Raw genomic sequence first — 47,988 nt, forward strand, 5'->3', positions numbered from 1 at the left:
TCTACTTCCGTACGACGGACGTGACGGGCTCGATCGAGCTGCCGAAGGACAAGGAAATGGTCATGCCGGGCGACAACGTGTCGATCACGGTGAAGCTGATCAACCCGATCGCGATGGAAGAAGGTCTGCGCTTCGCTATCCGTGAAGGTGGCCGTACCGTCGGTGCAGGTGTCGTTGCCAAGATTCTCGAGTAAAATCGAGGGTTCGCGGTTGCAGTAATTTGCAGTAGATGGTGCCCGGGGTCGGGCGCCCGCCCTCAGCGCGTGTCCGACCCTACGCTCTTTTTATATTTGGCGATGCAATATCGCCTCGCTCTTTCCAAGGAATCGTCATGCAGAACCAGAAAATCCGCATTCGTCTGAAAGCTTTCGACTATCGCCTGATCGATCAATCGGCAGCTGAGATCGTCGACACGGCGAAGCGGACTGGCGCAATCGTTCGTGGTCCGGTGCCCCTGCCGACCCGCATTCAGCGTTTCGACATCCTGCGTTCGCCGCACGTCAACAAGACGTCGCGCGACCAGCTCGAAATCCGTACCCACCAACGCCTGATGGACATCGTTGACCCGACGGACAAGACCGTCGACGCACTGATGAAGCTCGATCTGCCGGCTGGTGTGGACGTCGAAATCAAGCTGCAGTAAGGCTTTGAGGCGATGTTCGGTCCGCTAGACATCGCTAAGTCATTGATTGCTTGCGGAAAACGAAAAGCCTCGCTATAATGCAAGGCTTTTCGCGCATTTGCGCAAAAAAGTCGGCGTGCTTCAGCTTGAAAAGCGCCGGCATTTTGTAAATTAGCCCCGACCAATCGCAGTCGGGAATGGAGAAAACGATGAGCCTTGGACTCGTAGGTCGCAAGGTTGGCATGACCCGTATCTTTACGGCTGAAGGGGATTCGATTCCCGTCACCGTTCTGGACGTGTCCGACAACCGCGTGACGCAGATCAAGACTGTGGAAACCGATGGCTACACGGCCGTTCAGGTTGCATTCGGTACGCGCCGTGCATCGCGCGTGACGAAGCCGCTGGCAGGTCATCTCGCCAAAGCCGGTGTTCAAGCCGGTGAAATCCTCAAAGAATTCCAGATCGATGCCGCTAAGGCTGCCGAGTTGTCGAACGGCACCGTGGTGGGTCCCGAACTGTTCGAAGTAGGCCAGAAGGTCGACGTGCAAGGCGTGTCGATCGGTAAGGGCTACGCCGGTACCATCAAGCGTTACAACTTCGCATCCGGCCGTGCATCGCACGGTAACTCGCGCTCGCACAACGTGCCGGGTTCGATCGGTATGGCGCAGGATCCGGGTCGTGTTTTCCCGGGTAAGCGCATGACCGGTCACATGGGTGACGATACGGTAACCGTGCAAAACCTCGAAATCGCTCGTATCGACGCCGACCGCAAGCTGTTGCTGGTCAAGGGTGCCGTGCCGGGTGCTAAGGGCGGCAAGGTTTTCGTGACGCCGGCCGTGAAGACGCGCGCCGTGAAAGGAGCGAAATAATGGAACTTAAGCTCCTGAATGCCAATGGTCAGGAAGGCGCAGCTGTTAGCGCGTCGGACGTCGTGTTCGGCCGTGATTACAACGAAGCCCTGATTCACCAGGTTGTGGTGGCCTACCAGGCTAACGCACGCAGCGGTAACCGCGCGCAGAAGGACCGTGAGCAAGTCAAGCACACGACCAAGAAGCCGTGGCGTCAAAAGGGTACGGGTCGCGCCCGTGCCGGTATGTCGTCGAGCCCGTTGTGGCGCGGCGGTGGCCGTATCTTCCCGAATTCCCCGGAAGAAAACTTTTCGCACAAGGTTAACAAGAAGATGCATCGCGCAGGTCTCTGCTCGATCTTCTCGCAGCTGGCTCGCGAAGGCCGCATCTCGGTGGTTGACGAGTTGACGCTCGAAGCGCCGAAGACGAAGCTGCTGGCCGAAAAATTCAAGGCGATGGGTCTCGAATCCGTGCTGGTCATTACCGACACGGTTGACGAAAACCTGTACCTCGCGTCGCGCAACCTCGCCCATGTGGCAGTTGTCGAGCCGCGTTACGCCGACCCGCTGTCGCTGATCTACTTCAAGAAGATCCTGATCACGAAGGCTGCGGTCGCCCAGATCGAGGAGTTGCTGTCATGAGCGAGATTCGCAAGAACGATCATCGTTTGATGCAGGTCCTGCTCGCGCCGGTGATCTCCGAAAAGGCGACGCTGGTGGCCGACAAGAACGAGCAAGTTGTGTTCGAAGTCGCGCCCGATGCCACGAAGCAGGAAGTGAAGGCCGCTGTTGAGCTGATGTTCAAGGTGGAAGTCGATTCCGTCAACGTGCTGGTCTCGAAGGGTAAAGCCAAGCGCTTTGGCCGCTTCATGGGCAAGCGCAAGGACGTGAAGAAGGCCTACGTCTGCCTGAAGCCCGGTCAGGAAATCAACTTTGAAGCGGAGGCCAAGTAATCATGGCAATCGTTAAAGTTAAGCCGACTTCGCCGGGTCGCCGCGCGATGGTCAAGGTGGTCAACAAGGATCTGCACAAGGGCAAGCCGTTCGCACCGCTGCTCGACTCGCAGTCCTCGACCGCCGGCCGTAACAACAACGGCCACATCACCACGCGCCATAAGGGCGGTGGTCATAAGCAACACTATCGTGTCGTCGACTTCCGTCGCACGAAGGATGGCATTCCGGCCAAGGTCGAACGTCTCGAGTACGATCCGAACCGTAGCGCGAACATCGCGCTGGTTCTGTACGCAGACGGCGAGCGCCGTTACATCATTGCACCGAAGGGCATTGCCGTCGGCCAGCAACTGATGTCCGGTTCGGAAGCGCCGATCCGTGCAGGCAACACGCTGCCGATCCGCAATATTCCGGTCGGTACGACGATTCACTGCATCGAAATGCTGCCGGGCAAGGGCGCGCAAATGGCGCGTTCGGCTGGTACGTCGGCGATGCTGCTGGCTCGTGAAGGTACCTACGCACAGGTCCGCCTGCGCTCGGGTGAAATCCGCCGCGTTCACGTTGAATGCCGCGCGACGATTGGTGAAGTTGGCAACGAAGAGCATAGCCTCCGTCAAATCGGTAAGGCTGGCGCAAACCGCTGGCGCGGTATCCGCCCGACGGTGCGTGGCGTTGCAATGAACCCGGTCGATCACCCGCACGGCGGTGGTGAAGGCAAGACGGCTGCAGGTCGCGACCCGGTGAGCCCGTGGGGCACGCCTACGAAGGGTTATCGTACCCGCAGCAACAAGCGCACGACGAGCATGATCGTCCAGCGCCGTCACAAGCGTTAAGGAGTAGGCAATGGCACGTTCTGTAAAAAAAGGTCCGTTCTGCGACGCCCATTTGCTGAAGAAAGTTGAGGCGGCTGCAGCTTCGCGTGATAAGAAGCCGATCAAAACCTGGTCGCGTCGTTCGACGATTCTGCCGGATTTCATCGGTCTGACGATTGCCGTGCACAACGGCCGTCAACACGTTCCGGTGTACATCTCGGAAAACATGGTCGGCCACAAGCTTGGCGAGTTTGCTTTGACCCGTACGTTCAAGGGTCACGCAGCCGACAAGAAGGCTAAGAAATAAGGGGCTCATGATGGAAGTGAAAGCAATTCATCGCGGTGCCCGCATCTCGGCGCAGAAAACGCGCCTTGTGGCTGACCAGATCCGCGGTTTGCCGGTCGACAAGGCGCTGAACGTCCTGACGTTCTCGCCGAAGAAGGCTGCGGGAATCGTGAAAAAGGTCGTGCTGTCGGCGATCGCGAATGCGGAGCACAACGAAGGCGCCGATATCGACGAGCTCAAGATTACGAGCATCTACGTCGACAAGGCTGCGTCTCTCAAGCGTTTTACCGCGCGCGCTAAAGGCCGCGGTAACCGCATCGAGAAGCAATCCTGTCACATCACTGTGACGGTCGGGAATTAAGGGGTCATACGATGGGACAGAAAATTCATCCGACTGGCTTCCGTTTGGCCGTCAGCCGCAATTGGGCGTCGCGTTGGTACGCGAACAACAACAATTTCGCGGCGATGTTGCAGGAAGACATCGGTGTACGTGAATACCTGAAGAAGAAGCTGAAGAACGCTTCGGTTGGCCGCGTCGTTATCGAGCGTCCGGCGAAGAACGCGCGCATCACGATTTATAGCTCGCGTCCGGGTGTAGTCATCGGTAAGAAGGGCGAGGATATCGAGCTGCTGAAGTCGGAACTGCAACGCCGCATGGGCGTTCCGGTCCACGTCAACATCGAAGAAATCCGCAAGCCGGAAACCGATGCGCAACTGATCGCCGATTCGATCACGCAACAGCTCGAGCGCCGGATTATGTTCCGTCGCGCGATGAAGCGTGCAATGCAAAACGCAATGCGTCTGGGTGCTCAAGGCATCAAGATCATGAGCGCTGGCCGTCTGAACGGCATCGAAATCGCTCGTACGGAGTGGTATCGCGAAGGTCGCGTGCCTCTTCACACGCTGCGCGCTGACATCGACTACGCGACTTCGGAAGCGAAGACGACGTACGGCATCATCGGCGTGAAGGTGTGGGTCTACAAGGGCGATACGCTCGGCCGCAACGACGCACCGGTGGTTGAAGAAGTCGCCGAAGAAAAGCGTCCGCGCCGCAACGCACGTCCGGGTGGCGATCGCCGTCCGCGTCGCGATGGTGAAGGTGGTGGTCCGGCAGGTGCACGCCGTGGCGCCCCCCGTCGTGCTGGCGGTGCCGGCGGTGACGGGAAGACTGGAGAATAACGATGCTGCAACCGAAACGCAGAAAGTATCGCAAAGAGCAGAAGGGTCGTAACACCGGTATCGCCACCCGCGGCAACGCGGTGTCGTTCGGTGAATACGGTCTGAAGGCTATCGGTCGTGGTCGTTTGACCGCGCGCCAGATTGAAGCGGCGCGTCGTGCAATGACCCGTCACATCAAGCGTGGTGGCCGTATCTGGATCCGCATCTTCCCGGACAAGCCGATCTCGCACAAGCCGGCTGAAGTACGTATGGGTAACGGTAAAGGTAACCCTGAGTACTACGTCGCAGAGATTCAACCGGGCAAGATGCTGTACGAAATGGACGGCGTAACCGAAGAACTGGCACGCGAAGCGTTCCGTCTGGCTGCAGCGAAGCTGCCGCTCAAGACGACCGTTATCGTCCGCCAGCTCGGCGCCTAAGGAGCAAATGATGAAGGCTTCCGAACTTCACCAGAAAGATCAGGCCGCGCTCAACAAGGAGCTGTCGGACCTGTTGAAGGCGCAATTCGGCCTGCGCATGCAACTCGCGACCCAGCAGCTCACGAACACGAGCCAGCTGAAGAAGGTTCGTCGCGACATCGCACGTGTGCGGACCGTCCTGACTGAGAAGGCGAACCAGAAATGAACGATAGCGTAAAAACCTCGCTCAAGCGGACGCTGGTCGGCAAGGTCGTCAGCAACAAGATGGACAAGACGGTCACCGTGCTGGTTGAGCACCGCGTGAAGCACCCGATCTACGGCAAGTACGTCGTGCGTTCGAAGAAGTACCACGCGCACGACGATGCGAATACGTACAACGAGGGCGACCTCGTTGAAATCCAGGAAACGCGTCCGATTTCTAAGACGAAAGCTTGGGTTGTGGCTCGCCTGGTCGAGGCTGCTCGCGTCATCTGACGCCGCATGTTGTAGAAGTAGTTGAAATCGCAGTAAGTTTCGCTTGCAAGACCGAGATTATTTGTTATAATCTCGGTCTTCCCTCTTTGTGGGAGCCCCGTCGCGGGCGAAGTTGGTGGGGGAAGCGGTTCAGGCGCCAGTCTGTTCCGAAGGATTCACCGGATTGCGATGGCGGGTTTCGTTTGCCGTCGCTGCTGTTCTAACCCAAGCAGCCGATTGGCTGACGGGACCAAGACTGACCGGGTACGCCATGGTGGTGTGACCGGATTAAGTTGGGAAAGATAAACCATGATCCAGACCGAAACTCGGCTTGAAGTGGCCGACAACACGGGTGCGCGTGAAGTCATGTGCATCAAGGTGCTCGGCGGCTCGAAGCGTCGTTATGCCAGCATTGGCGACATCATCAAGGTGACCGTCAAAGAGGCAACGCCGCGCGGGCGCGTGAAGAAAGGCGAAATTTATAACGCCGTGGTGGTTCGTACCGCCAAGGGCGTTCGTCGTCAAGACGGCTCGCTGATCAAGTTCGATGGCAACGCCGCTGTGTTGTTGAATGCCAAGCTCGAACCTATTGGCACCCGTATTTTCGGGCCTGTCACGCGCGAGTTGCGTAGCGAACGATTCATGAAGATCGTTTCGCTGGCACCGGAAGTGCTGTAAGGAGTCGCGATGAACAAGATTCGCAAAGGTGACGAAGTTATCGTCATCACCGGCAAGGACAAGGGCAAGCGCGGCATCGTGCTGTCCGTTGGCGAGAACCATGTGACGGTCGAGGGCATCAACCTCGTCAAGAAGCATGTCAAGCCGAACCCGATGAAGGGTACGACGGGCGGCGTGGAAGCCAAGACGATGCCGCTGCAAATTTCGAACGTCGCATTGGTCGACGCGAATGGCAAGGCATCGCGTGTAGGCATCAAGGTCGAAGGAGACAAGAAAGTCCGTTTCCTTAAGACGACCGGTGCCGAGCTGAGCGCCTGACGCTGCGGAGTAAAAAAATGGCTCGTTTGCAAGAGTTTTACAAAGAAAAGGTTGTACCCGGCCTCATCGAGAAGTTCGGTTACAAGTCCGTGATGGAAGTGCCGCGCATCACCAAGATCACCCTGAACATGGGCCTTGGCGAAGCGGTTGCTGACAAGAAGATCATCGAAAACGCCGTTGGCGACCTGACGAAGATCGCAGGCCAGAAGCCGGTGATCACGAAGGCACGCAAGGCAATCGCTGGCTTCAAGATCCGTCAGGGCTATCCGATCGGTGCAATGGTCACGTTGCGTGGTCAGGCAATGTACGAATTTTTGGACCGTTTCGTGACGGTTGCGCTCCCCCGTGTGCGCGACTTCCGTGGCGTGTCGGGTCGTGCGTTCGATGGTCGCGGCAACTACAACATCGGTGTGAAAGAGCAGATCATTTTCCCCGAAATCGACTACGACAAGATCGACGCACTGCGTGGGCTGAATATCAGCATCACGACAACTGCGAAGACCGACGACGAAGCAAAGGCTCTGCTCGCCAGCTTCAAGTTCCCGTTCAGAAACTGAGGTTACCGTGGCTAAACTGGCACTGATCGAACGTGAAAAGAAGCGTGCTCGCCTCGCTGCAAAGTACGCTCCCAAGCGTAACGAGTTGAAGGCGATCATTGGCGATATGAGCAAGTCGGACGAAGAGCACTACGCAGCCCGTCTCGAACTGCAACAACTGCCGCGCAACTCTAATCCGACCCGTAAGCGCAACCGTTGCGCAATTACCGGTCGCCCGCGCGGCACGTTCCGTAAATTCGGGCTGGCGCGTAACAAGATTCGCGAAATCGCGTTCCGCGGCGAGATCCCTGGCCTGACCAAGGCGAGCTGGTAATAGGAGAAACGTAAATGAGCATGAGTGATCCTATCGCCGATATGCTGACTCGCATCCGCAATGCGCAGATGGTTGAGAAGGTTTCGGTGCAAATGCCCTCGTCGAAAGTGAAGGTTGCGATCGCGCAGGTCCTGAAGGACGAAGGCTATATCGACGATTTCGCAGTGAAGTCTGAAGGTGCGAAGTCGGAATTGAACATCGTGTTGAAGTACTACGCTGGCCGTCCGGTCATCGAGCGCATTGAACGCGTCTCGAAGCCTGGTCTGCGTGTGTACCGCGGCCGTAACGACATCCCCGTGGTCATGAATGGCCTCGGCGTGGCAATCGTGTCGACGCCGAAGGGCGTGATGACGGATCGCAAGGCGCGCGCTACGGGCGTTGGCGGCGAAGTCATCTGCTACGTCGCTTAAGGCCGAAAGGAGAGAAACATGTCTCGAGTAGGTAAAAGCCCGATCGTGCTGCAAGGTGCGGAAGTGGCCCTGAGCGACGAACGCATCACCGTCAAGGGTCCGCTGGGCACGATTACGCAAGCTGCAAACCGCCTCGTAAAAGTGGTGAATGACAACGGCACGCTGAAGTTCGAGCCGGTTGACGAAAGCCGCGAAGCGAACGCGATGTCGGGCACGATGCGCGCACTAGTTGCGAACATGGTGAACGGCGTGACGAAGGGTTTCGAGCGCAAGCTGACGCTGGTTGGCGTCGGTTACCGCGCACAAGCGCAAGGCGACAAGCTGAACCTGTCGCTGGGTTTCTCGCACCCTGTGGTGCACCAGATGCCGGAAGGCGTCAAGGCTGAAACCCCGACGCAAACCGAAATCGTGATCAAGGGGATCAATAAGCAACAAGTTGGCCAGGTCGCTGCAGAAGTGCGCGGCTATCGCCCGCCGGAGCCCTACAAGGGCAAGGGTGTGCGTTACGCCAACGAGGTTGTGATCCTCAAAGAAACGAAGAAGAAGTAAGGGTGCGCAATCATGGATAAGACTCAATCTCGCCTGCGCCGCGCTCGTCAGACGCGTATCAAGATCGCTGAGCTGCAGGTCGCGCGTCTCGCCGTGCATCGCACGAACACGCACATCTATGCGCAAGTGTTCTCGCCGTGCGGCACCAAGGTGCTCGCCAGCGCGTCGACGCTCGAAGCCGAAGTGCGTGCGCAACTGGCTGATCAGACCGGCAAGGGTGGCAACGTTGCTGCTGCTACGCTGATTGGCAAGCGCATTGCAGAAAAGGCTAAGGCTGCCGGCATCGAATCCGTCGCCTTCGACCGTTCGGGTTTCCGTTACCACGGCCGCGTGAAAGCGCTGGCTGATGCGGCGCGCGAAGCCGGACTCAAGTTCTAAGGGAAGAATTCGTCATGGCAAAGATGCAAGCGAAAGTTCAGGCTGACGAACGCGACGACGGCCTGCGCGAAAAGATGATTTCGGTCAACCGCGTGACCAAGGTTGTGAAGGGCGGCCGGATTCTCGGTTTTGCCGCACTGACCGTGGTTGGCGACGGCGATGGCCGCATCGGCATGGGCAAGGGCAAAGCGAAGGAAGTTCCGGTTGCTGTTCAAAAGGCAATGGAACAAGCTCGTCGCAACATGTTCAAGGTACCGCTGAAGAATGGTACGTTGCAACACGAAGTGCACGGTAAGCACGGCGCATCCGCAGTCCTCCTCGCCCCGGCGAAGGATGGTACGGGCGTGATCGCTGGTGGGCCGATGCGCGCGGTGTTCGACGTGATGGGCGTGCAAAACGTGGTTGCTAAGAGCCACGGTTCGACGAACCCGTACAACCTCGTTCGTGCAACGCTCGACGGTCTGCGCAAGCAGTCGACGCCGGGCGACATCGCGGCGAAGCGCGGCAAGTCCGTCGAAGATATTCTGGGCTAAGGTGGACACCATGTCTGATAAAACTGTCAAGGTCCAGCTCGTCAAGAGCCTGATCGGCACCCGTGAAACGCACCGTGCAACGGTGCGTGGCCTGGGCCTGCGCCGACTCAACTCGGTCAGCGAGTTGCAGGACACGCCGGCTGTGCGCGGCATGATCAACAAGGTTTCGTACCTCGTTAAGGTCATCAGCTAAGCGGCTGACCAGGACTCAAGGAGTTGATAATGGAATTGAATAACCTGAAGCCGGCCGAAGGCTCGAAGCACGCAAAGCGTCGCGTGGGTCGTGGTATCGGTTCGGGCCTCGGCAAGACGGCTGGCCGTGGTCACAAGGGTCAGAAGTCGCGTTCGGGCGGCTTCCACAAGGTTGGCTTCGAAGGCGGTCAAATGCCGCTGCAACGTCGCCTGCCGAAGCGGGGCTTCACCTCGCTGACGAAGGAATTCGTCGGTGAAGTACGTCTGTCGGATCTGGAAAAGCTGCCGGTCGACGAAATCGATCTGTTGGCTCTGAAGCAAGCCGGCCTGGTCGGCGAACTGATCAAGAGCGCCAAGATCATCGCGACGGGCGAACTGAAGCGCAAGATCGTTGTGAAGGGTCTGGGTGCGACGAAGGGTGCGCGCGCTGCGATTGAAGCAGCTGGCGGCTCCTTTGCCGAGTAACGTGCAAGTCGTTTGCCGTCACTAGCATTTGCATCGGAGAAGCTACTTGGCTAACAGCCCGAGTCTCGCAAAACCCGGTCGAAGCGCGGCGAAGTTCGGTGATCTGCGTCGGCGTGCAGTGTTCCTGCTGCTGGCGCTGGTCGTCTACCGTATCGGCGCGCATATTCCGGTTCCGGGTATTGATCCGGACCAACTGGCAAAGCTGTTCCAAAGCCAGTCGGGTGGCATCCTTGGCATGTTCAACATGTTCTCGGGTGGCGCACTTTCGCGGTTCACGATTTTCGCGCTTGGGATCATGCCGTATATTTCGGCGTCGATCATCATGCAGTTGCTGGCGATCGTCTCGCCGCAAATGGAAGCGCTGAAGAAAGAAGGGCAGGCGGGTCAACGGAAGATTACGCAGTACACGCGTGTCTTTACGGTCCTGCTGGCGACGTTCCAGGCGTTCGGCATTGCCGTAGCGCTTGAGAACCAGCCAGGCCTTGTGATCGATCCGGGTATGGTGTTCCGGCTGACAACGGTCGTAACGCTAGTGACTGGCACGATGTTCCTGATGTGGCTGGGTGAGCAGATCACGGAGCGCGGGCTTGGCAACGGTATCTCGATCATTATTTTCGGCGGGATTGCGGCGGGTTTCCCGAATGCAATCGGCGGCTTGTTCGAACTGGTGCGAACCGGCTCGATGGGTCCGATCTCCGCGATTATTGTGGTTGCACTGATTGCTGCTGTGACTTATCTGGTGGTGTTCATCGAACGCGGCCAGCGCAAGATCCTTGTGAACTATGCGAAGCGGCAAGTCGGGAACAAGATTTACGGCGGGCAGTCGTCACATCTGCCGCTGAAGCTGAACATGTCGGGCGTGATTCCGCCGATCTTTGCATCGTCGATCATTCTCTTCCCGGCAACTATCCTGAACTGGTTCAGTTCAGGGTCGCGTAACAGCTGGTTCGCAGACACGCTGCATAACGTGGCCGACGCCCTTAAGCCCGGTCAACCTGTGTATGTGTTGTTGTACGCGTTGGCGATCGTTTTCTTCTGCTTTTTCTACACCGCATTGGTGTTCAACAGCAGGGAAACGGCCGACAACCTGAAGAAGAGCGGCGCTTTCGTCCCAGGTATTCGCCCGGGCGATCAGACGGCTCGATATATCGACCGCATCCTCACGCGTCTGACGCTGGCCGGTGCGATCTACATCGTGTTCGTGTGTCTGCTGCCCGAATTTCTGGTGCTGCGCTGGAACGTGCCGTTTTATTTTGGTGGAACGTCGCTGCTGATCATTGTCGTCGTCACAATGGATTTCATGGCGCAGGTGCAGTCGTACGTTATGTCGCAACAGTATGAATCGCTGCTGAAGAAAGCCAATTTCAAAGGCGGCGGCGTCCCGATGCGTTGAAAGGACTTATGGCCAAAGACGATGTGATCCAGATGCAGGGTGAAGTCATCGAAAACCTGCCTAATGCTACCTTCAGGGTGAAGCTGGAAAACGGCCATGTCGTATTGGGACACATATCCGGCAAGATGCGGATGCACTACATCCGAATCCTGCCGGGCGACAAGGTGACGGTTGAATTGACGCCTTACGATCTGTCGCGTGCGCGGATCGTGTTCCGGGCGAAGTGATTTGAAAAAAGGGTAATATCATGAAAGTGATGGCATCGGTTAAGCGCATTTGCCGCAATTGCAAGATCATCAAGCGCAAAGGCGTTGTGCGCGTGATTTGCAGCTCTGATCCGCGCCACAAACAGCGTCAAGGCTGAACGCCGCGCTTTTGCTTGCGCTTTTTGTTTGAGGAAAAACAATGGCTCGTATCGCAGGGGTTAACATCCCGAATCACCAGCATACCGAAATTGGCCTGACGGCAATTTACGGTATTGGCCGCACGCGCTCGCGCGACATTTGCGTCGCTGCTGGTGTGGCATTTTCGAAGAAGGTCAAGGACCTGAACGACGCAGACCTCGAAAAGCTGCGTGAAGAAGTCGGCAAGTTCATCGTTGAAGGCGATCTTCGCCGTGAAACGACGATGAACATCAAGCGGCTGATGGATCTGGGCTGCTATCGTGGCGTGCGTCATCGTAAGGGCTTGCCCCTGCGTGGCCAACGCACGCGTACGAATGCCCGTACGCGCAAGGGTCCGCGTCGTGCAGCGCAATCGCTGAAGAAGTAAGCGGAACTGACAGTTACAGGAAAACGTAATGGCTAAGGCTTCGAACAACTCCGCGGCGCAACGCGTTCGCAAGAAGGTCAAGAAGAACGTCGCCGAGGGCGTGGTTCACGTTCACGCGTCGTTCAACAACACCATCATCACGATCACCGATCGTCAAGGCAATGCACTCGCCTGGGCAACGTCGGGCGGTCAGGGCTTCAAGGGTTCGCGTAAATCGACCCCGTTTGCAGCCCAGGTGGCAGCCGAATCGGCTGGCCGCGTGGCGATGGAATACGGCGTGAAGAACCTCGAAGTGCGGATCAAGGGCCCTGGCCCTGGCCGTGAGTCCGCGGTGCGCGCGTTGCATGGTCTTGGTATCAAGATCACCGCGATCTCCGACGTGACGCCGGTACCGCACAACGGCTGCCGTCCGCCGAAGCGTCGTCGTATCTAAGACGCTTGTTTCGCTAGCGCCTGTTGCCGCCGGGTTATGTGCCGGCGACGACGGGCTGCTTGCGTTATTGAATTGACTAAGCCCACCGTTCGACCCAAAGGGTTCGGACTAGCGTGAACGCGAGTTCGCGTGATCAATCATAGAAGGAATCAACGTGGCACGTTATATCGGCCCTAAGGCCAAGCTGTCCCGCCGTGAAGGCACTGACCTCTTCCTGAAGAGCGCCCGTCGTTCGCTGGCTGACAAGTGCAAGCTTGACAGCAAGCCCGGCCAACATGGCCGCACCTCGGGTGCCCGTACGTCCGACTACGGCACGCAGCTGCGCGAAAAGCAAAAAGTGAAGCGCATCTACGGCGTTCTCGAGCGCCAGTTCCGCCGTTACTTCGCTGAAGCCGACCGCCTCAAGGGCAACACGGGTGAAAACCTGCTGCAATTGCTCGAGTCGCGTCTCGACAACGTCGTGTATCGCATGGGCTTCGGCTCGACGCGCGCTGAAGCGCGTCAGCTCGTCGGTCACAAGGCGATCACGGTGAATGGCGTTGTCACCAACATCCCGTCGCTGCAGGTTAAGGCAGGTGATGTGGTTGCGGTGCGCGAACAGGCCAAGAAGCAAGCGCGTATTCTCGAAGCGCTGTCGTTGGCTGAGCAAGGCGGTCTGCCGAGCTGGGTCGCTGTCGATTCGAAGAAGTTCGAAGGCACGTTCAAGAGCAAGCCGGAACGCAGCGACATCGCTGGCGATATCAACGAAAGCCTGATCGTCGAATTGTATTCGCGGTAATCGGATTGACGGCCGGGGCACCCTGATTGCGTCGCGCAAGGGGGCGCCTCGGCTGTTTATTTTCAGGTTGTTACCGGTCAGCCTTATCGGTGTAACGAGCCGAGGGTATTGAAAAGGAAAACCTATGCAAACCAGTTTGTTGAAGCCCAAGATCATCGCGGTTGAATCGCTTGGTGAGAGCCATGCGAAAGTGGTCATGGAACCGTTTGAACGCGGTTACGGCCACACCTTGGGTAATGCGCTCCGGCGCGTCCTGCTGTCGTCGATGATCGGCTACGCGCCGACCGAAGTGACGATCGCAGGCGTTGTTCACGAGTATTCGACGCTCGACGGTGTGCAAGAGGACGTAGTCAACCTGTTGTTGAACCTGAAGGGCGTGGTCTTCAAGCTGCATAACCGTGACGAAGTGACGGTTACGCTGCGCAAGGAAGGCGAAGGCGTTGTCACCGCTGGCGACATCGAACTCGCGCACGATTGCGAAGTCATCAATCCGGATCACGTGATTGCGCACCTGTCGAAGGGTGGCAAGCTCGACGTACAGATCAAGGTCGAAAAGGGCCGCGGTTATGTGCCGGGTAACGTGCGTCGTTACGGCGAAGAGTCGGCCAAGATCATCGGCCGTATCGTGCTAGATGCGTCGTTCTCGCCGGTTCGCCGCGTGAGCTACGCCGTCGAAAGCGCGCGTGTCGAGCAGCGTACGGACCTCGACAAGCTCGTGATGAACATCGAAACCAACGGTGTGATTTCGCCGGAAGAAGCGATCCGTCAATCGGCGCGTATTCTGGTCGATCAACTGTCGGTGTTCGCTGCTCTGGAAGGCACGGAAGCTACGGCTGAAGCGCCGTCGCGTGCGCCGCAGATCGATCCGATCCTGCTGCGTCCGGTGGATGATCTCGAACTGACGGTTCGTTCCGCGAACTGCCTGAAGGCCGAGAACATTTACTACATCGGCGACCTGATCCAGCGCACGGAAAACGAGCTGCTGAAGACGCCGAATCTGGGCCGCAAGTCGCTGAACGAAATCAAGGAAGTACTGGCGTCGCGTGGTTTGACGCTCGGCATGAAGCTCGAAAACTGGCCGCCGGCTGGGCTGGACAAGTAAGTCGCGCAGTTAACAGGTATTCAGCTGAGACGAAAGTCATCGCTGCACTACTGGCACGGACGCGGATTTTCCTTTAAAATCCGCGTCTTGCCTTTTTTCACTACCGGCCCGTGCACTCGCAAACCTTCGGGTTCGCCGAGCGCGATAGAAGAGCTGGACCAAAACTTTGAATCGAAGGAATTGAAATGCGTCACCGTCATGGTCTGCGGAAACTGAACCGCACGAGCAGCCACCGTCTGGCAATGCTCCGTAACATGTCAAACTCGCTGATCGAGCACGAAGTCATCAAGACGACGCTGCCGAAGGCGAAGGAACTCCGTAAAGTCGTCGAGCCGCTGATCACGCTCGGCAAGAAGCCGTCGCTGGCAAATCGTCGTCTGGCGTTCAACCGCCTGCGCGATCGTGATTCCGTCTCGAAGCTGTTCGACGTGCTCGGCCCGCGCTTCGCAAACCGTCCGGGTGGCTATCTGCGCATCCTGAAGTTCGGTTTCCGCGTTGGCGACAACGCACCGATGGCACTGGTCGAATTGATGGACCGTCCGGAAGTCGAAGAAGTTGAAGTGCAAGAAGCTGAATAAGCTTCCTGCATCGGGAAAAAAAGCCAGGCGATGCCTGGCTTTTTGTTTGTAGCGACGGAACACAGCCCGGCAGCCCGCGGCGCAGCGACCGTCAGCGGCTGATCAACTGCGGTGATACGATAGCGGCAACCCTGTCCTACCCAGCCGGAGCGGTCTGTGAGCTCGAATGTGACGTTGATCCTGACAACAGTGCCCGATTTGGACACGGCGCAGAAGCTCGCAGCACAGGTCCTCGATGCGCGTCTTGCTGCGTGTGTCAGCCAGCAAGGCGCCGTGCACTCCACGTATCACTGGCAAGGCAAGCTCGAGTCGGCTGATGAGATTCAAATGCTCTTCAAAACGAGCATCGCGCGGGCTCCCGAGCTCGAGCAGTTCATCCAGAAGCACCATCCGTACGACACGCCCGAAATCCTCTGCTGGCAAGCCACCGCATCCGCGGCCTACGGCCAGTGGGTCATTGCTGAAACTCAACGCCCTGTTCATGTTTAACGCTCTGCACCGACGGGGGCGCGAAACGCTGCGCGCGGCCGTCCTGTTTATCTCTTGTCTGCTGGTTGTCGTGATGTCCGCGGGCGTGGCGCGCGCTGACGATGATTTTCTCGATCCGGCGGTCGCCTTCAAGTTCAGCGCCACCGAGCAGCCGGGCGAAGTTGTCGTTCACTACAAGATTGCTGACGGTTACTACATGTATCGGGAGCGTTTCGCATTCGCAACCCGCAATGGCACGGTGACGATCGGCGATCCACAGTTGCCGGCCGGTCACGTCAAGTTCGATCAAACGTTCGGGAAAAACGTCGAAACTTACCGCAACGACTTGACGATCCACATCCCGGTGAAACAGGCGTCAGGTCCGTTCGATCTGGCGGTGACCTCCCAAGGCTGCGCGGACGCGGGGATCTGCTATCCGCCCATGGAGCGTGTCTACCACGTGGACGGCGCCGCGCTACACGCCGCCAGCACGAGTCCCGCTCCGGCGGCCGCCGCGCAGGTGGCGCCGGACGGCGCGGCCGGTACATCCTCGTGGTATGAACGCACAACCAGCGCCGACTATGCGCAGTCGCTCCTGCAAGGCGGCAGCTTCTTCGCGATCGTCGGGATTTTCTTCGTCGTGGGCGCTGTATTGAGCCTGCTGCCGTGTTCGTATCCGATGATCCCGATCCTGTCGGCGATCATCATCGGTGAAGGGGCGCGCGTGACTCGCGGGCGGGGCTTCGCGCTGTCGCTCGCCTATGTGATCGGGATGGCGCTGGTCTACACGGTGCTCGGGATCGCAGCGGCACTGGTGGGTCAGAGCCTCGGCGCGTGGCTGCAAAATCCGTGGGTCCTGGGCGCGTTCGGTGTGCTGCTGACCGTGTTCGCCGTGACGCTGATTGCGGGCTACGACATCGCGTTGCCGCAGCGCTGGCAGGATGGGGCGTCGACCGCGTCGCAAGGTCGCTCCGGTGGCAAATTCGCGGCTGTGGCCGCGATGGGCGCGTTGTCGGCGCTAGTCGTCGGCGCATGCATGACGGCGCCGCTGTTCGCCGTTCTGGCGTTTATCGCGCATACCGGCAATGCACTGCTGGGTGGGGCCGCGCTGTTTTCAATGGGTATCGGCCTTGGCGTCCCGCTGTTGATCATCGGCCTCGGTGCTGGCACATTTTTGCCGCGCGCGGGTGCGTGGATGGATGGCGTGAAGGTCTTTTTCGGTGTGGTCCTGCTCGCTGCCGCGTTGTGGATCGTCTGGCCGGTGCTTGATCCGGTCGCGCAGATGCTGCTGAGCGCGCTGTGGCTGCTGGTCGCGGCGGCCGCGTTGGGCCTGTTCTCGGCACCGGCCGGTCCCAGTTCGGTGTGGCGCCGGCTTGGCCGCGGCTTGGGCGTCGCGTTGACGATCTGGGCCGCGGTGCTGCTGGTGGGCCTTGCGGCTGGATCGTCCGATCCGCTGAAGCCATTGGCGGTACTGGCCGCGCGCGGCGGTGTCGGCGGCGCGGCGGGGACGTTGTCAGACGCGCCGAATGCCACGCAGGTCGACAGCCTGACATTTGCCCCGGTGCGTTCGTCCGCCCAGCTTGATGAGGCCGTGAAAACGGCCGCCCAGCCGGCCATGCTGGACTTCTATGCCGACTGGTGCGTGAGCTGCAAGGAGATGGAGAAGTTCACCTTCAGCGACCCGCGCGTGCATGCTCGTCTGCAGCAACTCAACCTTTTGCGCGCGGACGTTACAGCGAATAACCCGGATGACCAGGCGCTGCTGAAGCGTTTCAAGCTCTTCGGCCCGCCGGGCATCATCTTTTTCGATCAGAGCGGCGCGGAAGTCCTGCGCGTGGTGGGCTACGAGTCAGCAGATACCTTCCTGCACAGCCTCGACCGGATCCCCACGCCGCCTCAGTCGTAAACGGGACGCCGTGCGCGGCGCCGGGACCGCGGGAATCGCGACCGGCAACAACGCAGCCGTAAAAAAGCGGAAGCGCCGTCTCCAGCGCCTCCGCTTCATCAACCGTTAGCCGCCTAACCGGCGGCTCCGCCTGCACTCATGCGTCATGAGGCCCACAAAACCGCGCCCCGCAACCCGCTACTTTTGCGCCCGCAGGATCCGCGCAGCATCCAGCGCGAAGTACGTCAGCACGCCATCCGCACCGGCCCGCTTGAACGCCAGCAGCGATTCCATCATCGCCTTGTCGTGATCGAGCCAGCCATTCTGTGCGGCGGCCTTCAGCATCGCGTACTCTCCGCTCACCTGATACACATAGGTCGGAAAGCGGAACTCGTCTTTCACGCGCCGGACGATATCAAGGTACGGCATGCCGGGCTTGACCATCACCATGTCCGCGCCTTCTTCGATGTCCGCACGCACTTCCCGCAACGCTTCATCCGAGTTCGCCGGGTCCATCTGATACGTCATCTTGTTGCTCTTGCCGAGGTTCGTCGCGGAACCGACAGCATCGCGGAACGGGCCATAGAAGGCCGACGCGAACTTGGCCGAGTAGGCCATGATCCGCGTGTGGATGTGATCCTCGCTTTCGAGCATTTCGCGGATCGCGCCGATGCGCCCATCCATCATGTCCGACGGTGCGACGATATCGACGCCCGCTTCGGCCTGGGCACGCGCCTGCTCGACGAGAATATCGATGGTCTCGTCGTTGATGACATAGCCCGCTTCATCAAGCACGCCGTCCTGGCCGTGGCTCGTGTACGGATCGAGCGCAACGTCGGTGAGCACACCCAGATCGGGGAAGCGCTTTTTCAGTTCGCGAACGGCGCGCGGGACCAAGCCCGCTTCGTTGGTGGCTTCGTGGCCATCCGGCGTCTTCAGCGAAGGCTCGATCGCCGGAAATAGCGACAGCACCGGCACGCCGAGTTCGACGCACTGTTCGGCTACGCCCATCAGCAGATCGACCGACACGCGCTCGACGCCCGGCATCGACGGCACGGCTTGCCGCACGTTGGTGCCTTCGACGACGAACACGGGGTAGATCAGGTCGTTGGTGGTGAGGATGTTTTCCCGCATGAGGCGGCGCGAGAAGTCGTCGCGGCGCATACGGCGCGGACGGTGATGCGGATAGAAGCTCATATCGGATGTCGTGAATATCGTGGAGATGACAAAAACGCCTGCCTCCGCCTGCCGGAAACTCTTTTCGAGACAATGGTATATCATACCGATCGAGCAAGGCGCCTGGCGCTGACCTCCCCGCTTCTCCTCCCTGAGCGGGTGCCTGTCGTTTTTTCGATTAGGCTGTTTGGCCCGCCGTCAGTAGCGGCGGGTTTTTTTATGGGCGCGCGAAATAGGGCCTAGACCGGGCCTAAGCCGCCCTCAGGCGCTTACTCGGCGGCAGCTCCGTCGTCCGCAGCGTCCGCTGCGTCAGGGATCAGCCAGCTTTCGATCAGTTCGTGAGCCTCGTCCAGGCCGACGCGTTTGAGGGCCGAGAAGAGCTGGGCGGTCAATTCGCCCTGGTAGCCGGCGGCGCGGTATTCGGCCAGACCTTTCTGGGTGGTCCGAAGTGCGTTGATGCTCTCCTGCCGCGTCAATTTGTCGCACTTTGTCAGCAAAGTGTGGATCGGCTTGCCGGTCGGCGCGAACCACTCGATCATCGTCCGGTCCAGGTCGGTCAGCGGTCGGCGCGAATCCATCATCAAAATCATGCCGCGCAGTTGCGAGCGCGACTGCAGGTAGCTCGACAGCAGCGCCTCCCAGTGTGCCTTGGCGGCACCCGGCACTTCAGCATAGCCATAACCGGGCAGATCCACCAGATGCGCTACCGGCTCGTCCGCCGGCCCCACCGAGAAGTAATTGATGTGCTGCGTGCGGCCCGGCGTCTTACTGGCGAAGGCGAGGCGCTTCTGGTTGCACAGCAGATTGATCGCCGTCGACTTGCCCGCATTCGAACGCCCGGCAAACGCAATTTCGGGCTGCGGGGTGGCCGGCAGATCACGCAGGTGATTGACGGTCGTAAAGAAGCGGGATTGGTGGAGCAGGAAGGACATGGGGGAACCAGGATATGAGACGCCGGGGAACCCGGAGTGGGGACGGGTCAAGCCCGACTGGCGTCTAAGCGATTAGCGAGTTATTGTACAATACGATGGTTTACTGAAGACCTGAGGGGCCAGCGCGCGTGCCTCTGCGGTAGGTCGGTCGCCGTCGTTTTGCAGAACCTCTAATTCCCACAAGACGAAACAGGGTGTGCGAATGAATCGACTGTGCAAAGCTCTGATGGTGTTTCAAGTAGCGGCAGGTCTTTCAGTTTTAGCAGTTCAGGCGCGAGCAGCAGATCCGGGAAAACCGGACATCAATCGGGGACAAGCAATTGCGACGCAGGTTTGCGCGTCATGTCACGGTGCCGATGGCAATAGCGCTGGCGGCGCCTATCCCAAGCTGGCGGGCCAGCATCCCGAATATCTCGTCAAGCAGTTGATGGATTTCAAAACCCAGCCAGGCGCCAAGCAACCCGCCCGTAATAATGCGATTATGGCGGCCATGGCCGCGCCACTGTCCAATCAGGACATGGTCAACGTCGCTGCATATTTTGCGGCGCAGACGCCGAAGCCGGGTTACGCACACAACAAGAACACGGTCCCGTTAGGGGAAAAGATTTATCGTGGCGGCATCGCCGAACGGGCTGTGCCGGCTTGCGCGAGCTGCCACGGACCTACCGGTCAGGGTATCCCGGTGCAGTATCCGCGTCTGTCTGGGCAGTGGGCGGACTATACGGTGACGCAGCTGAACGCGTTCACGCAGGGGCCGGGCGCGCGCAACAATAGCGATCCAATGCATACCATTGCGTCGCGGCTGTCAGATAGCGATATCAAGGCCGTGGCCGATTACATCGCGGGCTTGCATTAAAAAGTCCGCACGCAAGTGCAACCGGCCCAACGAGGCCGGTGAAAAACAAGAAAAGGGTGATGGCGTCGTGCGCTCCATGCGTTAGCGACGGCCGTTCACCCTTTTTTGCTGTTCTGTCGGAGTGTGAATGAGCGTCACCACGTCGGGTATTGAAGTCAAGTCGGGCCAGCGGCCCATGCGTCGGGCCATTGAGTTGTTGAGTTCGATGCGATTCGCGATCGCGCTGCTGGTGGTCCTGTCGATCGCCAGCATCATCGGCACCGTCCTTACCCAGGACGACCCGTATCCCAACTACGTCAATCAGTTCGGTCCCTTCTGGGCGGATATCTTCCGCTCGCTGAGCCTGTACACCGTGTACAGCGCCTGGTGGTTCATGCTGATCCTCGGCTTTCTGATGGTCTCGGTGTCGCTGTGCGTGATCCGCAACGCGCCCAAGATGATCGCCGACATAAAGAGCTGGAAGGACAAAGTCCGCGAGTCGAGCCTGCGCGCCTTCCATCACAAGGGCGAGTTCGCGGTGAGCGGCACGCGCGCAGAAGCCTCGGCCACACTGTCGAAACTTTCGGGTCGGCTCGGCTACAAGTTCGTGACGCGTGAGTCGGACGGTGCCACGCTGATTGCTGCCAAGCGCGGTGCGCTCACCAAGCTTGGCTATATCTCCGCGCATCTTGCGATCGTCATCATCTGTCTGGGTGGCCTGCTCGACAGCAATCTGCCCATCAAGCTGCAGATGTGGATGTTCAACAAGACGCCGATCAACAGCAACTCGGTGATCAACGACATTCCGGCTGAGCACCGTTTGTCGCAATCGAATCCGACCTTCCGCGGTTACGCGTGGGTGCCGGAAGGCGAGCATGTCTCGACGGCTATCTTGAACCAGCCGAACGGTTCGCTGATTCAGGACCTGCCGTTTTCGATCCAGTTGAACAAGTTCATCGTCGACTACTACTCAACCGGCATGCCGAAGCTGTTCGCGAGCGACATCGTCGTGATCGACCACAAGACCGGTGAGAAAATTCCGGCGCGGGTCGAAGTGAACAAGCCATTCGAGTACGACGGCGTGTCGATCTACCAGTCGAGCTTCCAGGACGGCGGCTCGCAGATGCAAATGACCGCGTACCCGATGACGGGCACCAGCGCGAAGACCGCCCCGTTCGGCGGCACCATTGGCAACTCGGCGCCGTTGGGCAACGCCGTGCCCGGCGCGGATGGCCAGACCATCGAATTCGCCGACTTCCGCGCCATCAACGTCGAAAACATCTCGAACGGCAGCGGCGCCAATGACGTCCGCGGCGTCGCCCACCAAACGCTGAAGGAGGCGTTCGACGAGCGGCTCGGCTCGGGTGCCAAGACCTCGAAGCCGCTGGATCTGCACAACGTCGGCCCGTCGGTGCAGTACAAGGTGCGCGGTAAGGACGGCCAGGCGCGCGAATACAACAACTACATGCTGCCGGTCGACGTGAGCGGCGAGAAGATGTTCCTCGCCGGCATGCGCGTCAACCCGGACGACCCGTTCCGTTATCTGCGCATACCTGCCGACCAGGGTGGCACGGTCAAGGAATGGATGAACCTGCGCGCCATACTCGAGAATCCGGCCATGCGCGCCGCCGCGGCGCACCGTTTTGCACAGCGCTCGGTGCCGTCGTCCAACCCGGAACTGCAGCAACATCTCGAAGAAAGCGCGCTGCGCGTATTGACCCTCTTTGCCGCCGGCGATAGCAGCGTCGGCATGATGCAGGGCGGCCAGAACATTGGCGGCTTTCAGGCGATCGCCGCGTTTATCGACCGCTCGGTGCCGAAGGGCGAGCAGGAAAAAGCGGCCTCGCTGCTGCTGCGCATGCTTGAAGGTTCGACATGGGACCTGTGGCAACTGGCCCGCGAGCAGGCCGGCGAGCCCGACGCGACGCCGTCGGCGGACACGAGCCTTTTTATCCAGAGCTCGATCAACGCCCTATCCGACAGCTTTTTGTATGGTTCACCGGTCTATTTACAACTTGACTCATTCAAGCAGGTGCAAGCTTCGGTATTTCAGTTGACGCGCGCGCCGGGTAAAAAAGTCGTGTATCTTGGCAGCCTGCTCCTCGTATTGGGCATCTTCTCGATGTTCTACGTCCGTGAACGGCGCCTGTGGTTCTGGATCAAAGATACTGATCACGGTACGAACGTCGTGATGGCGATGTCGAGCGCACGCAAGACGTTCGACTTCGACAAGGAGTTTGCTCAGACGCGCGACGCTGTCGGCGTCGTGCTGGGTGCTAAACCCACCGACGCGGCTGACAAGACCGGCACGCCCGGTGCAGCATCGTCCGCAGGCTCACAAGATTCGACCCGGTAAGATCATGGACTTGACTCAGGTTTCCTCATCCCCTTCGCGCGGTAGCGCGTCGGCCAAGAACGCGCCAGGCAATGCGGCGCAGCAACCGGCGCTGTTCGACGAGCGGCCGTTCTTCAAGCGCCTCGGCGCATTCGACTGGCTGTTCGCTCTGGTGATGGTCGCGGGCGCGGGTTTCGCGCTGTCGCGCTATCACCCGTTCATGAACTACTACGACAAGCTGGTGCTGGTGTGCGCAGTGCCGGTTTTCGTCACGCTCGGCTGGCGCTGGAAGCCGGTGCGGCTTCTGATTGCGGGCATCGCGGTGCTGTCGCTGTTTGCGATCCAAACCTATCAGGGCGACCTGGCGCGGGCGGATAGCGCGTTTTTCCTCAAGTACTTCTTGTCGAGCCAGTCCGCCATTCTGTGGATGAGCGCGCTGTTCGTATTGGCCACGCTGTTCTACTGGATCAGCTTGCTGTCGCGTTCGCCCACTGGCGCTGCAATTGGCTCGAAGATGACGTGGGCCGCCGTGCTGATGGGCTTTGTCGGCCTGATGGTCCGCTGGTACGAGTCGTACCTGATCGGTTCGGATGTCGGTCATATTCCTATCTCGAACCTCTATGAAGTGTTCGTGCTGTTCAGCCTGATCACCGCGCTCTTCTACCTGTACTACGAGCAGCACTACAACACCCGCGCGCTCGGTGCGTTCGTGCTGCTGGTGATCAGCGCCGCGGTCGGCTTCCTGATGTGGTATTCGATTTCGCGCGATGCGCAGCAGATCCAGCCGCTCGTGCCGGCGCTGCAAAGCTGGTGGATGAAGATCCACGTGCCGGCTAACTTCATCGGCTACGGCAGCTTTGCGCTGTCGGCGATGGTCGGTGTGGCCTATCTCGTCAAAGAGCACGGCATGCTGGCTGACCGCCTGCCGCCGCTCGACGTGCTCGACGACCTGATGTACAAGTCGATCGCAGTGGGTTTCGCGTTCTTCACCATTGCCACGATCCTGGGCGCACTTTGGGCCGCTCAGGCTTGGGGCGGCTACTGGAGCTGGGACCCGAAGGAAACCTGGGCGCTGATCGTCTGGCTGAACTACGCGGCCTGGCTGCATATGCGGCTCATGAAGGGTCTGCGTGGCGCTGTCGCCGCATGGTGGGCGCTGACGGGCCTGCTGGTGACCACGTTCGCGTTCCTCGGCGTCAACATGTTCCTCTCCGGGCTGCATAGCTACGGCAAGCTGTAAGATCTGCCGTTCTCAACCGACCAAGAACCGCCGAGTGCCCTGCATCGGCGGTTTTTTCGTATACGCGGGAATATTGGTGCATCCAGAGTGTTCGTCAGAACAGTACCTATGGATGAGCAGTCGAACGATCATCAACATGGCCCGAGGGGCCAGCAGGAGCGGCAACATGTGGATCAAGCGGACCGACAGGATTGCACTGCACGGCGACAATATCGCCCGCAGCGAAATCACGCCGCAACGCGTGTACGAGAACCGGCGGCGCGTGCTGCGGGCGGCGGGCGCGATGGCGATGGGCAGTCTGATGGGCGTTAGCGGCGAGGCACTGGCCATGTACACGTCGCCGGACGCCAAGGGGCAGAAGCTGGTGGCGAAGACCAATCCGAAGTTTGTGGCACAGGATAAGGTGACCCCTTACAAAGACATTACCACCTACAACAACTTCTACGAATTCGGCACCGACAAGAGCGATCCGGCGCAGAATGCCGGCACATTGCGCCCGCATCCGTGGCGCGTGAGTGTCGAAGGCGAGGTGAAGAACGCCAAGGTGTTCGACATCGACGATCTGCTGAAGATGGCACCGCTCGAGGAGCGGGTGTACCGGCACCGCTGCGTCGAAGGCTGGTCGATGGTGATGCCCTGGATCGGCTTCCCGCTGTCGGAGCTCATCAAGCGGGCCCAACCAACCGGCAACGCCAAATACGTGCAGTTCATCACGCTAGCCGACCCGTCGCAGATGCCGGGCCTGTCGACGCCGATTCTGGACTGGCCGTATTCCGAAGGGCTGCGGATGGACGAAGCGATGAATCCGCTGACCTTGCTGACGGTGGGCTTGTACGGAGACGTGCTGCCCAATCAGAACGGTGCGCCGCTGCGGATCATCGTGCCGTGGAAATACGGCTTCAAGAGCGGCAAATCGCTGGTAAAGATCCGCTTTGTCGACAAGCAGCCGGCCACGAGCTGGAATACTTACGCGCCAAACGAATACGGCTTTTACTCGAACGTGAACCCGAACGTCGACCACCCGCGCTGGAGCCAGGCAACGGAACGGCGGATCGGCGAAGATGGGTTCTTTACGCCAAAGAGGAAGACGCTGATGTTCAACGGCTACGGCGATCAGGTTGCCTCGCTGTATCAGGGCATGGACCTGAAGAAGAATTTCTGAGCGGGAATCGCGATGGCCTCTGAAACACCAACCGTGTCCCAACCTGCTTCGCGGCGACAGCCATCTGCTGCAAAGCGTCCCGCCGCAGCGGGTGCGCGCTGGGTGGTGCCGGCGAAGATCGCGGTATTCGTGGCGGCGTGGTATCCGCTCGCGCGCATCGTGTTGTTCGGCTTGACCGACCGGCTCGGCGCCAATCCGATTGAGTTCATCACCCGTTCAACCGGCCTGTGGACGCTGGTGTTTCTGTGTATCACGCTCGCCGTGACGCCGCTGCGCCGCTTGACCGCCGTGAGCGCGCTGGTGCGGTTTCGGCGCATGCTCGGTCTGTACGCGTTTTTCTACGCCACGCTGCATTTCACGACCTATCTGTGGTTCGACAAATGGTTCGACGTGGCGGCAATCCTGAAGGACATCGGCAAACGTCCGTTCATCATGGTCGGCTTCGCGGCTTTCGTGCTGCTGATCGTGCTGGCGGTCACCTCGCCCCGCGCGATGGTCAGGAAGCTGGGACGCCGCTGGCAGACGCTGCACCGCGCGATCTATGTGATCGGCGTGCTCGCGATCCTGCATTTCTGGTGGATGAAGTCGGGCAAGCACGATTTGCTGCTGCCGAAGATCTACGGCGCGATCATGGTGGCGCTCTTGGGGTGGCGTCTGCTTGTGTGGTTGCGCGAACGTAGGGTGGTGTCGGCCCGGAAGAGGTGAGGGCGATCCTGCTCCGCTCGCTGCCTTGGGCGCCAGCCAACGAAAAAGGCGATGCCGCGGTGGCATCGCCTTTTTTTTCCAGCTTTCTGGCGTGTGAGGCGTTTGCCTCGCGTGGTCAAGCCGGCAGGATGGTTTCCCCGGCGAACAACTGCTTAACCTCCTCGCGCGCGCGGACCACATGCGCCTTGTCACCGTCGACCATAACCTCAGCCGCACGCGGACGCGTGTTGTAGTTCGAGCTCATCACGAAACCGTATGCGCCAGCCGAACGCAAGGCGATGAGATCGCCCGGCTCGATCGCCAGCAGCCGCTCGCGGCCGAGCCAGTCGCCGCTTTCGCAGACCGGGCCAACCACGTCGTAGACGTGCGCCGGCACCTCGCGCTTCACGACCGGTTCGATGCTGTGATACGCCTCATACATGGCCGGGCGCGCAAGATCGTTCATCGCGGCGTCGACGATGGCAAAGTTCTTTTCCGCACCAGGCTTTAGAAACTCGACACGCGTGAGCAGAATGCCGGCATTGCCGACCAGCGAACGTCCCGGCTCGAAATACACTTCGCGATGCCCGTGACCGCGTGCTTCGATGCGATCGAGCACCGTGCGCACGAACTCGCCGATGTCCGGCGGGGTTTCGTCGTCATAGGTGATGCCGAGGCCGCCGCCGACGTCGATATGACGTATCGTCAACCCGTCTGCTTCGATCTGCTCGACCAGTTCGAGCAGCTTGTCCACCGCGTCGAGATACGGCGCGACTTCGGTAATCTGCGAGCCGATATGGCAGTCGATCCCCACCACGTCGAGATGTGTCATGGACGCGGCGGCGCGATAGGTGGCGCGCGCCTCGTCGAAGGCGACGCCGAACTTGTTCGACTTCAGACCGGTGGAAATATACGGATGCGTTTTCGCATCGACGTCAGGATTCACCCGCAGCGACACTGGCGCTTTTTTGCCCACTGAAGCGGCGACCGCATTCAGACGATCGAGCTCAGGAATCGATTCGACGTTGAAGCACTTGACGCCTGCGTCGAGCGTTTCGCGCATTTCCGCGGCACTCTTGCCGACGCCTGAAAACACCACGTTTTCGGCCTTGCCCCCGGCAGCCAGCACGCGTGCCAGCTCACCGCCTGAGACGATATCGAAGCCCGCGCCGAGCCGTGCAAACACGTTCAGCACAGCAAGATTGCTGTTCGCCTTGACGGCGACGTGGACGGTGGCGCGGCGCCCTGCACATGCTCCGGCATAGGCTTGCCATGCGTCGGTCAATGCAGCACGCGAATAGACGTACAGCGGCGTGCCGAACTGCTCGGCGAGAGAAACGGCGGACACGTCTTCAACGTGCAATACGCCGTCGACATAGGCAAATGCGGATCGAGTCATGCGAAAGTCTTATTGAGCGGGGGTGCTGCCGGAGGCGGGTTGTTGCGGCTCCGATGCAGCGGAGTCGGGTACGCTACGGAGTTCGGTTTCCGGCGACAGCGACAACGGCGTGCCGGACGTGTCAGGTACAGTGCCAGATGCCGCTTCGGAATCGGGCTTCACTGCGTCAGGCGACGGCGTCTGGGTCTCATCGGTGGGTTTGGCCGGCAACGGCGGCACGGTCGGCAAGTAGAGCCCTCCGCGTTGCCCGCAACCGCCAAGCACGCAACCTGCGACAATGACCAATGCGGCTAGCCTGAAGCCGGGCGCCACTGCGCGCATCCGAGAAACAACTCGCATGACTGTCCCTGAAAAAATGATCGTTGGAGTTTAGCATGTCCGATAGCGAATACCTGACCCGCGCCGAGGCCGCGCTCGCGGCCATCGAGCGCACGCTCGACGATATCGAAGCCGATATCGAATTCGAGCGCAGCGGCAATGTTCTGACGCTCGAATTCGAGAACGGCTCGAAGATCATCGTCAATCTGCAACCGCCGATGCGCGAAATCTGGATCGCCGCCAAGGCAGGCGGTTTCCATTTCCGTTTCACCGACGACGCATGGCGTGACACCCGCAACGGCACGGAGTTTTTCTCCGCGCTGTCTGACTATGCGACGCAGCAGGCGGGCGAGCCGGTTCGCTTCGAAGCGTAAGCGTTTGGCTCGACGGCACGCGCCGTTAAGGCGCGTGACGAGCCCGCGGACTAATGGCCGCGGAACAGGTTCATGATGTCCTGCTTTTCCTGCTCACCGACCTGTTCCGGTGCTGCCGCCCCCGACGCCGCATCGCTCGAGTTCGCGTCGAGATCGGCCTGACTCACGCCGACGGTTGCAACGAAACCGTTGCCCGGCGTGAAGTTGTCGAAATACAGTTCGTCGCCGAGCGTGACGACGCCATCGGGCATCGGCATCTTGTATTCCGGCACGCCCTTCAATGCCTTGGCCATGTAGTCGATCCACACCGGCAATGCGAGACCGCCGCCGGTTTCCTTGTCGCCAAGACTACGTGGATTGTCATAGCCGATCCATGCGATCGCGGTGAGCGTGTGCTGGTAGCCCGCAAACCAGGCATCCCGCGAATCGTTGGTCGTGCCGGTTTTGCCGGCGAGGTCGGTGCGCTTCAGGATATTGCTTTTCGCGCCGGTGCCGCGCTGCGCGACGCTTTGCAGCAGGCTGTTCATCACGTAGGCATTGCGCGCGTCGATTGCGTGCGGCGCACTCTGTCCGGCGACGAGCGGTTTGGCTTGCGCAACGACGATGCCACGTTGATCCGTGACCTCCGCGATCAGGTATGGGTTGATCCGATAGCCGCCGTTGGCGAACACCGAAAAGCCACCCGCCATCTGCAGCGGCGTGACGAGCCCAGCACCGAGCGCCATCGGCAGATAGGCCGGATGACGATCCGCATCGAAACCGAAATGCGTGATGTACCCCTGTGCGTACTTCGGACCGATCTGGTTGAGGATGCGGATCGACACGAGGTTCTTCGATTTCTGCAGCGCGGTGCGCATCGTCATCGGACCGTCGAAGCCGCCGCCGTAATTCTTTGGCTCCCAAGCCTGGCCGCCGGTTTCGGCGGCAGTGAAGAAGAGCGGCGCGTCGTTGATGACCGTGGCCGGTCCCAAGCCCTTTTCCAGCGACGCGGAATAGATGAACGGCTTGAAGCTGGAACCCGGTTGCCGCCACGCCTGAGTGACGTGGTTGAACTTGTTCTTGTTGAAGTCGAAGCCGCCCACCAGCGCGCGGATCGCACCGTCTTGTGGCACGACGGAGACGAAGGCGCCTTCCACCTGCGGCAACTGCGTGATTGACCAGCTACCGTCGTCGCCCTTGACGACGCGGATGATTGCACCCGGACGGATGCGCTGATTCGGCTGCGCGCGCGGGCCGAGTGCGAACGAGGCGAAGCGCAGGCCATCGCCTTGCAGCGTCGCGACGTTACCATCGGCAAGGGTCGCCTGGACCTGCTTCGGACTCGCGGTGGTCACCACCGCCGCGATGATCTCGCCGTTGTCCGGATGTTCGAGCAAAGCGTCGTCGATCGCCTGTTCGCGCTCGTCCGCGTCCGTGGGTAAATCGATGAACGCTTCCGGACCGCGATAGCCGTGACGGCGTTCGTAGTCCATCAGACCTTTGCGCAGCGAACGGTACGCGACATCCTGGTCCGCGGAGTCGATCGTCGTCACGACATTGAGCCCACGCGTGTAGGCTTCTTCGCGAAACTGCGCATACATCATCTGACGCACCATCTCCGCGACGTACTCGGCGTGCACGCTGAATTCCTTGCCGGCGCCCTTGACGGCGAGCGGCTGCCTGCTTGCCGTGTCGTACTGTTCTCGCGTGATGTAGTGCAACTCGAGCATGCGCGTCAGGATGTACTCCTGACGAATCTTCGCGCGTTTCGGGTTGACGACCGGGTTATAGGCGGAGGGGGCCTTTGGCAGACCGGCGAGCATGGCGGATTCGGCAAGCGTAAGGTCCTTCATATCCTTGCCGAAATACACCCGCGCTGCGCTCGCAAAACCATAGGCGCGCTGACCGAGATAGATCTGATTCATGTAGACCTCGAGAATCTGATCTTTCGTCAGCTTCGACTCGATTTTGTACGCGAGCAACATCTCGTAGATCTTACGCGTGTAGGTTTTTTCGCTCGACAGAAAGAAATTCCGCGCCACTTGCATGGTGATCGTGCTGGCGCCCTGAGTGGCGTGGCCGTTGGTCAGCGCGACGAAGCCGGCGCGCGCGATGCCCGTCAGGTCGACGCCGCCGTGGTCGTAGAAGCGGGCATCTTCAATGGCGAGCACGGCCTTCTTCAGACTGTCGGGCACATCCTGAATATGGACGATGTCACGCCGCTCTTCACCGAATTCGCCGATCAGCACGTGGTCGGCCGTGTAGATGCGCAGCGGCACCTTCGGACGGTAGTCGGTAAGCGCGTCAAGCGAAGGCAGATTCGGCGTGGCGACCACGAGCGCATAGCCGAGCACGAGTCCGGCACATGCGATGCCGGCAAACATCAGACCTACCAGCGCCAGAACGAGCTTTAGCCACAATGGACGTTTGCGCTTCTTTGGCGCGGGCGGCGGGGACGTAGGGGACGAAGATTGCATATGAACACCAAAAAACAGTCCCGCGATTATAGCCGTCCGGCCCGATAGCTTTCGGCATGCTTACGGTAGATCGTCGCGCCGCGCAGGGGATGACCCTACTGTAGACGCTTTGATGTTGCATCGGGGGCCATGAGCTCCACGTTAGCCATTCGGCCGAATATCGGCCGCCGCCGCGGCTGCGCACAATTGTCCTTGCCGGAGAACCCCGGCCGCCCCCAGTTTTCCGCCCCGCAGGAAGTCCCCTTGGGAATGGCCCTTCGGGGATTCTGGCGGCGTTCATCGTGGCGTCAGGTTTGTGGGCGCTTAGTCCTCGCGCTCGATTGGTCGTTTGTGTATGTCGGAGGTTTTGCATGTGTCTGAAGGGAGGCAGGATGGCGATCAGAATCAGAAGTTCATTGCTCGTGAAGGTGCGACGTTTTGCTGCAGGAATTGACGTGAGTCGTGAGGCGGTGAGGCTCGTGGTGTTGAGCCAGCGCCTTCGCATGGGCGAGCAGATGCGGGTGGAGCACCTCGCGGCTGTACCGTTAGCTGCAGGCGCGATGGCGGGGGTGGAGATCGTGGATCGCGCTGCCGTAACCCGCGCAATGCGTGAGGTGTTTGCAGACCTGCCACGTGCGTGTGCGTCCCATACGCTGCGTTGTGCGATGGCGCTGCCGGGTTCGGCGACTCTGATGTCGAGCTTGCCGCTATCGCGCTTTGGCGCCGCTGGGGAGCTAGCAGTAGCGGGCGGGGGAACGCTTGCGACGCTGGAGTCGGCAGTGCTTGGCGAAGCCGAGCGGCTTGCCGGGATCGAGCGTCATGCACTGGCCGTTGACTGGTTCATTGACGGAGCTCCGCGCCGCGCTGCGTCAGTGACCATCGCGACCGCCGGGCGCCAGCATCTGGAGGCGCGCATCGAATGCGCGGCGGCCGCGGGCGTGACCTTGACGGCGATCGACGGTGAGCCGCACGCCGCGTTACGCGCGCTGCGTCACGCGGCGATGCTCGAACTGGAGCCGCACGAAACCTACGCCGCCATCTGGATTGGCGCGGACGGTGTGTACGGCTGGCGCATCGCGGATGAAGCGGTCACCAGCGAGATGCACTATCCGGCGCCCGAACACACCGATCTCGCTGACGCGTTGCGCGACCTTACCGACGGCGGCGCGCCTGGCTGCGCATTACTCGGAGGAGAGCTCGAGTTGCTCGACGGGGTCGGATTTTCTGTCGCGGATCTTGGCGACGTGCTGGGTTGTACCGTGCTGCCGTTCGAGTGCCTGTCGTTGGGCGATTGCGTGCGCCCGTTGTCCGCCGAGCTGCTGCGCGAGCCGACCTGCGCGGTAGCGTTTGGCCTCGCATTGCGCGGGGTGATGGAATGACCTGGATGAATTTGCGCATGGGAATGGCCGGACGCCCCATCTGGATCGGCGGCTTTAACCTGCTGCCCTACCGGCAACGCGACGCGCGCCGCGCCCGGCGGCGCTGTCTGCTCGAATGGTCGGGGGCGGCGTTGGTCGGCTGCGCCGCCGTATTGGCTGTGGCGGGCTGGCAGGCATTTGAGCGGGCGCGGCTCGATGGACAGCGCGTGTCGAGCGAGCGCGAGTTGGCGCACCTCGCTGTGCCGCTCGCGGAGCAGGCGCGACTCCGGCACGATGCTGAAGAAAAAGGCAAACGGGCCGCGCGTGCGGTCGTGTTGTCCGAACCTTTGACGCGCCTGCTCGACCTGCTCGATACGTTGAGCCGCGTGCCCGCCGAAGGCGTCGTCCTGCAGCAGCTAAAACAGCATGCGCATGAGACCGAGTTGCTGGCGACCTCAACGGACCCCGTGGCGTCCGCGATGTGGCTCAAGCAATTGAGCACGATCCGCGGCGTGAAGAATTCCGAGGTCGCAGATCTGCATCCTTTGGCACGTGCGGGACGCGAGGCTTCGGCCGCCGGCAGCGGTCCAGTCGAATTTACCGCCAGATTGCGCTGGGAGGAGCCCGTGAAAGACGCGGGACAGACCGTCGCATCTGCGGGCGCGCATTCACGCGATACCGACAAGCCGCGAGGTGCACGATGAGTACCTTATTTGCCCCGGGGGGCGGGGCGACGCATCAGACCGCGCACGCCTTTCAGTGGCTGAACCGCATGCGGTTGCCGCTCGATGCGTGGAGCGGGCGAAGCCGGCTGCTGGTCGGATGTCTTATCGCAGCGGTCGTGTTCGCTGTTGGCGCGAATGCCTGGATTTCCGCAGACCTGTCTGGTGTGCAGGCAAGCCATGCGGCGCTCTCCGACGCGCAGCACAGGGTTGCGCAGGCCCAGCAGGCGCTCGCACGGTTGCCCGCGTTGCGTCGTCAGGCCGCGGCCACCGCTGGCGGCCAGGCGCTGGCCACGTGGGCTCCAGCTGACGATGTGCGCCTGATGTCGCTGCTCGCGCTGCGCAGCGGCGTTACGTTGCTCACCCTGGCGCCAGGCGTGGGACACGATGCAGGTTCGGATGCCGTGCGGTCGCTGCATCTCACCGTACAGGCTGATTTCCTGCATCTAATGGTGTTCCTGCGTGGGCTGTCCGACATGCCAGTACTCGTCGTGCCTGAAGACGTCACCGTGAAGCGCAGCGCGGGGAGCCTGCTGATCAGCGCTAACCTGCACGTGTTTGCCGACCTGAGTCCCGCTGCGGCCACCCCGGAACTCTTCGATGACGAAGACATGGACGCGGACGACGAAGACGTGGTGTTCTACGACCCCTTCTCTCGAGAGGCGCAGTCGGACGGTGATGTAACAGACGTGGGCTTGCTGCGCCTCGCTGGTGTGTTGCGCGACCGGACGCGCGGCCTCGCACTGCTCGAAACGGCTGACGGCGCTGCCACCGTCGAACAGGGGCAGCGCGTGGGTAACGACCGCGTCACAGCCATGGATGCGCTCAGCATTACGCTGACGAATCCTGTCGGTACACGCACGCTTGCGCTGACGGAGGCGTCATGACGGGATCCGAGCGAATCCGGCGAGCAATCGCCTGTGCCTTTTTCGTTGGAGGCACGGCGCACGCTTCGTTGCCGCCGCTTCCCGCCGTGATGCCGACCGACGATGCGGTTACGCCCTACGACGCGCCGCCGTTGCCGCGCAATCTGGCCGCAGACGTGCCCAACCCCTTTCTGCGCGCCGAATCGGCCGACGAAGGCCCGCCCTCGGGGACGCCTGCGAGCGCGGCAAATGACGAGGTCGATGGCACGCCGCTCGAGGGCGTTCCGCTCGGGGTACGGCGCTCCCGGCCTCGCGTGCGATAGCTGCGCGCGCCGAAGCACCCGCCGAGGCCCTCGAAGGCTCGCCTGTACCGCTCGCCCCGGCGCAGCGTCTGGGCGACGCGTTGAGCCATACGATCGACGACGGTCTTGCACCGGATAAACCCATCTCGCTGAATTTCCAGCGCGCGGAACTGGGTGCGGTGCTGAACGCGTTCGCTCAGTTCACGGGTCTGAATATCGTCGCCAGCGACAGGGTCCGCGGCACGGTGTCGCTGCGGCTCGACAAGGTGTCCTGGCGTACCGCATTCGATACCTTGCTCGACGTCAACGGCCTCGCGATGGAGCGGCACGGCAACGTGATCTGGGTCGCGCCGCTGGCGGACCAGGCGGCGCGCGAGCGACAGCGCTTCGAGGCTCATGCGCGCGTCGCGGATCTGGAGCCGCTTGCGAGCCGGACCTTCGAGCTGCATTACGCGCACGCCGAAGACGTGCGGCGCCTCTTGACCGGCTCGGGGAGCCAGCGCGTGCTGTCAAAACGAGGTGCAGCGATGGCCGATGTGCGCACCAACCTGCTGTTCGTCACTGATCTCGACGCGCGCCTCACGCAAATTGCCGAGCTGCTGGCGTCGATCGACCGGCCATCGCGCCAGGTGTTGATCGAAGCGCGTATCGTCGAAGGGGAGCAGGGCTTTTCGCGCAACCTGGGTGTGCGGCTTTCGCTCGCTGCGGCGAGCGCGGACGGCGGCACGGCAACCGGGCTCTCTGGTGGCAAGGACGGCACGCTCTACGATCTGTCGGCGGGCCCGCTGTCCGGGTTCGACGCGGCGACGGCGGGTCTCACGCTGTTCGCTGCACAGGCCACGCGCCTGCTCAATATAGAATTGAGCGCGCTGGAAGCCGAGGGGCATGGGGAAACGGTCTCGAGCCCGCGCGTGGTGACGGCAGATCGCATGAAAGCGATCGTCGAGCAGGGCACCGAGCTGCCGTATCAGGCAAAAGTCGGCCAGGGCGTCTCCGGCGTGCAGTTTCGCCGCGCAAGCCTGAAGCTGGAGGTGGAGCCGCAGATCACGCCGGATGGCCGGGTGGTGCTGGACCTCGACATTGCCAAGGACAGCGTCGGCGAGCAAACGGCCGCGGGCCCGGCCATCAACACCAAGCACGTGCAGACGCGCGTCGAGGTGGAGGACGGCGGGACCGTGTCAATTGGCGGAATCTACGCCACGGACGACCGGGATGATGTGACTCGCGTGCCACTCTTGGGCAAAATACCCGTTTTGGGCGCACTTTTTCGTCATCGGGCCCACCGTGACCAGCGCAGCGAGTTGGTCGTTTTTATCACGCCGCGCGTTGTGCAGACGAATTGAGCGCCTGCTGCAGCCGCGGCCCGCAGGCTCGACAAGGCAGTCGCTTTGCCAGTAAGCTGCGGCACGAACCATACCGGATTAGCCAGAGGACACCGTTGCAAGCGCGGGACGCACACGCCAATGTATTTTTTGTAGGGCTCATGGGGGCAGGCAAGACTACCGTGGGCCGCGCGGTGGCGCGCCGGCTGGATCGTCCGTTTTTCGATTCCGACCACGAAATCGAGGCGCGCACGGGTGCGCGTATCCCTGTCATCTTCGAACTCGAGGGCGAAGCGGGCTTTCGCGACCGTGAAGCGCACGTGATCACCGACCTCACCCTCCAGCAGAATATCGTGCTGGCCACCGGCGGCGGCGCGGTATTGCGGCCGGAAAACCGCCTCGCGCTGCAGAATAACGGCGTTGTCGTCTATTTGCGCGCCAATCCGCACGATCTGTGGTTGCGCACGCGGCGCGACAAGAACCGGCCGCTGCTGCAGACCGAAGACCCCAAAGCGCGTCTGGAAGAGCTCTACGAGGTGCGTGACCCGCTTTACCGCGAGTGTGCGCATTTCGTCATCGAAACCGGCCGGCCGTCGGTCAACGGCCTCGTCAACATGGTCCTGATGCAGCTCGAGATGGCCGGCGTCGCCAAACATCCTGCGTCATAATGCAAGCATGATTACCGTCAAAGTCGAACTGGGCGACCGCGCCTATCCCATCCATATCGGCGCCGAGCTGATCGGTCAGACTGCGCTGTTTACGCCGCATATCGCCGGTTCGGCCGTCACCATCGTCACGAACACCACTGTCGACCCGCTCTACGGCGACACGCTGCGTGCGGCGCTCGCGCCGCTCGGCAAGCAGGTGTCCACGGTCGTGCTGCCCGATGGCGAGGCCTACAAGAACCTGGAAACGCTCAATCTGATCTTCGACGCGCTGCTGGGCGCGCGGGCCGACCGCAAGACCACGTTGATCGCGCTGGGCGGCGGGGTGATCGGCGACATGACCGGGTTTGCCGCCGCCTGCTATATGCGCGGCGTGCCGTTCATCCAGGTGCCGACTACGCTGCTGTCGCAGGTTGATTCGTCGGTGGGCGGCAAGACCGGTATCAACCATCCGCTCGGCAAGAACATGATCGGTGCGTTCTACCAGCCGCAAGCCGTCATTGCGGACATCGGCGCGTTGCGTACGCTGCCGGCGCGTGAACTGGCTGCCGGCGTCGCTGAAGTCATCAAGACCGGCGCCATTGCGGACGCCGCATTCTTCGACTGGATCGAGGCGAATGTCGGCGCGTTGAACCGCTGCGAGCCACAGGCGCTCGCAGAAGCGGTCAAACGCTCATGTGAGATCAAGGCTTCGGTGGTGGCGGCAGACGAACGCGAGGGTGGTCTGCGTGCGATTCTCAATTTTGGCCACACGTTCGGTCATGCGATCGAAGCCGGGCTCGGCTACGGCGAGTGGCTGCATGGCGAGGCGGTCGGTTGCGGGATGGTGATGGCGGCCGATCTGTCCGTGCGCCTCGGCCATCTCGATGAAGCGGCGCGCCAGCGTCTCGTCGACGTGATCAAGGCCGCGCATTTGCCTACCCGCGCTCCTGCGCTTGGCGAGTCCCGCTATGTCGACCTGATGCGGGTCGATAAGAAAGCCGAAGCGGGAGAGATCAAATTCATCTTGCTGAAGCGTTTTGGTGAGACGCTGATTGGCCCGGCACCCGACGCCGCCGTGCATGCCACGCTAGCGGCCGCCGTCTGACTGCCGCTGCTATGCGAACCGGGTGTGGTCCTTGATTCGGAGAAGCCGGTGAGTGAAACGCGTAGCGAAACCCTGAGTCCCTCCCCCGGTGCCGCGCCTGCGAGCGCGACCCCGGCGCTTCCTGCGGCACCCAACCTCGCTGCGCTCGAAGCCCATCTCGCGCCTTATGCGGCGCATGCGTCGCAATCACGCGGCCGCCGCCATGCCGAAGCGCCGCCCAGCGCGCGCACCGAGTTCCAGCGTGATCGCGACCGCATTGTCCACTCGACGGCGTTCCGGCGGCTCGAATACAAGACCCAGGTGTTCGTAAACCACGAGGGCGATCTGTTTCGCACCCGCCTCACACACAGCCTGGAAGTAGCGCAGATCGCGCGTTCGGTAGCGCGCAACCTGCGGGTCAACGAGGATCTGGTCGAAGCTATTTCACTCGCCCATGATCTGGGCCATACGCCGTTCGGCCATGCCGGTCAGGACGCGCTCAACGAATGCATGCGCGAACATGGCGGCTTCGAGCACAACCTGCAGAGCCTCGCCGTGGTCGACGATCTCGAAGAGCACTACGGAGCGTTCAACGGTCTCAACCTCTGTTTCGAGACGCGCGAAGGCATTCTCAAGCATTGTTCGCGGGAAAATGCGCGGCGGCTCGGTGCGCTCGGCGAGCGCTTCCTCGAAGGGCGGCAGCCGTCCATCGAGGCGCAGATCGCGAATGTCGCGGATGAGATCGCGTACAACAATCACGACGTCGACGACGGACTGCGTTCAGGGCTGCTCACGGTCGAGCAGTTGGCCGAGGTCGAGTTGTGGCAGGCGCACTACGAGGCGGCGCGCCGCGATTATCCGCACATCGAGGGGCGTAGACTGATTCACGAGACGGTGCGCCGAATCATCAACACGCTGATCGTCGATCTGATCGACACGACGACCCGCAACTTAATGCAGCACGCGCCGGCTTCGCTTGACGCTGTACGCGCTGCGCCGCCCCTGGTCGCGCATAGTGAGGCCGTCGCCACGCAGGCGGCAGCCCTCAAGCGCTTCCTGTTTAAGAACCTGTATCGCCACTATCGCGTGATGCGTATGGCCAACAAGGCGCGTCGGGTAGTGATCGGCTTGTTCGATGCGTTCAGCGATGATCCACAGCTGCTGCCGCCCGCGTACCAGTCGTCGGATGCCGCGGCGCAGCCCCGCCTGATCGCCCATTACATCGCGGGCATGACCGATCGCTACGCGCTCAAGGAATACCAGCGCCTCTTCGTGATTTCGGACAACTAGCATCCGCGAGTTGGGTCTACGCACGGCGCACGCAAAGCACGCTCGAGCATAGCCGCGCGGCTAGCATGCGCCGACCCAGAATCCGTTCCGACTTCGGCGCCGCTAAAGGAGGCCGCTCAGTCGAGAGGCCCTCAAATCAAGCTCAGCGAGCCCGTGCGAACAGTGCACCGGCAATCAGGGCAATACCGCCCACGATCGCAACGGTCTGCCACGGGTTTTCATGCACGTAGTCGTCGGCATCCGCGAGCGCGACTTCGGCGCGTTGACGCACCGCATCACGGGTGTCGTTCAGGCGCGAACGTGCTACTTCCAGGCGTTTGCTCAACTGGGCGCGCAACGCTGCAGCGTCGGCTTGCGTGCCGTCGGACAGCGTGTCTTCGAGTTCCGACATCAGTGAGCGCAGTTCTGTGGCAATGTCTTCGGCAGCATGGCGGCTGTGGCGCGCGATACGGCGCGCACGGCGGCTAGTCGTCGTCCAGGATTCGCCGAGGGCGTCTCGCGTGTTCGGTAGTGCAGTCATGGTCGCTCCGTCGTTGAAGAGTCAAAGGGCTCCCGCTTGAATCGGGCGGGAAACCCCATGTCACGCAACTTCGGTGCCACGCGCCAGACCGCGTTCAGGGCCAATCAGCACACCTTTGCGGTGGCACAATTTGCACTTCAAGCCTGTCCGCGCTAGTCAGATTTACAAAGCGACAGGTAGGAGTGCGATGCCCGACGGCCCTTCCGACGCCAAAGAAATGAAAATGCCGCCATGAATGCATGACGGCATTGTTCAAGCCCCCAAAAACCGTCTACCCTTAGTCTTAGTGTCAGAAGCGATAGCCGATGCTGATATAGCTGACGATCGGATTGAGCCGGATCTTTGTCTGCGACTGGACGTTGAGCGTGCCGACCGGTGTGGCGGCGGCGGTGTTCAGCTTTGCGGTAGTGCTGAGCGGTATATACGAGAGCGATAAACCGGCGAACCAGTGCTGGTCGATTGCGAAGGTGAAGCCCCCATTAAACACCGGCGCCCACGAACTATCCGTGGATACGGAGGTCGGACCATGCAGTACCTGCTGTTCGAACACGCTGTTCGTGATCTCTGCATCGGTGAACGAGACATGGGTGACACCCACGCCCAGGTATGGACGGAATCGCGCTTGCGCGTCCCTGAAGTAGTACTTGAACAGCAGGGTGGGGCTCCACTGTTTGGCGTCGCCGAGCTTGCCGTATGAGGTGAAGGCGCCCGAGCCCTCCAGATTGAACTTCGGCGGGATGCCAATCACGAATTCGGTTGCGATGTGGTCGGTAACGAAGTACCCGCCGGTGAAGCCAAGTGTGTCGCCGCTATCGAGGCTGGCACCTGAATTGGGTACGGTGACATTGACAGGTGAGCCGCCAACGCTTGTCTCCTTCAACGGATCACTATTGGACTGAGGCGCAAAATGCAACCACCCTGTTGTGACGTAAAAGGTTCCGGCCGATTGAGCGTGGGCTGCCGTCATGCAGGCAAGCGCCGCGATCCCCGTCATGGCCTGTTTTAACTTCATATTTGTGCTCCTCCAGAAAAGGCCCGCTCATTATGACCACAACGTTTGAAACAAACCATACGCGGCGGTTAGAGCTTTCTCCCTAAGCTCCGTATGGTTTTCGGCTTAGCCGCTTCGCACCGAATCGTACGGGCGTTCGGCTTTTTTGGACCTTCGGGTATATACCAACGCGACTATTGGATACTCCAGCATGGCACGGCTCGCACGTCTTTATGTCCCCGACCAGCCGCAGCACGTCATCCTGCGCGGACTCGATCAGCAGCCCGCATTTGTCGACGATCAGGATTACGAGCTCTTCATCGATTGTCTGAAGGCGGCTTCCCGCGACCATCACCTGTCGATTCACGCGTACGCGTTGATGCCAGGCGCGGTGCAACTACTTGTCACGCCGACCGAGGAGTCGAGCTTGCCGAAGGCGATGCAGGCGGTCGGTCGCCGCTACGTCGCCCACTTCAACCGGCGCTACTCGCGGCGCGGCACTTTATGGGAGGGGCGCTACCGGGCGACGGTGATCGAGGGCGAGCGCTATTTCCTGCTGGCAAGCCGGGTAGTAGAGATGTGCCCGGTGCGCGGGCAACTGGTGAGCGCGCCTGAAGACTACCGCTGGTCGAGCTACCGGCACCATATTGGACTGACGCTCGACAGCCTGATCACCGACCATCCGTTGTACTGGTCGCTAGGCAATACGCCGTTCGAGCGGCAACGCGCCTATCGCGAGCTCTGCGAGCAGCCGCTGGACGAACGCGAAGCCAGTCAGCTGCAGCAGGCCACGTTAAAAGGCTGGGTGCTCGGCAGCGATTCGTACCGCGAGTGGGCGGCGCGGGCGGCGAACCGGCGGGTGTCGCCGTTGCCGCGCGGGCGGCCACGCAAGGTCCGGGAAACGCCGCAGACCCAATAAAGCGTTTCGCTTCAAGGGGCTGCAGGGAAGCGGCATCTTCATATGCCGCTTTCTTTTGCACCGATTTTGATATGGCACCAATAAAAACAAGGTGCGATGCACCAATCTAATAATCGGGGTCATACCATCACATTTTATTTGCTATTCCTTTGATTCGTCGCGTATATTCCGAATTCCGGCGGTTTCGATGCGGATTGCTACGAAGCTGCCTGCGCGGTTGCAGCACGACTGCAGGCAATAAAAACGGTTCAACGGCCTTCCCCGGCCCCCTTACAGACGGTGTCCCCATGAACGATCACGAGCAACCGGTCTCCTCGGTTCCCGCCGCGCAAGGTCTCTATGACCCGCAAAACGAACACGACGCCTGCGGCGTCGGCTTCGTTGCCCACATCAAGGGCAAGAAAAGTCACGAGATCATCCAACAGGGCCTGAAGATCCTCGAGAACCTCGATCACCGGGGCGCCGTCGGCGCCGATCCGCTGATGGGCGATGGCGCGGGCATCCTGATTCAGGTCCCGGACGGTTTCTATCGTGAGGAAATGGCCAAGCAGGGCGTAACGCTGCCGCCGAACGGCGAATACGGCGTCGGCATGATCTTCCTGCCGAAGGAGCACGCGTCGCGTCTCGCCTGCGAACAGGAACTCGAGCGTACGGTGAAGGCCGAGGGTCAAGTGGTGCTGGGCTGGCGCGACGTGCCGGTCGACCACTCCATGCCGATTTCGCCCACCGTCAAGGCGAGCGAGCCGCTGATCCGCCAGATCTTCATCGGCCGCGGCAAGGACATCATGGTGACCGACGCGCTCGAACGGAAGCTGTACGTGATCCGCAAGACCGCCAGCCACCGCATCCAGGCGCTCAAGCTCAAGCACGGCAAGGAATACTTCGTGCCGTCCATGTCGGCGCGCACGGTGGTCTACAAGGGCCTGCTGTTGGCGGGCCAGGTCGGCGTGTACTACCGCGACCTGCAGGACGACCGCACCGTGTCGGCACTGGCGCTCGTGCACCAACGTTTCTCGACCAACACGTTCCCGGCGTGGGAGCTGGCTCACCCGTACCGCATGATCGCCCACAACGGCGAAATCAACACGGTGAAGGGCAATGTCAACTGGCTGAACGCCCGTACCGGCGCGATTGCTTCGCACGTGCTCGGCGACGACCTGCCGAAGCTGTGGCCGCTGATCTACCCGGGCCAATCGGACACCGCCTCGTTCGACAACTGTCTCGAACTGCTGGTGATGGCCGGCTATCCGCTCGTCCACGCAATGATGATGATGATCCCGGAAGCCTGGGAACAGCACACGCTGATGGACGACAACCGCCGCGCGTTCTACGAATATCATGCCGCGATGATGGAGCCGTGGGACGGCCCCGCCGCGATCGCCTTCACCGATGGCCGTCAGATCGGCGCCACGCTCGACCGTAATGGCCTGCGTCCGGCGCGCTACATCGTCACGGACGACGACCTCGTCATCATGGCGTCGGAAGCGGGCACGTTGCCGATTCCTGAATCGAAGATCGTCAAGAAGTGGCGTCTGCAGCCGGGCAAGATGTTCCTGATCGATATGGAGCACGGCCGCATCATCGACGACAAGGAGCTGAAGGACAACCTCGCCAACGCCAAGCCGTACAAGAGCTGGATCGACGCGGTCCGGATCAAGCTCGACGAAATCGAGCCGAAGGCCGAAGACGTCGTGACGGAGCGCCGCGAAGCCGCTGCCTTGCTGGATCGTCAGCAGGCGTTCGGCTACACGCAGGAAGACCTCAAGTTCCTGATGGCGCCGATGGCGCAAGCCGGGGAAGAGGCGGTCGGTTCGATGGGCAACGACTCGCCGCTGGCGGTCATGTCCAACAAGAACAAGACGCTCTATCACTACTTCAAGCAGCTGTTCGCCCAGGTGACGAACCCGCCGATCGACCCGATCCGTGAAAACATGGTGATGTCGCTGGTGTCGTTCGTCGGTCCGAAGCCGAACCTGCTCGACACGAACAACATCAACCCGCCGATGCGTCTCGAAGTGTCGCAGCCGGTGCTCGACTTCAAGGACATCGCCAAGATCCGCGCGATCGATCAGTACACGGGCGGCAAGTTCAGTTCATATGAACTGAACATCTGCTATCCGGTGGCGTGGGGCAAGGAAGGCATCGAAGCGCGTCTGGCGTCGCTGTGCGCAGAAGCCGTCGATGCGGTGAAGTCCGGCTACAACATGCTGATCGTCTCGGACCGCCGCACCGACCGCGATAACGTCGCGATCCCGGCGCTGCTCGCTACGGCCGCGATCCACACGCATCTCGTGCAGCACGGCCTGCGCACGAGCGCGGGTCTGGTGGTCGAAACCGGCTCGGCGCGCGAGACGCATCACTTCGCGTTGCTCGCGGGCTACGGCGCGGAAGCCGTGCACCCGTACCTCGCGATGGAAACGCTCGCGCAGATGGCCGCCGGCCTGAAGGGCGACCTGTCGGCGGAGAAGGCGGTCTACAACTTCACCAAGGCAGTCGGCAAGGGCCTGCAGAAGGTCATGTCGAAGATGGGCATTTCGACTTACATGTCGTACACCGGCGCGCAGATTTTCGAAGCGGTCGGTCTCGCTGAAGACCTGGTGACGAAGTACTTCAAGGGCACCTCGTCGAAGGTGGGCGGCATTGGCCTGTTCGACGTGGCCGAGGAAGCGATTCGTCTGCATCGCGAAGCGTTCGGCGACAACCCGGTACTGGCCACGATGCTCGACGCGGGCGGCGAGTACGCCTACCGTGTGCGCGGCGAAGAACACATGTGGACGCCGGATGCGATCGCCAAGCTGCAACACTCGGCGCGCAGCAACTCGTATCAGACGTACAAGGAATACGCACACCTGATCAACGATCAGACGAAGCGTCACATGACGTTCCGCGGCCTGTTCGAGTTCAAGTTCGATCCGACGAAAGCGATTCCGCTCGACGAAGTGGAACCGGCGAAGGACATCGTCAAGCGCTTTGCAACCGGCGCGATGTCGTTGGGTTCGATCTCGACCGAAGCGCACGCCACGCTGGCTGTGGCGATGAACCGCATCGGCGGCAAGTCGAACACCGGTGAAGGTGGTGAGGACGCGAACCGCTATCGCAATGAACTGCGCGGCATTCCGATCAAGAACGGCGACACGATGAAGTCGGTGATCGGCGAGGAAGTCATCGTCGACATTCCGCTGAAGGATGGCGATTCGCTGCGCTCGAAGATCAAGCAGGTGGCATCGGGCCGCTTCGGTGTGACGGCGGAGTATCTGTCGTCTGCTGATCAGATCCAGATCAAGATGGCGCAAGGCGCGAAGCCGGGCGAAGGCGGCCAGTTGCCGGGTCACAAGGTGTCCGATTACATCGGCAAACTGCGTTACTCGGTGCCAGGCGTCGGCCTGATCTCGCCGCCGCCGCACCATGACATCTACTCGATCGAAGATCTGGCACAGCTCATCCACGATCTAAAGAACGCGAACTCGGCTGCCAGCATTTCGGTGAAGCTCGTGTCCGAATCGGGCGTTGGCACAGTCGCAGCCGGTGTGGCGAAGGCGAAGGCCGATCACGTCGTGATCGCGGGTCATGATGGCGGTACGGGTGCTTCGCCCCTGTCGTCGCTCAAGCACGCTGGCACGCCGTGGGAACTGGGTCTCGCGGAAACGCAGCAAACGCTCGTGCTGAACCAGTTGCGCGGCCGTATCCGCGTGCAGGCCGACGGTCAGATGAAAACCGGCCGCGACGTCGTGATCGGTGCTTTGCTCGGCGCGGACGAGTTCGGCTTCGCGACGGCGCCGCTCGTCGTCGAAGGCTGCATCATGATGCGCAAGTGTCACCTGAACACCTGCCCGGTCGGCGTCGCGACGCAAGATCCGGTGCTGCGTGCGAAGTTCAAGGGCCAGCCGGAGCATGTCGTCAACTTCTTCTTCTTCGTTGCGGAAGAAGCGCGCGAAATCATGGCGCAACTGGGCATCCGCAAGTTCGACGACCTGATCGGCCATGCCGAGCTGCTCGATACGAAGAAGGGCATCGAGCACTGGAAGGCGAAAGGTCTCGACTTCTCGCGCGTGTTCCACCTGCCGTCAGTCCCGGCGGAAGTGGCGCGCAAGCACGTCGACGTGCAGGACCATGGTCTCGACCGCGCGCTCGATCACGTGCTGATCGAGAAGGCGAAGGCCGCGATCGAGAAGGGCGAGCACGTCTCGTTCATCCAGCCGGTACGCAACGTGAACCGTACGGTCGGCGCCATGCTGTCCGGCACGATCGCGAAGAAGTACGGCCACGATGGCCTGCCTGACGACACGGTTCACATCCAGTTGAAGGGCACTGCGGGCCAGAGCTTCGGCGCGTTCCTCGCGAGAGGCGTGACGCTGGATCTGGTCGGCGACGGTAACGACTACGTCGGCAAGGGCCTGTCGGGCGGGCGCATCATCATTCGTCCGACGAACGATTTCCGCGGCAAGTCAGAAGAGAACATCATCTGCGGCAACACGGTGATGTATGGCGCGATCGAAGGCGAATCGTTCTTCCGCGGCGTGGCAGGCGAGCGTTTCTGCGTGCGTAACTCGGGCGCGACGGCAGTGGTGGAAGGCACGGGCGATCACGGTTGCGAATACATGACGGGCGGCACGGTGGTCGTGCTCGGCGAAACGGGCCGTAACTTTGCGGCCGGCATGTCGGGCGGTATCGCTTATGTGTATGACCCGGACAGCACGTTCGCCGGCAAGTGCAACAAGTCGATGGTCGCGCTCGATCCGGTGCTGCAACAGGCCGAGCAGGAACGCACGGTCGACAAGGGCTTGTGGCACGCGAACGAAACCGACGAAGTGCTGCTGAAGGGGCTGATTGAACGTCACTTCCAGTTCACTGGCTCGCCGCGTGCGAAGGCGCTGCTCGAAAACTGGGATGCGTCGCGCCGTCAGTTCGTGAAGGTGTTCCCGACGGAATACAAGCGCGCGCTGGGCGAAATGGCTGCGAAGAAGGCGAACAAGGAAGTCCTCGCCGCCTAATTGCCGCTTAAATCAGCTCAAGTCGTTAGATACCCATTAGTTGTACCCGCCGCCCTCGTGTGCGGCGGGTGTCGATTCCCCACCTGTACAGATAGATAAGAGAACCACATGGGCAAGGCAACCGGTTTTCTCGAGTTCGAACGTCGCCATGAGACGTACGAAGCTCCGCTCACGCGTGTGAAGCACTACAAAGAGTTCGTTGCGGCACTGGCCGACGACGAAGCGAAGATTCAAGGCGCACGTTGCATGGACTGCGGCATTCCGTTCTGCAACAGCGGCTGCCCGGTGAACAACATCATCCCGGACTTTAACGACCTGGTGTTCCATCAGGACTGGAAGACCGCGATCGAAGTGCTGCATTCGACCAACAACTTCCCGGAGTTCACGGGCCGCATCTGCCCGGCGCCGTGCGAAGCGGCGTGTACGCTTGGCATTAACGACGACCCGGTCGGCATCAAGTCGATCGAGCACGCGATTATCGACAAGGCGTGGGCCGAAGGCTGGGTCGCGCCGTTGCCGGCGAAGCACAAGACGGGCAAGAAGGTCGCCGTGGTCGGATCGGGCCCCGCTGGTCTCGCGGTCGCGCAGCAACTCGCGCGCGCGGGGCACGATGTGACTGTGTTCGAAAAGAACGATCGCATTGGGGGCCTGCTGCGTTATGGCATTCCCGATTTCAAGCTGGAAAAGTGGCTGATCGACCGCCGCATGCGTCAGATGGAAGCCGAAGGCGTGACGTTCCGCGCCAACGTGTTCATCGGCAAGGATCCGCTGCCTGGGCACATCGGCAACACGGCGAAAGAAACCATCACGCCGGCCGAGCTGAAAGAGCAGTTTGACGCAGTGGTGCTTTCGGGTGGCTCGGAAACGCCGCGCGATTTGCCGGTGCCGGGCCGCGAACTGGAAGGCATCCACTACGCGATGGAATTCCTGCCGCAGCAGAACAAGGTCAATGCGGGCGACAAGCTCACCGCTCAACTGCTGGCCAAGGGCAAGCATGTGATCGTCATTGGCGGTGGCGACACGGGTTCGGATTGCGTGGGCACGTCGAACCGTCACGGTGCAAAGAGCGTGACGCAGTTCGAATTGCTGCCGCAGCCGCCGGAAGAAGAGAACAAACCGCTCGTGTGGCCTTACTGGCCGATCAAGCTGCGCACGTCGTCCTCGCATGAGGAAGGCTGCGAGCGCGATTGGGCGGTGGCAACCAAGCGTCTCGAAGGCAAGAACGGCAAGGTTGAGAAGCTGATTGCCGTGCGTGTCGAATGGAAGGACGGCAAGATGCAGGAAGTGCCGGGTTCCGAATTCGAAATGAAGGCCGATCTGGTGCTGCTGGCGATGGGCTTCACGCAGCCGGTCTCGCCGGTGCTCGAAGCGTTCGGCGTCGACAAGGACGCGCGCGGCAACGTGCGGGCCTCGACCGAAGGCGACAAGGCGTACTACACGTCGGTGGACAAGGTGTTCACCGCGGGCGACATGCGCCGCGGCCAGTCGCTGGTGGTGTGGGCGATCCGCGAAGGACGCCAGTGCGCACGCTCGGTCGACGCGTTCCTGATGGGGCAGTCGGAACTGCCGCGCTAAGTCTTCGGCCGGTCCCGCGGCGGGTGGCGAGGGACGGCAACCGTTTGCAGGACGAGGTGGAGACGACAAGGCGGTAAACGAAGCCGGGCGCCCGAGAGGGCGACCCGGCTTTTTAGTTGGCCGATACGCGTCAACCCGGGCGGGGATAATGTTTCAGCGTGTGGATTGTGCGTCTACATGCCATTGCCATTTCGCCAACCGGGCGCGTGAACCTGCGTCCAACCTAGGGTCGGGTGTACGAGATCGACGCCCGAGATACTGTCGCGGGAGCGGGCTGTTTCAACCAGGGACGGTGACCAACGATGCAAGCAACGGATTCGCCGGAGCTCGACGCATGGCAGCGCTGCTTTATCGCGCTCGCGCCGGATGCCGCGACGCGCGATGCGCTCGCCGCTGTCCCGGTTCCAGCCAGCGCGCGCCGGGTGCTCTACGAGCAGTTGCATCTGACGGTGACTTTCATCGGTTCGCTGAGCGTCGAACTGGGCGGCGCTTTGGCCGCGGGATTGGCTGAGCCCAACCCGCCGCTCCCACCTGCGCCGGTGACGCACATCGAACATTGGCCGAGTGCCGCGCATCCACGCCTGATGGTGGCGACACTGGCGATGAGCGATGAACTCGTCAAACTCGATTGGCGTGTGCGTTCTCTGATGATCAAGCTCGGCCTGCCGGTTGATGCACGTGCGTTTCGGCCGCACATTACGCTGGCGCGATTCGGCCGGGATGCTGCGGCTGTCAATCACGCAACGCAGACGCCCGCGAATCTACTGGCGCGTTTCGAGTCGCTGATCCTGTATTCGAGTACGCTGGCACGACACGGTGCGCGTTATCGGGCGTTGGCAACCACATCATTGCCGTGAGGACGTGGGCCCATACGTCCACGCGAACGACACACAGGTACCCACACGATGAACCGAACCGCCGCGCACGCAGCGCGGGGGCGGGATGAATGAGCGCTGTGTCACAGGCGTGTATTGTGCGAGAGCCGATCTTGTCTTCGGACCACTAAGGATTGTGAACAGAGGCGGACACCTACGAGCTGGCGGTGTGAGCCCGCTTTCTTTGCCTACTTTCTTTGCGGCGGCAAAGAAAGTAGGTGCCGCCCCGCACAGGGGCGAAGCTGATATGACTCCCGGTGTCAATCG

The 47,988-nt window shown here is 61.1% G+C and carries 54 protein-coding genes and 2 pseudogenes; 49 read left to right on the plus strand and 7 right to left on the minus strand.

Translation table 11 applies throughout. The features are described 5' to 3' along the window. The 32 genes and pseudogenes from tuf to dsbD all read left to right on the plus strand — a co-directional run. Positions 1-194, plus strand: a pseudogene (gene tuf / locus P3T40_RS40960) (elongation factor Tu); the annotation flags it as partial. 137 nt (positions 195-331) lie between these two features. Then, complete coding sequence (rpsJ, locus tag P3T40_RS40965) at positions 332-643, plus strand: 30S ribosomal protein S10 (protein WP_006998489.1); 312 nt, start codon at positions 332-334, stop codon at positions 641-643. Positions 644-831: 188 nt separating this feature from the next. Beyond that, positions 832-1,491 carry a 50S ribosomal protein L3 gene (rplC, locus tag P3T40_RS40970; RefSeq protein WP_074301417.1) on the plus strand — a complete coding sequence of 220 codons (660 nt, stop codon included), beginning with the start codon at positions 832-834 and terminating at the stop codon, positions 1,489-1,491. Beyond that, entirely contained in the window at positions 1,491-2,111 is a 621-nt protein-coding gene (gene rplD / locus P3T40_RS40975; protein ID WP_074262706.1) for a 50S ribosomal protein L4, read from the plus strand. The genes rplC and rplD overlap by 1 nt, the downstream gene beginning before the upstream one ends. Further along, positions 2,108-2,422: a 50S ribosomal protein L23 gene (gene rplW, locus P3T40_RS40980; RefSeq protein WP_074262705.1), complete on the plus strand. Its 315-nt coding sequence runs from the start codon at positions 2,108-2,110 to the stop codon at positions 2,420-2,422. The genes rplD and rplW overlap by 4 nt, the downstream gene beginning before the upstream one ends. A 2-nt stretch (positions 2,423-2,424) precedes the next feature. Beyond that, positions 2,425-3,252 (plus strand): 50S ribosomal protein L2, encoded by an 828-nt coding sequence (gene rplB, locus P3T40_RS40985; RefSeq protein WP_429273395.1) that lies wholly within the window; start codon positions 2,425-2,427, stop codon positions 3,250-3,252. Positions 3,253-3,262: 10 nt separating this feature from the next. Then, complete coding sequence (gene rpsS, locus P3T40_RS40990; RefSeq protein ID WP_004199273.1) at positions 3,263-3,538, plus strand: 30S ribosomal protein S19; 276 nt, start codon at positions 3,263-3,265, stop codon at positions 3,536-3,538. 7 nt (positions 3,539-3,545) lie between these two features. Continuing rightward, positions 3,546-3,878 (plus strand): 50S ribosomal protein L22, encoded by a 333-nt coding sequence (gene rplV, locus P3T40_RS40995; RefSeq protein ID WP_208449389.1) that lies wholly within the window; start codon positions 3,546-3,548, stop codon positions 3,876-3,878. A gap of 11 nt (positions 3,879-3,889) precedes the next feature. Then, on the plus strand, positions 3,890-4,696 hold the full coding sequence (rpsC, locus tag P3T40_RS41000; RefSeq protein ID WP_020070582.1) for a 30S ribosomal protein S3: 807 nt from the start codon (positions 3,890-3,892) through the stop codon (positions 4,694-4,696). Between the two features lie 2 nt (positions 4,697-4,698). Beyond that, on the plus strand, positions 4,699-5,115 hold the full coding sequence (gene rplP, locus P3T40_RS41005) for a 50S ribosomal protein L16 (RefSeq protein ID WP_074262702.1): 417 nt from the start codon (positions 4,699-4,701) through the stop codon (positions 5,113-5,115). A gap of 10 nt (positions 5,116-5,125) precedes the next feature. Continuing rightward, on the plus strand, positions 5,126-5,320 hold the full coding sequence (gene rpmC / locus P3T40_RS41010; RefSeq protein ID WP_007180130.1) for a 50S ribosomal protein L29: 195 nt from the start codon (positions 5,126-5,128) through the stop codon (positions 5,318-5,320). After that, the gene (rpsQ, locus tag P3T40_RS41015) at positions 5,317-5,589 is read left to right on the plus strand and encodes a 30S ribosomal protein S17 (RefSeq protein ID WP_007180129.1); all 273 of its coding nucleotides are present in this window, start codon (positions 5,317-5,319) and stop codon (positions 5,587-5,589) included. Before rpmC ends, rpsQ begins: the two co-directional genes overlap by 4 nt. A gap of 288 nt (positions 5,590-5,877) precedes the next feature. Next, the gene (gene rplN / locus P3T40_RS41020) at positions 5,878-6,246 is read left to right on the plus strand and encodes a 50S ribosomal protein L14 (protein WP_006052212.1); all 369 of its coding nucleotides are present in this window, start codon (positions 5,878-5,880) and stop codon (positions 6,244-6,246) included. 9 nt (positions 6,247-6,255) lie between these two features. After that, positions 6,256-6,564: a 50S ribosomal protein L24 gene (gene rplX / locus P3T40_RS41025; RefSeq protein ID WP_074262701.1), complete on the plus strand. Its 309-nt coding sequence runs from the start codon at positions 6,256-6,258 to the stop codon at positions 6,562-6,564. Positions 6,565-6,581: 17 nt separating this feature from the next. Continuing rightward, positions 6,582-7,121 (plus strand): 50S ribosomal protein L5, encoded by a 540-nt coding sequence (rplE, locus tag P3T40_RS41030; protein ID WP_006052214.1) that lies wholly within the window; start codon positions 6,582-6,584, stop codon positions 7,119-7,121. Between the two features lie 7 nt (positions 7,122-7,128). Next, complete coding sequence (rpsN, locus tag P3T40_RS41035; RefSeq protein WP_074262700.1) at positions 7,129-7,434, plus strand: 30S ribosomal protein S14; 306 nt, start codon at positions 7,129-7,131, stop codon at positions 7,432-7,434. A 14-nt stretch (positions 7,435-7,448) separates the two neighbouring features. Next, entirely contained in the window at positions 7,449-7,844 is a 396-nt protein-coding gene (rpsH, locus tag P3T40_RS41040; RefSeq protein ID WP_074262699.1) for a 30S ribosomal protein S8, read from the plus strand. 18 nt (positions 7,845-7,862) lie between these two features. Continuing rightward, positions 7,863-8,393: a 50S ribosomal protein L6 gene (gene rplF, locus P3T40_RS41045; RefSeq protein ID WP_074301420.1), complete on the plus strand. Its 531-nt coding sequence runs from the start codon at positions 7,863-7,865 to the stop codon at positions 8,391-8,393. 12 nt (positions 8,394-8,405) lie between these two features. Continuing rightward, positions 8,406-8,771, plus strand: coding sequence for a 50S ribosomal protein L18 (rplR, locus tag P3T40_RS41050; RefSeq protein ID WP_006052218.1), 366 nt, complete (start codon positions 8,406-8,408; stop codon positions 8,769-8,771). Between the two features lie 14 nt (positions 8,772-8,785). Next, positions 8,786-9,304: a 30S ribosomal protein S5 gene (rpsE, locus tag P3T40_RS41055; RefSeq protein ID WP_007180127.1), complete on the plus strand. Its 519-nt coding sequence runs from the start codon at positions 8,786-8,788 to the stop codon at positions 9,302-9,304. Positions 9,305-9,314: 10 nt separating this feature from the next. Then, entirely contained in the window at positions 9,315-9,497 is a 183-nt protein-coding gene (rpmD, locus tag P3T40_RS41060; protein ID WP_007180126.1) for a 50S ribosomal protein L30, read from the plus strand. Positions 9,498-9,526: 29 nt separating this feature from the next. Next, positions 9,527-9,961 (plus strand): 50S ribosomal protein L15, encoded by a 435-nt coding sequence (gene rplO / locus P3T40_RS41065; protein ID WP_074301421.1) that lies wholly within the window; start codon positions 9,527-9,529, stop codon positions 9,959-9,961. A 46-nt stretch (positions 9,962-10,007) separates the two neighbouring features. Then, entirely contained in the window at positions 10,008-11,354 is a 1,347-nt protein-coding gene (gene secY, locus P3T40_RS41070; protein ID WP_429273396.1) for a preprotein translocase subunit SecY, read from the plus strand. A gap of 8 nt (positions 11,355-11,362) precedes the next feature. Continuing rightward, positions 11,363-11,581 carry a translation initiation factor IF-1 gene (infA, locus tag P3T40_RS41075; RefSeq protein ID WP_004521905.1) on the plus strand — a complete coding sequence of 73 codons (219 nt, stop codon included), beginning with the start codon at positions 11,363-11,365 and terminating at the stop codon, positions 11,579-11,581. Between the two features lie 20 nt (positions 11,582-11,601). Next, complete coding sequence (rpmJ, locus tag P3T40_RS41080) at positions 11,602-11,718, plus strand: 50S ribosomal protein L36 (RefSeq protein ID WP_004199844.1); 117 nt, start codon at positions 11,602-11,604, stop codon at positions 11,716-11,718. Positions 11,719-11,759: 41 nt separating this feature from the next. Then, on the plus strand, positions 11,760-12,125 hold the full coding sequence (gene rpsM / locus P3T40_RS41085) for a 30S ribosomal protein S13 (protein ID WP_006052223.1): 366 nt from the start codon (positions 11,760-11,762) through the stop codon (positions 12,123-12,125). Positions 12,126-12,153: 28 nt separating this feature from the next. Next, a complete protein-coding gene (gene rpsK, locus P3T40_RS41090) occupies positions 12,154-12,558 on the plus strand; it encodes a 30S ribosomal protein S11 (protein ID WP_006052224.1) in 405 nt (134 codons plus the stop codon). A 154-nt stretch (positions 12,559-12,712) separates the two neighbouring features. Continuing rightward, positions 12,713-13,336 carry a 30S ribosomal protein S4 gene (gene rpsD, locus P3T40_RS41095; protein WP_074262694.1) on the plus strand — a complete coding sequence of 208 codons (624 nt, stop codon included), beginning with the start codon at positions 12,713-12,715 and terminating at the stop codon, positions 13,334-13,336. Between the two features lie 124 nt (positions 13,337-13,460). Further along, on the plus strand, positions 13,461-14,438 hold the full coding sequence (locus tag P3T40_RS41100) for a DNA-directed RNA polymerase subunit alpha (protein WP_006052226.1): 978 nt from the start codon (positions 13,461-13,463) through the stop codon (positions 14,436-14,438). A 185-nt stretch (positions 14,439-14,623) separates the two neighbouring features. Further along, the gene (rplQ, locus tag P3T40_RS41105; protein WP_074262693.1) at positions 14,624-15,016 is read left to right on the plus strand and encodes a 50S ribosomal protein L17; all 393 of its coding nucleotides are present in this window, start codon (positions 14,624-14,626) and stop codon (positions 15,014-15,016) included. A 156-nt stretch (positions 15,017-15,172) separates the two neighbouring features. Continuing rightward, positions 15,173-15,505: a divalent-cation tolerance protein CutA gene (cutA, locus tag P3T40_RS41110; protein WP_429273397.1), complete on the plus strand. Its 333-nt coding sequence runs from the start codon at positions 15,173-15,175 to the stop codon at positions 15,503-15,505. After that, positions 15,498-17,390 carry a protein-disulfide reductase DsbD gene (gene dsbD / locus P3T40_RS41115; protein WP_429273398.1) on the plus strand — a complete coding sequence of 631 codons (1,893 nt, stop codon included), beginning with the start codon at positions 15,498-15,500 and terminating at the stop codon, positions 17,388-17,390. The genes cutA and dsbD overlap by 8 nt, the downstream gene beginning before the upstream one ends. Positions 17,391-17,567: 177 nt before the next feature. On the opposite strand, the gene hemB is transcribed toward dsbD, so the two are convergent. Next, positions 17,568-18,566: a porphobilinogen synthase gene (hemB, locus tag P3T40_RS41120; protein WP_429273399.1), complete on the minus strand. Its 999-nt coding sequence runs from the start codon at positions 18,564-18,566 to the stop codon at positions 17,568-17,570. Between the two features lie 248 nt (positions 18,567-18,814). After that, positions 18,815-19,477 (minus strand): ribosome biogenesis GTP-binding protein YihA/YsxC, encoded by a 663-nt coding sequence (gene yihA / locus P3T40_RS41125; protein ID WP_429273400.1) that lies wholly within the window; start codon positions 19,475-19,477, stop codon positions 18,815-18,817. A 202-nt stretch (positions 19,478-19,679) separates the two neighbouring features. On the opposite strand from yihA, the gene P3T40_RS41130 reads away from it, so the two are divergent. The 5 genes from P3T40_RS41130 (at position 19,680) to msrQ (ending at position 25,754) form a co-directional block, all read left to right on the plus strand. Beyond that, positions 19,680-20,333 carry a c-type cytochrome gene (locus P3T40_RS41130; RefSeq protein ID WP_429273401.1) on the plus strand — a complete coding sequence of 218 codons (654 nt, stop codon included), beginning with the start codon at positions 19,680-19,682 and terminating at the stop codon, positions 20,331-20,333. Between the two features lie 127 nt (positions 20,334-20,460). After that, positions 20,461-22,668 carry a cytochrome c biogenesis protein ResB gene (locus P3T40_RS41135; protein WP_429273402.1) on the plus strand — a complete coding sequence of 736 codons (2,208 nt, stop codon included), beginning with the start codon at positions 20,461-20,463 and terminating at the stop codon, positions 22,666-22,668. A 4-nt stretch (positions 22,669-22,672) separates the two neighbouring features. Next, a complete protein-coding gene (ccsB, locus tag P3T40_RS41140) occupies positions 22,673-23,887 on the plus strand; it encodes a c-type cytochrome biogenesis protein CcsB (protein ID WP_429273403.1) in 1,215 nt (404 codons plus the stop codon). A 166-nt stretch (positions 23,888-24,053) separates the two neighbouring features. Next, entirely contained in the window at positions 24,054-25,049 is a 996-nt protein-coding gene (gene msrP / locus P3T40_RS41145) for a protein-methionine-sulfoxide reductase catalytic subunit MsrP (RefSeq protein ID WP_429273404.1), read from the plus strand. 12 nt (positions 25,050-25,061) lie between these two features. After that, entirely contained in the window at positions 25,062-25,754 is a 693-nt protein-coding gene (gene msrQ / locus P3T40_RS41150) for a protein-methionine-sulfoxide reductase heme-binding subunit MsrQ (RefSeq protein ID WP_429273405.1), read from the plus strand. Between the two features lie 115 nt (positions 25,755-25,869). On the opposite strand, the gene lysA is transcribed toward msrQ, so the two are convergent. Beyond that, positions 25,870-27,132, minus strand: a complete 1,263-nt coding sequence (gene lysA / locus P3T40_RS41155; RefSeq protein WP_429273406.1) for a diaminopimelate decarboxylase — start codon at positions 27,130-27,132, stop codon at positions 25,870-25,872. A gap of 9 nt (positions 27,133-27,141) precedes the next feature. Beyond that, entirely contained in the window at positions 27,142-27,471 is a 330-nt protein-coding gene (gene lptM / locus P3T40_RS41160; RefSeq protein WP_429273407.1) for an LPS translocon maturation chaperone LptM, read from the minus strand. A gap of 35 nt (positions 27,472-27,506) precedes the next feature. Here lptM and cyaY point away from each other — a divergent pair, with 35 nt between their 5' ends. Then, positions 27,507-27,824: an iron donor protein CyaY gene (cyaY, locus tag P3T40_RS41165; protein ID WP_429273408.1), complete on the plus strand. Its 318-nt coding sequence runs from the start codon at positions 27,507-27,509 to the stop codon at positions 27,822-27,824. 50 nt (positions 27,825-27,874) lie between these two features. Here the strand turns inward: cyaY and P3T40_RS41170 are convergent, their stop codons facing one another. After that, positions 27,875-30,280 carry a penicillin-binding protein 1A gene (locus tag P3T40_RS41170; RefSeq protein ID WP_429273409.1) on the minus strand — a complete coding sequence of 802 codons (2,406 nt, stop codon included), beginning with the start codon at positions 30,278-30,280 and terminating at the stop codon, positions 27,875-27,877. 377 nt (positions 30,281-30,657) lie between these two features. Here P3T40_RS41170 and pilM point away from each other — a divergent pair, with 377 nt between their 5' ends. From pilM to P3T40_RS41205, 7 genes and pseudogenes are all read left to right on the plus strand, one after another. Then, positions 30,658-31,638 carry a pilus assembly protein PilM gene (gene pilM / locus P3T40_RS41175; RefSeq protein WP_429273419.1) on the plus strand — a complete coding sequence of 327 codons (981 nt, stop codon included), beginning with the start codon at positions 30,658-30,660 and terminating at the stop codon, positions 31,636-31,638. Next, complete coding sequence (locus tag P3T40_RS41180) at positions 31,635-32,321, plus strand: fimbrial assembly protein (RefSeq protein ID WP_429273410.1); 687 nt, start codon at positions 31,635-31,637, stop codon at positions 32,319-32,321. Before pilM ends, P3T40_RS41180 begins: the two co-directional genes overlap by 4 nt. Then, positions 32,318-33,226, plus strand: a complete 909-nt coding sequence (locus tag P3T40_RS41185; RefSeq protein ID WP_429273411.1) for a hypothetical protein — start codon at positions 32,318-32,320, stop codon at positions 33,224-33,226. Before P3T40_RS41180 ends, P3T40_RS41185 begins: the two co-directional genes overlap by 4 nt. Continuing rightward, positions 33,223-34,850 (plus strand): annotated as a pseudogene (locus tag P3T40_RS41190) (type IV pilus secretin PilQ). Before P3T40_RS41185 ends, P3T40_RS41190 begins: the two are co-directional and overlap by 4 nt. 95 nt (positions 34,851-34,945) lie before the next feature. Further along, positions 34,946-35,497 carry a shikimate kinase gene (locus P3T40_RS41195; RefSeq protein WP_429273412.1) on the plus strand — a complete coding sequence of 184 codons (552 nt, stop codon included), beginning with the start codon at positions 34,946-34,948 and terminating at the stop codon, positions 35,495-35,497. A 7-nt stretch (positions 35,498-35,504) separates the two neighbouring features. Beyond that, a complete protein-coding gene (aroB, locus tag P3T40_RS41200) occupies positions 35,505-36,581 on the plus strand; it encodes a 3-dehydroquinate synthase (protein ID WP_429273413.1) in 1,077 nt (358 codons plus the stop codon). Positions 36,582-36,653: 72 nt separating this feature from the next. Beyond that, a complete protein-coding gene (locus P3T40_RS41205) occupies positions 36,654-37,850 on the plus strand; it encodes a deoxyguanosinetriphosphate triphosphohydrolase (protein ID WP_429273420.1) in 1,197 nt (398 codons plus the stop codon). A gap of 142 nt (positions 37,851-37,992) precedes the next feature. Here the strand turns inward: P3T40_RS41205 and P3T40_RS41210 are convergent, their stop codons facing one another. Next, complete coding sequence (locus P3T40_RS41210) at positions 37,993-38,370, minus strand: DUF883 family protein (RefSeq protein WP_429273414.1); 378 nt, start codon at positions 38,368-38,370, stop codon at positions 37,993-37,995. Positions 38,371-38,659: 289 nt separating this feature from the next. Then, positions 38,660-39,382, minus strand: coding sequence for an OmpW/AlkL family protein (locus P3T40_RS41215; protein ID WP_429273415.1), 723 nt, complete (start codon positions 39,380-39,382; stop codon positions 38,660-38,662). 190 nt (positions 39,383-39,572) lie between these two features. Between P3T40_RS41215 and P3T40_RS41220 the strand changes: the two genes are divergently transcribed. The 4 genes from P3T40_RS41220 (at position 39,573) to thpR (ending at position 47,703) form a co-directional block, all read left to right on the plus strand. Continuing rightward, positions 39,573-40,280, plus strand: coding sequence for a transposase (locus P3T40_RS41220; RefSeq protein WP_144151166.1), 708 nt, complete (start codon positions 39,573-39,575; stop codon positions 40,278-40,280). Between the two features lie 287 nt (positions 40,281-40,567). Next, on the plus strand, positions 40,568-45,271 hold the full coding sequence (locus P3T40_RS41225) for a glutamate synthase-related protein (protein WP_429273416.1): 4,704 nt from the start codon (positions 40,568-40,570) through the stop codon (positions 45,269-45,271). Positions 45,272-45,379: 108 nt separating this feature from the next. After that, entirely contained in the window at positions 45,380-46,846 is a 1,467-nt protein-coding gene (locus P3T40_RS41230) for a glutamate synthase subunit beta (RefSeq protein WP_429273417.1), read from the plus strand. A 302-nt stretch (positions 46,847-47,148) separates the two neighbouring features. Beyond that, entirely contained in the window at positions 47,149-47,703 is a 555-nt protein-coding gene (gene thpR / locus P3T40_RS41235; RefSeq protein ID WP_429273418.1) for an RNA 2',3'-cyclic phosphodiesterase, read from the plus strand. Positions 47,704-47,988 lie beyond the last annotated feature (285 nt).

Source organism: Paraburkholderia sp. EB58, assembly GCF_050436665.1.
Classification (GTDB): domain Bacteria; phylum Pseudomonadota; class Gammaproteobacteria; order Burkholderiales; family Burkholderiaceae; genus Paraburkholderia.

Coding starts and splice junctions, on each gene's coding strand:
- infA (WP_004521905.1), top strand. CDS start 11,363: ATGGCCAAAGACGATGTGATCCAGATGCAGGGTGAAGTCATCGAAAAC.
- rpsK (WP_006052224.1), top strand. CDS start 12,154: ATGGCTAAGGCTTCGAACAACTCCGCGGCGCAACGCGTTCGCAAGAAG.
- rpmC (WP_007180130.1), top strand. CDS start 5,126: ATGAAGGCTTCCGAACTTCACCAGAAAGATCAGGCCGCGCTCAACAAG.
- rpsM (WP_006052223.1), top strand. CDS start 11,760: ATGGCTCGTATCGCAGGGGTTAACATCCCGAATCACCAGCATACCGAA.
- ccsB (WP_429273403.1), top strand. CDS start 22,673: ATGGACTTGACTCAGGTTTCCTCATCCCCTTCGCGCGGTAGCGCGTCG.
- rplD (WP_074262706.1), top strand. CDS start 1,491: ATGGAACTTAAGCTCCTGAATGCCAATGGTCAGGAAGGCGCAGCTGTT.
- rpsC (WP_020070582.1), top strand. CDS start 3,890: ATGGGACAGAAAATTCATCCGACTGGCTTCCGTTTGGCCGTCAGCCGC.
- rplR (WP_006052218.1), top strand. CDS start 8,406: ATGGATAAGACTCAATCTCGCCTGCGCCGCGCTCGTCAGACGCGTATC.
- yihA (WP_429273400.1), bottom strand. CDS start 19,477: ATGTCCTTCCTGCTCCACCAATCCCGCTTCTTTACGACCGTCAATCAC.
- msrP (WP_429273404.1), top strand. CDS start 24,054: ATGTGGATCAAGCGGACCGACAGGATTGCACTGCACGGCGACAATATC.
- rplO (WP_074301421.1), top strand. CDS start 9,527: ATGGAATTGAATAACCTGAAGCCGGCCGAAGGCTCGAAGCACGCAAAG.
- rplF (WP_074301420.1), top strand. CDS start 7,863: ATGTCTCGAGTAGGTAAAAGCCCGATCGTGCTGCAAGGTGCGGAAGTG.
- msrQ (WP_429273405.1), top strand. CDS start 25,062: ATGGCCTCTGAAACACCAACCGTGTCCCAACCTGCTTCGCGGCGACAG.
- rpsJ (WP_006998489.1), top strand. CDS start 332: ATGCAGAACCAGAAAATCCGCATTCGTCTGAAAGCTTTCGACTATCGC.
- rplB (WP_429273395.1), top strand. CDS start 2,425: ATGGCAATCGTTAAAGTTAAGCCGACTTCGCCGGGTCGCCGCGCGATG.
- dsbD (WP_429273398.1), top strand. CDS start 15,498: ATGTTTAACGCTCTGCACCGACGGGGGCGCGAAACGCTGCGCGCGGCC.
- rplV (WP_208449389.1), top strand. CDS start 3,546: ATGATGGAAGTGAAAGCAATTCATCGCGGTGCCCGCATCTCGGCGCAG.
- aroB (WP_429273413.1), top strand. CDS start 35,505: ATGATTACCGTCAAAGTCGAACTGGGCGACCGCGCCTATCCCATCCAT.
- rplQ (WP_074262693.1), top strand. CDS start 14,624: ATGCGTCACCGTCATGGTCTGCGGAAACTGAACCGCACGAGCAGCCAC.
- rplX (WP_074262701.1), top strand. CDS start 6,256: ATGAACAAGATTCGCAAAGGTGACGAAGTTATCGTCATCACCGGCAAG.
- rpmD (WP_007180126.1), top strand. CDS start 9,315: ATGTCTGATAAAACTGTCAAGGTCCAGCTCGTCAAGAGCCTGATCGGC.
- lysA (WP_429273406.1), bottom strand. CDS start 27,132: ATGACTCGATCCGCATTTGCCTATGTCGACGGCGTATTGCACGTTGAA.
- hemB (WP_429273399.1), bottom strand. CDS start 18,566: ATGAGCTTCTATCCGCATCACCGTCCGCGCCGTATGCGCCGCGACGAC.
- rpsQ (WP_007180129.1), top strand. CDS start 5,317: ATGAACGATAGCGTAAAAACCTCGCTCAAGCGGACGCTGGTCGGCAAG.
- rpsE (WP_007180127.1), top strand. CDS start 8,786: ATGGCAAAGATGCAAGCGAAAGTTCAGGCTGACGAACGCGACGACGGC.
- P3T40_RS41130 (WP_429273401.1), top strand. CDS start 19,680: ATGAATCGACTGTGCAAAGCTCTGATGGTGTTTCAAGTAGCGGCAGGT.
- thpR (WP_429273418.1), top strand. CDS start 47,149: ATGCAAGCAACGGATTCGCCGGAGCTCGACGCATGGCAGCGCTGCTTT.
- P3T40_RS41220 (WP_144151166.1), top strand. CDS start 39,573: ATGGCACGGCTCGCACGTCTTTATGTCCCCGACCAGCCGCAGCACGTC.
- P3T40_RS41180 (WP_429273410.1), top strand. CDS start 31,635: ATGACCTGGATGAATTTGCGCATGGGAATGGCCGGACGCCCCATCTGG.
- rplW (WP_074262705.1), top strand. CDS start 2,108: ATGAGCGAGATTCGCAAGAACGATCATCGTTTGATGCAGGTCCTGCTC.
- P3T40_RS41210 (WP_429273414.1), bottom strand. CDS start 38,370: ATGACTGCACTACCGAACACGCGAGACGCCCTCGGCGAATCCTGGACG.
- P3T40_RS41170 (WP_429273409.1), bottom strand. CDS start 30,280: ATGCAATCTTCGTCCCCTACGTCCCCGCCGCCCGCGCCAAAGAAGCGC.
- P3T40_RS41100 (WP_006052226.1), top strand. CDS start 13,461: ATGCAAACCAGTTTGTTGAAGCCCAAGATCATCGCGGTTGAATCGCTT.
- P3T40_RS41185 (WP_429273411.1), top strand. CDS start 32,318: ATGAGTACCTTATTTGCCCCGGGGGGCGGGGCGACGCATCAGACCGCG.
- rplP (WP_074262702.1), top strand. CDS start 4,699: ATGCTGCAACCGAAACGCAGAAAGTATCGCAAAGAGCAGAAGGGTCGT.
- rpmJ (WP_004199844.1), top strand. CDS start 11,602: ATGAAAGTGATGGCATCGGTTAAGCGCATTTGCCGCAATTGCAAGATC.
- P3T40_RS41225 (WP_429273416.1), top strand. CDS start 40,568: ATGAACGATCACGAGCAACCGGTCTCCTCGGTTCCCGCCGCGCAAGGT.
- cyaY (WP_429273408.1), top strand. CDS start 27,507: ATGTCCGATAGCGAATACCTGACCCGCGCCGAGGCCGCGCTCGCGGCC.
- lptM (WP_429273407.1), bottom strand. CDS start 27,471: ATGCGAGTTGTTTCTCGGATGCGCGCAGTGGCGCCCGGCTTCAGGCTA.
- rplE (WP_006052214.1), top strand. CDS start 6,582: ATGGCTCGTTTGCAAGAGTTTTACAAAGAAAAGGTTGTACCCGGCCTC.
- P3T40_RS41135 (WP_429273402.1), top strand. CDS start 20,461: ATGAGCGTCACCACGTCGGGTATTGAAGTCAAGTCGGGCCAGCGGCCC.
- rpsS (WP_004199273.1), top strand. CDS start 3,263: ATGGCACGTTCTGTAAAAAAAGGTCCGTTCTGCGACGCCCATTTGCTG.
- P3T40_RS41230 (WP_429273417.1), top strand. CDS start 45,380: ATGGGCAAGGCAACCGGTTTTCTCGAGTTCGAACGTCGCCATGAGACG.
- P3T40_RS41215 (WP_429273415.1), bottom strand. CDS start 39,382: ATGAAGTTAAAACAGGCCATGACGGGGATCGCGGCGCTTGCCTGCATG.
- rplC (WP_074301417.1), top strand. CDS start 832: ATGAGCCTTGGACTCGTAGGTCGCAAGGTTGGCATGACCCGTATCTTT.
- rpsH (WP_074262699.1), top strand. CDS start 7,449: ATGAGCATGAGTGATCCTATCGCCGATATGCTGACTCGCATCCGCAAT.
- rplN (WP_006052212.1), top strand. CDS start 5,878: ATGATCCAGACCGAAACTCGGCTTGAAGTGGCCGACAACACGGGTGCG.